48 protein-coding genes, 1 tRNA gene and 1 pseudogene (2 of these 50 only partly in view) are annotated in these 57,671 nt (G+C 55.9%); 28 read left to right on the forward strand and 22 right to left on the reverse strand.

What is annotated here, in order from left to right; all coding sequences use genetic code 11:
• The 4 genes in view from EJA72_RS04300 to EJA72_RS04315 are tightly spaced (at most 43 nt apart) and all read left to right on the forward strand, a layout consistent with a single transcriptional unit that may run on beyond the window.
• Positions 1-98, forward strand: partial view of a LacI family DNA-binding transcriptional regulator gene (locus tag EJA72_RS04300; protein ID WP_157710293.1) — the end only. The gene continues 922 nt to the left of window position 1, outside the view; the window shows 98 of its 1,020 coding nt (coding positions 923-1,020); the start codon falls outside the window, past its left edge; its stop codon occupies positions 96-98.
• A 43-nt stretch (positions 99-141) separates the two neighbouring features.
• Positions 142-1,059 (forward strand): ribokinase, encoded by a 918-nt coding sequence (rbsK, locus tag EJA72_RS04305; RefSeq protein WP_157710294.1) that lies wholly within the window; start codon positions 142-144, stop codon positions 1,057-1,059.
• Positions 1,056-1,460 (forward strand): D-ribose pyranase, encoded by a 405-nt coding sequence (gene rbsD / locus EJA72_RS04310; protein ID WP_157710295.1) that lies wholly within the window; start codon positions 1,056-1,058, stop codon positions 1,458-1,460. The genes rbsK and rbsD overlap by 4 nt, the downstream gene beginning before the upstream one ends.
• A 43-nt stretch (positions 1,461-1,503) precedes the next feature.
• Complete coding sequence (locus EJA72_RS04315) at positions 1,504-2,532, forward strand: nucleoside hydrolase (protein ID WP_157710296.1); 1,029 nt, start codon at positions 1,504-1,506, stop codon at positions 2,530-2,532.
• A gap of 33 nt (positions 2,533-2,565) precedes the next feature.
• Here the strand turns inward: EJA72_RS04315 and EJA72_RS04320 are convergent, their stop codons facing one another.
• A complete protein-coding gene (locus EJA72_RS04320) occupies positions 2,566-2,778 on the reverse strand; it encodes a hypothetical protein (RefSeq protein ID WP_157710297.1) in 213 nt (70 codons plus the stop codon).
• Between the two features lie 132 nt (positions 2,779-2,910).
• Here EJA72_RS04320 and EJA72_RS04325 point away from each other — a divergent pair, with 132 nt between their 5' ends.
• Positions 2,911-3,216, forward strand: coding sequence for a hypothetical protein (locus tag EJA72_RS04325; RefSeq protein WP_178129046.1), 306 nt, complete (start codon positions 2,911-2,913; stop codon positions 3,214-3,216).
• A gap of 166 nt (positions 3,217-3,382) precedes the next feature.
• Positions 3,383-3,703 (forward strand): I78 family peptidase inhibitor, encoded by a 321-nt coding sequence (locus tag EJA72_RS04330; protein ID WP_157710298.1) that lies wholly within the window; start codon positions 3,383-3,385, stop codon positions 3,701-3,703.
• 72 nt (positions 3,704-3,775) lie between these two features.
• Here the strand turns inward: EJA72_RS04330 and EJA72_RS04335 are convergent, their stop codons facing one another.
• Both EJA72_RS04335 and EJA72_RS04340 read right to left on the reverse strand, forming a co-directional pair.
• Positions 3,776-3,988, reverse strand: coding sequence for a cold-shock protein (locus EJA72_RS04335; protein WP_003179963.1), 213 nt, complete (start codon positions 3,986-3,988; stop codon positions 3,776-3,778).
• Between the two features lie 281 nt (positions 3,989-4,269).
• Positions 4,270-4,572: a hypothetical protein gene (locus EJA72_RS04340; RefSeq protein ID WP_157710299.1), complete on the reverse strand. Its 303-nt coding sequence runs from the start codon at positions 4,570-4,572 to the stop codon at positions 4,270-4,272.
• A 374-nt stretch (positions 4,573-4,946) separates the two neighbouring features.
• On the opposite strand from EJA72_RS04340, the gene thrS reads away from it, so the two are divergent.
• From thrS to EJA72_RS04385, 9 genes are all read left to right on the forward strand, one after another.
• A complete protein-coding gene (thrS, locus tag EJA72_RS04345; protein WP_157710300.1) occupies positions 4,947-6,869 on the forward strand; it encodes a threonine--tRNA ligase in 1,923 nt (640 codons plus the stop codon).
• Positions 6,869-7,420 (forward strand): translation initiation factor IF-3, encoded by a 552-nt coding sequence (gene infC, locus EJA72_RS04350; protein ID WP_172435341.1) that lies wholly within the window; start codon positions 6,869-6,871, stop codon positions 7,418-7,420. Before thrS ends, infC begins: the two co-directional genes overlap by 1 nt.
• Before the next feature lie 60 nt (positions 7,421-7,480).
• Positions 7,481-7,675 (forward strand): 50S ribosomal protein L35, encoded by a 195-nt coding sequence (rpmI, locus tag EJA72_RS04355; protein ID WP_008145659.1) that lies wholly within the window; start codon positions 7,481-7,483, stop codon positions 7,673-7,675.
• A gap of 27 nt (positions 7,676-7,702) precedes the next feature.
• Positions 7,703-8,059, forward strand: coding sequence for a 50S ribosomal protein L20 (gene rplT / locus EJA72_RS04360; RefSeq protein ID WP_007905879.1), 357 nt, complete (start codon positions 7,703-7,705; stop codon positions 8,057-8,059).
• Positions 8,060-8,168: 109 nt separating this feature from the next.
• Positions 8,169-9,185, forward strand: a complete 1,017-nt coding sequence (pheS, locus tag EJA72_RS04365; RefSeq protein WP_054596661.1) for a phenylalanine--tRNA ligase subunit alpha — start codon at positions 8,169-8,171, stop codon at positions 9,183-9,185.
• 26 nt (positions 9,186-9,211) lie between these two features.
• Positions 9,212-11,593, forward strand: a complete 2,382-nt coding sequence (pheT, locus tag EJA72_RS04370) for a phenylalanine--tRNA ligase subunit beta (protein WP_157710301.1) — start codon at positions 9,212-9,214, stop codon at positions 11,591-11,593.
• 3 nt (positions 11,594-11,596) lie between these two features.
• A complete protein-coding gene (gene ihfA / locus EJA72_RS04375) occupies positions 11,597-11,899 on the forward strand; it encodes an integration host factor subunit alpha (protein ID WP_002553164.1) in 303 nt (100 codons plus the stop codon).
• Positions 11,880-12,236 carry a MerR family transcriptional regulator gene (locus EJA72_RS04380; protein ID WP_003179985.1) on the forward strand — a complete coding sequence of 119 codons (357 nt, stop codon included), beginning with the start codon at positions 11,880-11,882 and terminating at the stop codon, positions 12,234-12,236. The genes ihfA and EJA72_RS04380 overlap by 20 nt, the downstream gene beginning before the upstream one ends.
• A gap of 89 nt (positions 12,237-12,325) precedes the next feature.
• A tRNA-Pro gene (locus EJA72_RS04385) sits at positions 12,326-12,402 on the forward strand.
• Positions 12,403-12,501: 99 nt separating this feature from the next.
• On the opposite strand, the gene EJA72_RS04390 is transcribed toward EJA72_RS04385, so the two are convergent.
• Positions 12,502-12,972: a hypothetical protein gene (locus EJA72_RS04390; RefSeq protein ID WP_157710302.1), complete on the reverse strand. Its 471-nt coding sequence runs from the start codon at positions 12,970-12,972 to the stop codon at positions 12,502-12,504.
• Between the two features lie 323 nt (positions 12,973-13,295).
• On the opposite strand from EJA72_RS04390, the gene EJA72_RS04395 reads away from it, so the two are divergent.
• Positions 13,296-13,763: a nucleotide pyrophosphohydrolase gene (locus tag EJA72_RS04395; protein ID WP_306109988.1), complete on the forward strand. Its 468-nt coding sequence runs from the start codon at positions 13,296-13,298 to the stop codon at positions 13,761-13,763.
• Positions 13,764-13,778: 15 nt separating this feature from the next.
• On the forward strand, positions 13,779-14,990 hold the full coding sequence (locus EJA72_RS04400) for a DUF3883 domain-containing protein (RefSeq protein WP_157710303.1): 1,212 nt from the start codon (positions 13,779-13,781) through the stop codon (positions 14,988-14,990).
• A gap of 144 nt (positions 14,991-15,134) precedes the next feature.
• On the opposite strand, the gene mcrC is transcribed toward EJA72_RS04400, so the two are convergent.
• From mcrC to EJA72_RS04415, 3 genes are all read right to left on the reverse strand, one after another.
• On the reverse strand, positions 15,135-16,169 hold the full coding sequence (mcrC, locus tag EJA72_RS04405; protein WP_157710304.1) for a 5-methylcytosine-specific restriction endonuclease system specificity protein McrC: 1,035 nt from the start codon (positions 16,167-16,169) through the stop codon (positions 15,135-15,137).
• Between the two features lie 3 nt (positions 16,170-16,172).
• Positions 16,173-18,620, reverse strand: coding sequence for an AAA family ATPase (locus EJA72_RS29100; protein WP_256679627.1), 2,448 nt, complete (start codon positions 18,618-18,620; stop codon positions 16,173-16,175).
• Positions 18,621-18,976: 356 nt separating this feature from the next.
• The gene (locus EJA72_RS04415; RefSeq protein WP_157710305.1) at positions 18,977-20,263 is read right to left on the reverse strand and encodes a hypothetical protein; all 1,287 of its coding nucleotides are present in this window, start codon (positions 20,261-20,263) and stop codon (positions 18,977-18,979) included.
• A gap of 677 nt (positions 20,264-20,940) precedes the next feature.
• On the opposite strand from EJA72_RS04415, the gene EJA72_RS04420 reads away from it, so the two are divergent.
• The 3 genes from EJA72_RS04420 to EJA72_RS04430 all read left to right on the forward strand — a co-directional run bounded on the left by EJA72_RS04420 (position 20,941) and on the right by EJA72_RS04430 (position 22,909).
• Positions 20,941-21,951 carry a hypothetical protein gene (locus EJA72_RS04420; RefSeq protein WP_157710306.1) on the forward strand — a complete coding sequence of 337 codons (1,011 nt, stop codon included), beginning with the start codon at positions 20,941-20,943 and terminating at the stop codon, positions 21,949-21,951.
• 2 nt (positions 21,952-21,953) lie between these two features.
• A complete protein-coding gene (locus EJA72_RS04425; RefSeq protein WP_157710307.1) occupies positions 21,954-22,466 on the forward strand; it encodes a hypothetical protein in 513 nt (170 codons plus the stop codon).
• A gap of 308 nt (positions 22,467-22,774) precedes the next feature.
• Complete coding sequence (locus EJA72_RS04430; protein ID WP_372240674.1) at positions 22,775-22,909, forward strand: Dabb family protein; 135 nt, start codon at positions 22,775-22,777, stop codon at positions 22,907-22,909.
• Positions 22,910-23,169: 260 nt separating this feature from the next.
• On the opposite strand, the gene EJA72_RS29105 is transcribed toward EJA72_RS04430, so the two are convergent.
• Positions 23,170-23,388 carry a hypothetical protein gene (locus tag EJA72_RS29105; protein ID WP_256679628.1) on the reverse strand — a complete coding sequence of 73 codons (219 nt, stop codon included), beginning with the start codon at positions 23,386-23,388 and terminating at the stop codon, positions 23,170-23,172.
• 443 nt (positions 23,389-23,831) lie between these two features.
• On the opposite strand from EJA72_RS29105, the gene EJA72_RS04435 reads away from it, so the two are divergent.
• A complete protein-coding gene (locus EJA72_RS04435) occupies positions 23,832-24,071 on the forward strand; it encodes a hypothetical protein (protein ID WP_157710308.1) in 240 nt (79 codons plus the stop codon).
• Positions 24,072-24,469: 398 nt separating this feature from the next.
• The gene (locus tag EJA72_RS04440; protein ID WP_157710309.1) at positions 24,470-25,060 is read left to right on the forward strand and encodes a hypothetical protein; all 591 of its coding nucleotides are present in this window, start codon (positions 24,470-24,472) and stop codon (positions 25,058-25,060) included.
• Between the two features lie 307 nt (positions 25,061-25,367).
• Here the strand turns inward: EJA72_RS04440 and EJA72_RS04445 are convergent.
• A pseudogene (locus tag EJA72_RS04445) lies at positions 25,368-26,232 on the reverse strand (transposase); the annotation flags it as partial.
• An 85-nt stretch (positions 26,233-26,317) separates the two neighbouring features.
• Between EJA72_RS04445 and EJA72_RS04450 the strand changes: the two are divergent.
• Complete coding sequence (locus tag EJA72_RS04450; RefSeq protein WP_157710310.1) at positions 26,318-31,462, forward strand: RecQ family ATP-dependent DNA helicase; 5,145 nt, start codon at positions 26,318-26,320, stop codon at positions 31,460-31,462.
• A gap of 211 nt (positions 31,463-31,673) precedes the next feature.
• On the opposite strand, the gene EJA72_RS04455 is transcribed toward EJA72_RS04450, so the two are convergent.
• The 13 genes from EJA72_RS04455 to EJA72_RS04515 all read right to left on the reverse strand — a co-directional run bounded on the left by EJA72_RS04455 (position 31,674) and on the right by EJA72_RS04515 (position 52,214).
• Entirely contained in the window at positions 31,674-33,032 is a 1,359-nt protein-coding gene (locus EJA72_RS04455) for a hypothetical protein (RefSeq protein ID WP_157710311.1), read from the reverse strand.
• Positions 33,029-39,340, reverse strand: coding sequence for an AAA domain-containing protein (locus EJA72_RS04460; protein ID WP_157710312.1), 6,312 nt, complete (start codon positions 39,338-39,340; stop codon positions 33,029-33,031). Before EJA72_RS04460 ends, EJA72_RS04455 begins: the two co-directional genes overlap by 4 nt.
• A gap of 14 nt (positions 39,341-39,354) precedes the next feature.
• Positions 39,355-39,999, reverse strand: coding sequence for a 4Fe-4S cluster-binding domain-containing protein (locus tag EJA72_RS04465; protein WP_157710313.1), 645 nt, complete (start codon positions 39,997-39,999; stop codon positions 39,355-39,357).
• A 2-nt stretch (positions 40,000-40,001) separates the two neighbouring features.
• Positions 40,002-41,834, reverse strand: coding sequence for an AAA family ATPase (locus tag EJA72_RS04470; RefSeq protein ID WP_157710314.1), 1,833 nt, complete (start codon positions 41,832-41,834; stop codon positions 40,002-40,004).
• Between the two features lie 590 nt (positions 41,835-42,424).
• Complete coding sequence (locus EJA72_RS04475) at positions 42,425-45,232, reverse strand: DUF927 domain-containing protein (protein ID WP_157710315.1); 2,808 nt, start codon at positions 45,230-45,232, stop codon at positions 42,425-42,427.
• A gap of 2 nt (positions 45,233-45,234) precedes the next feature.
• Positions 45,235-45,606: a hypothetical protein gene (locus EJA72_RS04480; protein ID WP_157710316.1), complete on the reverse strand. Its 372-nt coding sequence runs from the start codon at positions 45,604-45,606 to the stop codon at positions 45,235-45,237.
• Positions 45,607-45,609: 3 nt separating this feature from the next.
• A complete protein-coding gene (locus EJA72_RS04485; protein ID WP_157710317.1) occupies positions 45,610-45,810 on the reverse strand; it encodes an AlpA family transcriptional regulator in 201 nt (66 codons plus the stop codon).
• Positions 45,811-45,984: 174 nt separating this feature from the next.
• Positions 45,985-46,419, reverse strand: coding sequence for a hypothetical protein (locus EJA72_RS04490; RefSeq protein WP_157710318.1), 435 nt, complete (start codon positions 46,417-46,419; stop codon positions 45,985-45,987).
• A 90-nt stretch (positions 46,420-46,509) separates the two neighbouring features.
• Positions 46,510-47,949, reverse strand: coding sequence for a site-specific integrase (locus tag EJA72_RS04495; RefSeq protein WP_157710319.1), 1,440 nt, complete (start codon positions 47,947-47,949; stop codon positions 46,510-46,512).
• A gap of 316 nt (positions 47,950-48,265) precedes the next feature.
• Complete coding sequence (locus EJA72_RS04500) at positions 48,266-50,059, reverse strand: alpha/beta fold hydrolase (RefSeq protein WP_157710320.1); 1,794 nt, start codon at positions 50,057-50,059, stop codon at positions 48,266-48,268.
• 165 nt (positions 50,060-50,224) lie between these two features.
• Complete coding sequence (locus tag EJA72_RS04505; protein ID WP_157710321.1) at positions 50,225-50,746, reverse strand: DUF3016 domain-containing protein; 522 nt, start codon at positions 50,744-50,746, stop codon at positions 50,225-50,227.
• A 118-nt stretch (positions 50,747-50,864) separates the two neighbouring features.
• Positions 50,865-51,221, reverse strand: a complete 357-nt coding sequence (locus EJA72_RS04510) for a RidA family protein (protein WP_157710322.1) — start codon at positions 51,219-51,221, stop codon at positions 50,865-50,867.
• Between the two features lie 96 nt (positions 51,222-51,317).
• Entirely contained in the window at positions 51,318-52,214 is an 897-nt protein-coding gene (locus EJA72_RS04515; RefSeq protein ID WP_157710323.1) for a LysR family transcriptional regulator, read from the reverse strand.
• Between the two features lie 136 nt (positions 52,215-52,350).
• On the opposite strand from EJA72_RS04515, the gene EJA72_RS04520 reads away from it, so the two are divergent.
• The 5 genes from EJA72_RS04520 to EJA72_RS04540 all read left to right on the forward strand — a co-directional run.
• Entirely contained in the window at positions 52,351-53,610 is a 1,260-nt protein-coding gene (locus tag EJA72_RS04520) for a D-amino acid dehydrogenase (protein WP_157710324.1), read from the forward strand.
• An 84-nt stretch (positions 53,611-53,694) separates the two neighbouring features.
• Positions 53,695-55,230: an ABC transporter substrate-binding protein gene (locus tag EJA72_RS04525; protein WP_157710325.1), complete on the forward strand. Its 1,536-nt coding sequence runs from the start codon at positions 53,695-53,697 to the stop codon at positions 55,228-55,230.
• Positions 55,231-55,313: 83 nt separating this feature from the next.
• The gene (locus EJA72_RS04530; protein WP_157710326.1) at positions 55,314-56,255 is read left to right on the forward strand and encodes an ABC transporter permease; all 942 of its coding nucleotides are present in this window, start codon (positions 55,314-55,316) and stop codon (positions 56,253-56,255) included.
• Entirely contained in the window at positions 56,252-57,091 is an 840-nt protein-coding gene (locus EJA72_RS04535; protein WP_157710327.1) for an ABC transporter permease, read from the forward strand. Before EJA72_RS04530 ends, EJA72_RS04535 begins: the two co-directional genes overlap by 4 nt.
• Positions 57,088-57,671, forward strand: partial view of an ABC transporter ATP-binding protein gene (locus EJA72_RS04540; RefSeq protein ID WP_157710328.1) — the 5' portion only. The gene runs 406 nt beyond the window's last position; the window shows 584 of its 990 coding nt (coding positions 1-584); its start codon is at positions 57,088-57,090; the stop codon falls past the right edge of the window. Before EJA72_RS04535 ends, EJA72_RS04540 begins: the two co-directional genes overlap by 4 nt.

The following is a 57,671-nucleotide window of genomic DNA, read 5'->3' on the forward strand; positions in this document are numbered from 1 at the left end:
AACCCGATATGGCCACCGATCAACGGATCGTGACCCCCAGTATTGTCCTGCGAGAGTCGACCGCGCCGCTGGCCGGCGTGTTCGCCCAGTTCCGCTGAAACACAAAAGCACCGCCGAAACAGAATTGATGAGTAATGATGTATGCCAGCAAAAGTAGTGGTGATAGGCAGCCTGAACATGGACCTGGTGACGCGCGCGCCAAGGTTGCCCCGTGGTGGTGAAACCCTGATCGGCGAGTCGTTTGCCACGGTCTCCGGAGGTAAGGGGGCGAATCAGGCCGTTGCCGCCGCAAGACTGGGGGCGCAGGTGTCGATGGTCGGTTGCGTCGGCAACGACGCCTATGGCGTAGAACTGCGTGACGCGTTGTTAGCCGAGCAGATCGATTGTCAGGCCGTCAGCACCGTCGAGGGCTCCAGCGGCGTGGCGTTGATTGTGGTCGACGACAACAGCCAGAACGCAATCGTGATTGTCGCCGGTGCCAATGGAGCGCTGACTTCAAAGGTGATTGATCACTTTGATTCGGTGCTGCAAGCCGCTGACGTGATCATCTGTCAGCTGGAAGTGCCGGATGCCAGCGTCGGCCACGCACTCAAGCGCGGCCGTGCGCTGGGCAAGACCGTGATCCTCAACCCGGCACCGGCCAGCCGTCCATTGCCGGCGGATTGGTACGCGTCTATCGATTATCTGATTCCCAACGAAAGCGAAGCCGCAGCCTTGAGTGGATTGCCAGTGGATTCACTGGAAACCGCCAAAACCGCCGCCACCCGGCTGATGGCAATGGGCGCCGGCAAAGTGATCATCACGCTGGGCGCCCAAGGATCGCTATTTGCCAACGGTAAAAGCTTCGATCATTTTCCGGTGCCGAAGGTAAAGGCTGTTGATACCACGGCGGCCGGCGATACGTTCGTCGGTGGATTCGCCGCGGCCCTCGCGGCCGGCAAGAGCGAAGCCGAGGCGATCCGTTTCGGCCAGGTCGCTGCAGCGCTGTCAGTCACCCGAGCTGGCGCGCAACCCTCGATTCCTACCTTGTCCGACGTACAGGCCTTTAAAACCCCATGAAAAAGACACCTTTGCTCAACGTTGCGCTGTCGCGGCTGATCGCTTCCCTTGGGCATGGCGATAAGGTCGTGATTGGCGATGCCGGTCTGCCGGTGCCGCCAGGCGTTGAGCTGATTGATCTGGCGCTGACCCACGGTATTCCCGATTTCATCAGCACCTTGAAGGTCGTGCTCAGCGAAATGCAGGTCGAGAGCCATGTGCTCGCCCAGGAAATCCTCGAGAAAAAACCGTCGGCGTTATCGACGCTGGATGAGTTGAATGCTGAAGGTGCGCTCGGTCAGCGCCAGATGCTCAGTCACGAAGAATTCAAAATCCTCAGCCGGCAGGCGCGCGCGATTGTTCGTACCGGCGAATGTCAGCCGTACTGCAACATTGTACTGGTCGCCGGCGTAACGTTTTAACCCGCTGTTGTCTTTCTGATGTTCCACGCACAAGGAGTGCGCCATGTACCGCTATGCTCAGAAATTGCACCACCTGCTCCGGAGTCTGCTGCTTTTGTCCCTGATTACTGCAACAAGCGCCCAGGCGGCGGAAAAAATCGACTTGATCATCGACACCGATCCGGGTGCCGACGATGTGGTGGCGTTGCTGTTCGCGCTGGCGTCGCCGGACGAACTGAATATTCGTGCGCTGACCACCGTCGCTGGCAATGTGCGCCTGGACAAGACTTCGCGGAATGCGCGACTGGCCCGCGAATGGGCGGGGCGCGAAGAAGTTCCTGTGTATGCGGGCGCGCCAAAACCACTGATTCGTACGCCGATCTATGCCGAAGACATTCATGGTAAAGAGGGCTTGTCCGGCATTGACGTACACGAGCCAAAGGTTGGCTTGGCTAAGGGGAATGCGGTCAATTACCTGATCGATACCTTGAAAGCGGCCAAGCCTCACAGCATCACGATCGCCATGCTCGGTCCGCAGACCAACCTGGCGCTCGCGCTGATCCAGGAGCCTGAGATCGTCCAGGGCATCAAGGAAGTGGTGATCATGGGTGGGGCGCATTTCAACGGTGGCAACATCACCCCGGTGGCGGAATTCAACCTCTTCGCTGATCCGCAGGCGGCTGAAGTGGTGTTGAAAAGTGGTGTGAAACTGACCTACCTGCCGCTGGACGTGACTCACAAGATCCTCACCAGTGAGGCACGCCTGAAGCAGATTGCGGCACTGAACAACAATGCCAGCAAGCTGGTGGGCAATATTCTCAATGAGTACATCAAGGGCGACATGGAGCACTACGGTATTCCGGGCGGCCCGGTGCATGACGCCACCGTCATCGCCTATCTGCTGAAGCCGGAACTCTTCAAGGGGCGCTCGGTTAACGTAGTGGTCGATAGCCGCGAAGGCCCGACGTTTGGTCAAACCATCGTCGATTGGTATGACGGCCTGAAGGCGCCGAAAAATGCCTTCTGGGTTGAAAGCGGTGACGCCCAAGGTTTCTTCGACTTGCTGACCGAACGTCTGGCGCGTCTGAAATAGTTCGCAGGCCCGCAGGTGCCAGCCTGCGGGCTTTTACGCCCTCTCGATTTCTTCGGTGGCTTTCGGGTTGGCCGGATACTTCTCGAATATCTGTGTGATGAACGTCTGGGCCGCTTCGGTTCCCAGTTCCTTGACTAGAATATCAATACTGATGATCGCCAACTCCTCTGCACTGCCGGGGCTGTAAGAACTATGGCCTTCTGGCCACTTGGCTTTAATGTCGGCGTCGATGCTTACAGTCGTCATGATGGCGCTCGTGCAGTCGGGAAAGTCTGGGTGTCGAGTTAACCATTTTGCGCAACGTTTGGCACTCCGACTTAGGCATCAGGGGAGGGCTATGCGACACTTGGTCTTTGACGTTTTATCAAGGATCGCGCTGTGCAGATCAATTTGAATACTCCGGATGGTCTGACCCTTGAGGCGGTGCGTCAGCTGCTGGCCAGCGCCAGCGACGATGAGCACACCCAGTTGCGCGTGACCAAGGGTGGCATTGCCTATATTTCGTCGGGTGTCGTAGGCGGAAAAGATATTGGTGGCCTTCTGTTTCGCCTTGAAACGTGGGCCAAGGGGTCAGGTTACGTAGGATTGGTCGCGGCGAGCGATGAGGTCTGGGTCATGCAGATCTTCAACGCGCTGAAAGAAAACTGGCCGACTCCGCCGTTCGACTACATTGACGTCTATTGAGCGCTGTTCATATTCAGTCACGATTGAGTGCTGAACGACAGTGAGGCACTCAGGCAAACTCGCCGCTTGTCCGCGACAAGGGCAGGGGGGTCGCACTCACCTTGAAACCAAACGCCGGATTGGCGGTCGCAAGATCTCAGCTTAACTATTGGAAAAAGGAGGCTTCATGCCTTGGAAGCTCGCGTCATTGGGTACTTTGTTCGCCGTTACACTGCTGGCCGGTTGCAGCGGTACGAGCTCGAATACGGCAGCAGACCCCGTCACGACGACTGACACTGGCCACAGCCGCTGTGATGCAAAGGCAGCCGAATTCACCATTGGCAAAGCCGCATCACCAGAATTGCTGGAGCAGGCACGTACCCGCGCAGGTGCGCAGAATGCCCGGTTCCTGCAACCGAACGACATGGTGACCCTGGAGTACCGCTCCGATCGCTTGAACCTGAACACCGATGCCAGCCGGGTGGTCACACGCGTCAACTGCGGCTGATCGTTACAGGCTTTTGTTTCACCCATAAAAAACCCCGTCACATGGACGGGGTTTTTTTAGTGCGCCTGGAAATTACTCTGGGCGAACTTGAGCAGCTTGCATACCCTTTTGGCCTTTCTCAGCCACGAAGGAAACAGTCTGGCCTTCTTTCAGGCTTTTGAAACCGTCGCTTTCGATAGCTTTGAAGTGTACGAACAGGTCGTCACCGCCACCTTGAGGAGTGATGAAGCCGAAGCCTTTTTCATCGTTGAACCATTTAACGGTGCCGGTTTGGCGATTAGACATGGTGTATCTCCAAGAAACTTATATTTTCAGTAGTACTGTGCTGCTCAGGCCAACTGGGCACACCGGGGTATCATAGTCGAAATGTTCGCTTTGGGAGCCCCCCGGACGTACTGTTTGCCCTTAAGTCACGCTTTCTTTGTTGCTTGATATGGCTGAAAGCCCCGGTTTACAAGGCTTTCGGCCGAAAGTAAAGACGATAAAAAAAGCTGTAAAACCTGCATAATTTGTACGAAAAAGCGCTTTTCATCGGCTTTGGGGGCCTTCAAAGCCTCCTCGCAGGCTTATTTTTTCGCCTTGTTATCGGCTTTGCACGCTGCAATCTGGCTGAGCGCTTTTTGCTTCAGTGCGTCACTGGCGGTGTTGTCCATCAGCGATTGAATGTCGCTGGCCGGGTACGATTTGATCGCGTCGGCGCCACAGGCGCAGTGGGCTTTGGCCGCAGCAGCACCAATCTGAGGGGTTGCCGCTTGTGTGCACTGAGCCATGTATTTGTCGCGTTCGCCTTTTGGCCAATCGGCATGGGCGGACAGTGGAAGCAACAGGGCGAGGGGTGCGACTACTGCGAACAAGGTATTCAGACGCATGCTGGGATGCTCCTTTTGGGTCGATGTCTTGTTATCTGAGGGGTAAAGCAGGGTTCAAGTTCAGCACTCTGGCATAAAAACGCCAGATTTTCCCCGGTAGAAAACCTTGGCGCGGCGACGACCGTTCATCTGTGCTAGCATGCCTCGCTCGGGCGTTTGCAAGCACCGGTTGACCTTAAGTCCCGGTAGCGGCAACCGTGCGAATAACCCTGATTTGAACCCCAGTCACTCTGGTTCGGTTTTCCGGTTGGCCGCAAGGCTCCTGCCGCTGTAAGGCAGGCGTTCGTCATTGAATGGCCTGGACCGGATCTTGTACTGGCTCATCCCAACCCACGTGACCTTTGGTAGGGGTCACCACTAGGAGAGGAGGCGCCATGCCAACTATTACTCTTCCCGACGGCAGTCAACGTTCATTCGATCACCCGGTTTCCGTAGCCGAGGTCGCCGCATCCATTGGTGCTGGCCTGGCCAAAGCCACCGTGGCCGGCAAGGTCGATGGCAAGCTGGTCGACGCCAGCGACATCATTAACAGCGATTCCACGCTGCAAATCATCACGCCAAAGGATGAAGAGGGGCTGGAGATCATTCGCCACTCTTGCGCTCACCTGGTCGGCCACGCAGTCAAGCAGCTGTACCCGACCGCTAAAATGGTGATCGGTCCGGTCATCGACGAAGGCTTCTATTACGACATCGCCTTCGAACGTCCTTTTACACCGGACGACCTGGCCGCTATCGAACAGCGCATGCAGCAGCTGATCGAAAAAGATTACGACGTGATCAAGAAAGTCACTCCGCGTGCCGAAGTGATCGAAGTGTTCAAGGCCCGTGGCGAAGACTACAAGCTGCGCCTAGTCGAGGATATGCCGAACGAGCAGGCCATGGGTCTGTACTATCACGAAGAATACGTCGACATGTGCCGCGGTCCGCACGTGCCGAACACGCGCTTCCTGAAATCCTTCAAGTTGACCAAGTTGTCCGGCGCCTACTGGCGTGGCGATGCCAAGAACGAGCAATTGCAGCGCGTTTACGGCACCGCGTGGGCTGACAAAAAGCAACTGGCGGCTTACATCCAGCGCATCGAAGAAGCTGAAAAGCGCGATCACCGCAAGATCGGCAAGCGCCTGGGCCTGTTTCACACCCAGGAAGAGTCGCCGGGCATGGTGTTCTGGCACCCGAACGGCTGGACCCTGTATCAGGTGCTCGAGCAATACATGCGCAAGGTTCAGCGCGACAACGGTTATCTGGAGATCAAGACTCCACAAGTCGTTGACCGCAGCCTGTGGGAGAAATCCGGGCACTGGGCGAACTACGCCGACAACATGTTCACCACTCAGTCGGAAAACCGCGATTACGCGATCAAGCCAATGAACTGCCCTTGCCACGTGCAAGTGTTCAATCAGGGCCTGAAAAGCTACCGCGAGCTGCCAATGCGTCTGGCCGAATTCGGTGCCTGCCACCGTAACGAGCCATCGGGTGCGTTGCACGGCATCATGCGTGTGCGTGCGTTCACCCAGGACGATGCCCACATCTTCTGTACTGAAGAGCAGATGCAGGCCGAATCCGCTGCGTTTATCAAACTGACCATGGACGTTTACGCCGACTTCGGCTTCAAAGAAGTTGAAATGAAGCTGTCCACTCGTCCGGAAAAACGCGTCGGTTCCGACGAATTGTGGGACCGAGCCGAAGCTGCATTGGCTGCAGCCCTTGATAGTGCGGGCTTGCCGTACGATCTGCAGCCGGGAGAGGGTGCGTTCTACGGTCCGAAGATCGAGTTCTCGCTAAAAGATTGCCTTGGCCGCGTCTGGCAGTGTGGTACCCTTCAGCTCGATTTTAACCTGCCTACCCGTCTGGGAGCCGAATACGTCTCCGAAGACAACAGTCGCAAGCACCCGGTAATGTTGCACCGGGCGATCCTGGGATCCTTCGAACGTTTCGTCGGAATCCTGATCGAGCACTACGAGGGTGCATTCCCTGCGTGGCTGGCTCCGACCCAGGCAGTGATCATGAACATCACTGATAAACAGGCAGATTTTGCCGCTGAGGTTGAAAAAACCCTCAACGAAAGCGGATTTCGTGCCAAGTCTGACTTGAGAAATGAAAAGATCGGCTTTAAAATCCGCGAGCATACTTTGCTCAAGGTTCCTTATCTCTTGGTTATCGGAGATCGGGAAGTCGAGATGCAGACTGTCGCTGTGCGTACTCGTGAAGGTGCTGACCTGGGCTCGATGCCCGTCGCCCAGTTCGCTGAGTTTCTCGCGCAAGCGGTTTCCCGGCGTGGTCGCCCAGATTCGGAGTAATTATTATTAAGCGTGAAATGAGACAAGATAAACGAGCTGCACCGAAAGCCCCGATCAACGAGAATATCTCGGCACGCGAGGTTCGGTTAATTGGGGCTGAGGGTGAGCAGCTTGGGATTGTGTCAATTGAAGACGCGCTTCTTAAGGCTGAAGAGGCCAAACTGGATTTGGTGGAAATTTCCGCCGATGCAGTACCCCCTGTTTGCAAGCTGATGGACTACGGCAAATCGATCTTCGAGAAGAAGAAGCAGATTGCTGCGGCCAAGAAAAACCAGAAGCAGATTCAGGTTAAAGAAATCAAGTTTCGTCCAGGGACGGAGGAAGGGGATTACCAGGTAAAACTGCGCAACCTGGTACGTTTCCTGAGTGATGGGGACAGGGCCAAGGTATCCTTGCGATTCCGCGGCCGTGAGATGGCCCACCAGGAGCTGGGGATGGAACTCCTCAAGCGAGTTGAAGGTGACTTGCTCGAGTACGGTTCGGTCGAACAGCATCCTAAGATGGAAGGACGCCAGCTGATCATGGTCATCGCCCCGAAAAAGAAGAAGTAATCAATAGGGCACGGCAGGCCTTCTGATTATGTTTATCAACTGAATGCGGAGTATCCGAACATGCCAAAAATGAAAACTAAAAGTGGTGCTGCTAAGCGGTTTCTGAAAACTGCTAACGGTATCAAGCACAAGCACGCTTTCAAGAGCCACATCCTGACTAAAATGTCGACCAAGCGTAAGCGTCAACTGCGCGGTAGCAGCTTGCTGGCACCGTGTGACGTGGCAAAAGTCGAGCGCATGCTGCGCCTTCGTTAATTTAGTCAAGAATAGAGGAAGTAACTCATGGCTCGTGTAAAGCGTGGCGTCATTGCCCGTAAACGTCACAAAAAAATTCTGAAACTTGCTAAAGGCTACTACGGCGCTCGCTCGCGCGTATTCCGTGTTGCCAAGCAAGCGGTAATCAAGGCAGGCCAATACGCCTACCGTGACCGTCGTCAGAAAAAACGTCAGTTCCGCGCTCTGTGGATCGCTCGTATCAACGCTGGTGCACGTATCAACGGTCTGTCCTACAGCCGTTTCATTGCCGGCCTGAAAAAAGCGTCCATCGAGATCGACCGTAAGGTTCTGGCTGATCTGGCAGTGAACGAAAAAGCGGCGTTTGCTGCGATTGTCGAGAAAGCTAAAGCCACCTTGGCTTAAGTACCCCCGACAGTCACCCGGCCTCACCTCTGTGGGGCCCGGTGTTAAACGTCATAAATAGGGGAAGAGCCTTCAAGCTCTTCCCCTATTTTGTATCTGGAGTCTGTACATGGAAAACCTGGACGCGCTCGTCTCTCAAGCACTAGAGGCTGTGCAAAGCGCTGAAGATATCAATGCCCTGGAGCAAATCCGGGTTCACTACCTTGGCAAAAAGGGTGAATTGACTCAGGTGATGAAGACCCTGGGGAATTTGCCGGCAGAAGAGCGTCCGCAAGTCGGCGCCCTGATCAACGTTGCCAAGGAGCGTGTCACAGAGGTTCTCAATGCTCGCAAGGCACTGTTTGAAGAGGCCGACCTGGCCGCCAAACTGTCTGCCGAGTCCATTGACGTGACCCTGCCTGGCCGCGGCCAGACCTCTGGCGGTCTGCATCCGGTTACCCGGACTCTGGAACGTATCGAGCAGTTCTTTACCCACATCGGCTACGGCATCGCCGAAGGCCCTGAGGTCGAAGACGACTATCACAACTTCGAGGCGCTCAACATCCCAGGCCATCACCCGGCCCGGTCGATGCATGACACCTTCTATTTCAATGCCAACATGTTGCTGCGCACCCATACCTCGCCGGTACAGGTCCGCACCATGGAATCGAAAAAGCCGCCTATCCGCATCGTCTGCCCAGGCCGTGTGTACCGCAGCGACTCCGATATCACCCACTCGCCGATGTTTCACCAGGTCGAAGGACTGCTGGTCGACCGCGATATCAACTTCGCCGACCTGAAAGGCACCATCGAAGAGTTCCTGCGCGTGTTCTTTGAAAAAGAACTGGCCGTGCGTTTCCGTCCTTCGTACTTCCCGTTCACCGAGCCATCCGCTGAAGTCGATATGGAATGCGTGATGTGCAGCGGTAAAGGCTGCCGTGTCTGCAAACAGACTGGCTGGCTGGAAGTCATGGGCTGCGGCATGGTTCACCCGAACGTGCTGCGCATGTCCGGAATCGACCCGGAAGAATTTTCGGGCTTTGCCTTCGGCATGGGCGTTGAGCGTCTGGCCATGCTGCGTTACGGCGTGAACGACTTGCGTCTGTTCTTCGACAACGACTTGCGGTTCCTCGCGCAATTTCGCTAGTCGTAACGAATTCTTAGGAGAGCAGGATGAAATTCAGTGAACAATGGCTGCGTGGCTGGGTTAGCCCGCAGGTAAGTCGCGACGAGCTGGTTGCTCGTCTGTCGATGGCCGGTCTTGAGGTCGATAGCGTTACCCCGGCCGCCGGCGAATTCAGCGGTGTGGTCGTGGGCGAAGTGCTGAGCACCGAGCAGCACCCGGACGCTGACAAGTTGCGCGTGTGCCAGGTCAGCAATGGCTCGGAGACTTTCCAGGTTGTGTGCGGTGCGCCGAACGTGCGCCCGGGCCTGAAGATCCCGTTTGCCATGCTCGGTGCCGAGTTGCCGGGCGACTTCAAAATCAAGAAAGCCAAGCTACGTGGCGTTGAGTCCAACGGCATGCTGTGCTCGCAAGCCGAGCTGCAAGTGGGCGAAGGCAACGATGGCTTGATGGAATTGCCGGCCGATGCGCCGGTGGGTCAGGACATTCGTGAATACCTGAGCCTGGACGACGCCAGCATCGAGGTCGACCTGACCCCGAACCGTGGCGACTGCCTGTCCCTGGCCGGTCTGGCCCGTGAAGTCGGCGCGCTTTACGCCGCCGAAGTCACGCGTCCGGTCGTTGCTACCGTTCCAGTCGTGCACGACGAAGTGCGTTCGGTTGAAGTGTTGGCGCCTGCCGCTTGCCCGCGTTACCTGGGTCGTGTGATCCGTAACGTTGACCTGTCCAAGCCTACGCCGCTGTGGATGGTTGAGCGTCTGCGTCGTGCCGACGTGCGCAGCATCGACGCTGCCGTCGACATCACCAACTACGTGATGCTGGAGCTGGGTCAACCGCTGCACGCATTCGATCTCGCCGAAATCAATGGCGGCATCCGCGTACGCATGGCGGAAGAGGGCGAGAAGCTGGTACTGCTCGACGGTCAGGAAGTCAGCCTGCGTAGCGATACACTGGTGATTGCCGACCACACCCGCGCCCTGGCCATCGCCGGCGTAATGGGTGGCGAGCACAGCGGCGTCGACACCGCGACCACCCGCGACATTTTCCTTGAAAGTGCGTTCTTCGATCAGATTGCCGTTGCTGGAAAGGCCCGTTCCTATGGCCTGCACACCGACGCCTCGCACCGCTATGAGCGTGGCGTGGACTGGCAGCTGGCCCGTGAAGCCATGGAGCGCGCCACTGGCCTGTTGCTGGAAATCACTGGCGGCGAAGCGGGTCCGGTCATCGAAACCGTCAACGAGCAATACCTGCCGAAAATTGCACCGGTCACCCTGCGTGCCCAGCGCATCACCCAGATGTTGGGTATGGAAATGGATTCGACCGAAGTCGAGCGCCTGCTCAACGGCTTGGGCCTGACCGTTTCGGCTGATGGGGCAGGGCAGTGGCGCGTTGAAGTGCCGAGCCATCGCTTCGATATCAGCCTGGAAGTTGATCTGATCGAAGAATTGGCCCGCCTGTATGGTTACAACCGTCTGCCGGTTCGCTACCCGCAAGCCCGCCTGGCGCCACAAGCCAAGGCAGAAGCGCGCAGCGATCTGCCTGAGCTGCGTCGTCTGCTGGTCGCTCGCGGCTATCAGGAAGCGATTACCTACAGCTTCATCGATCCGAAACAGTTCGAGTTGTTTAATCCGGGTGTAGAGCCGTTGCTGCTGGCGAACCCGATTTCGAACGACATGGCCGCCATGCGCTCGTCCTTGTGGCCGGGTCTGGTGAAGGCACTTCAGCACAACCTGAACCGTCAACAGGATCGCGTTCGCTTGTTCGAAAGCGGCCTGCGTTTCGTGGGTCAGCTAGAGGGCTTGAAGCAAGAGCCGATGCTGGCCGGTGTTGTGTGTGGTAGCCGTCTGCCGGAAGGCTGGGCGCAAGGCCGCGACGTCGTGGACTTCTTCGACGTGAAAGCGGACGTGGAAGCGGTGCTCGGTTTTGCCGGTGCTCTGGATTCGTTCACGTTCGTGCCGGGCAAACACCCTGCGCTGCACCCGGGTCAAACCGCGCGCATCGAGCGTGAAGGTCGTTTGGTAGGCTTCGTCGGCGCGATCCACCCTGAATTGTCGAAAACCCTCGGTCTCGACCGTCCTGTCTTCGTCTTCGAGCTGGTTTTGGCCGAAGTGGCGTTGGGTAAAATGCCTAAATTCCAAGAGTTGTCGCGTTTTCCTGAAGTGCGGCGTGACCTGGCGCTCATCGCCGAAAAAGGCGTTGCAGCCAGCGCCGTACTGGACGTAATCCGTGAAAATGCAGGGGAATGGCTGACGGACCTCAGGCTATTTGACGTGTATCAGGGTAAAGGTATTGATCCTGATAGAAAAAGCCTTGCAGTCGGCTTGACCTGGCAGCATCCATCGCGCACTCTTAATGACGATGAGGTGAATTCCACGACGCAAAATATCCTCACCTCGCTCGAACAAAGGTTGAACGCCACGTTAAGGAAGTGACGTATGGGGGCTCTGACGAAAGCTGAGATGGCGGAACGTCTGTATGAGGAGTTGGGCCTGAATAAACGGGAGGCCAAGGAATTGGTCGAACTGTTTTTTGAAGAAATCAGGCACGCTCTCGAAGACAACGAACAAGTCAAATTGTCCGGTTTCGGCAATTTCGACCTTCGGGACAAACGCCAGCGGCCTGGCCGCAATCCGAAAACGGGTGAAGAAATCCCGATCACGGCTCGCCGTGTGGTCACCTTTCGTCCAGGGCAGAAGTTGAAGGCCCGAGTTGAGGCTTATGCTGGAACCAAGTCATAACGACGAGCTACCCGTCATCCCAGGCAAACGCTACTTCACCATTGGTGAAGTCAGCGAGCTGTGTGCCGTAAAACCGCACGTGCTGCGCTATTGGGAGCAGGAGTTTCCTCAACTCAACCCCGTCAAACGCCGCGGGAACCGCCGGTATTATCAGCGACAAGACGTGCTGATGATCCGGCAGATCCGCGCGCTTCTTTATGATCAAGGGTTCACTATCGGCGGCGCACGCTTGCGTTTGTCCGGTGATGAAGCCAAAGACGACACCACTCAGTACAAGCAGATGATTCGGCAGATGATTGCTGAATTGGAAGATGTATTGGTTGTGCTCAAGAAATAAATTACTGCATTTGAATACTTCCAGTTTTCAAAAGCTTGCGATATATTCTTGAGCGTTCTTCGAAGAGAGGAACAGGTTTCACGCCTAGTCGGGGCGTAGCGCAGTCCGGTAGCGCACTAGCATGGGGTGCTAGGGGTCGAGTGTTCGAATCACTCCGTCCCGACCATATTTTTCAATGAGTTAGCCCAATCTGAAAAGATTGGGCTTTTTCATTTATGGCTTAGGGGTAAACAGAGGGGTAAACGCATTTGCCTTATGTGCACGCTCAAGCCAACAATGGATCACCTTCAGCATCACGGGAGGCCTGTTGCAATTCGAGGTGCTTGCCCGCACGTTTGCGATTGGGCTCATCACCCAAGTGTCGTTGACCTGCTGACAATCCAAGTGCCCGAACAAAGGTCACCGCCTGGCGCTTAAGGTTACCGCAGTGGGTCGTTCGAGGGTTGATGATCGGCGTACCGAGGCGAGTCGTTAGCACGTCACCTTCGACTGCTAACACCTCTTGAGTCCATTCTATCTGGGCATTGATCTCGGACAATTCGGTCGCCAAGTGCAGGTCATAGGCTCCCCACATGGTCACTGGCCGCATGCTCATAATCATCTCGAAAATTTGCTGTGCGCGCGGTTCAAGATTGCGTGTCGGCATCAAAACCATCCGAGCCGCCTGCATGGCCTCGACCTTGGCATCGATTGAAGTCTCCGGTAGATTCCGGATTTCCGCTAGTCTTCTGGCCATTTTCGACCTCGAAATCACTCTAATCAGTAATGAAGAAAGGCTCAGTGGCCGCTCGACACCTTGTCGCCTTTTCAGGCCGCAGTCCCCCCCAGCAGAGCCAAATACTTTCGCCTGCTGAGTATTCTTCAGTTTAGGCCTTAAGGGGCAAAGTGTCTGAATGTCCGAAGCACGAGGTGGTACGTCCATTGGGCATACTGCCATTTCATTCCCGCTTACCGGCCCAACGCTGGATACTGAATACTTGTTCGTAGGTCCTCCCCCAACTCATTGTGATGGGCAGAGAACGGTCGGAAGCGGACTTGGCTAAACGCTGATAGGGATACATGGATGCGGGGGTTTGCAACATTTTATCCTTTGAATGTGGTTTGCTATTGCGCGACGCAGCCGTCCGGATAGGTAATGGAGCCTATTTTGAAAAGACAGGCAGGGGAGGGCATGAGATGGACGTGGTGAAGGTTCAGCAGCAACTGCGTGATTTTGCAAGCGAACGAGATTGGGAGCAGTTCCATACCCCTAAGAACCTGGCTTCTGCTCTGGCAGTGGAGGCGGCCGAGCTGCTTGAAAATTTTCAGTGGTTAACGGATGAGCAGGCACGCTTGGTCAAGGATGATGCTGAGCGAATGCGCAGGATCGAGGAGGAAATTGCTGACGTAACCTTGTATCTATTGCGTCTTGCAGACGTTCTTTCTCTTGATCTTCAGGATGCAGTTGATCGGAAGCTGAGAATCAACGCGGATAAATACCCGGCTGATAAAGCTCGCGGAAATGCCAAAAAGTACAACGAGCTGTAAGGACATAAATTAGGTATGGACATCACTTCTCGGATTCTTGAAGAAATTGCAAAGGGTAAAGCCCGAAAGGCCAATGGCCCAATTGAGCATTGGCTGACTACTTTAGCCACTGGGTTTTGGGGTTTTGATGCTGATAAGGAAGGTATTTGGAGCGAACTGAAAGAGGGTGATGTCCTGGTCTTTCAGTCAATTCCACCGAACACCAACTTCGTCATGGGGCATAGTCCAAAAACGAAGACTTCTGGCTTTATTGGGGCTGGGATTGTTGAGCGTATTTCGAAAAAAACAGAACCTCGCTGGCTCTCTGAAGTGATCGAAGGCCAAAATTTGAGCGTCTTATCCCCCATGATGTGGCCGAATTTGGTGCATTTTTCCGATGTGCTCTGGTTGGGGAATGTGGACCAAATTCCTGCACAAGCAGTGCAGGCAATGATTGATGGATGCACGAAAGAGAAACTTGACCTAGCTATTCATATTGCACATCTGGCAAGCAATCACTTGTCCCTCAACGCTATGAAGGATGTTGGGTTTACATATGCCCCAATGGGCACTGGCGGGCGCCTGAAGAAAAATGCCGACAAGCTTGCCGGACTCTTCAAGGTTCAAGCGCAATTGGCAACTCACGTTGTCTACAGTGCAGTTGATCAACCGATTCTCACTCAGTTATCCATTAATAACTTTGATCCGTCGGCCTTTACCTATGAGGGCACGCACCAGCCCACCAAGAGTAAAGCTAAACCTCCGTCTACAGCTGAGGTGAAAGGCACATATTTGAGTAAGAGAGACTACCTGCAGGAGGCTGCTGATAATCAAAGCCTCGGCCTCGTAGGTGAGTTGCTCGTATTTGAGAGAGAAAAGCAGCGTGTGCGTATTGAGCATGGTGAAGAGTACGTAAGCCAGGTTGTGCATGTTTCGGCAACTGAAGGGGATGGTGCAGGTTATGACATACGCTCTGTGCGAGACACAGTCTCAGGGATCATCCCGTATTACCTAGAGGTTAAAACCACCTTGGGAGGTGCGAACACAGCGTTCTTCATCTCTGAGAATGAGGTGAATTTTGCGGCAACTAACCGACAGAGTTATGAGATTGTACGGGTCCACTCTCTGGATATTGGCAAGAAAAAGTACAAGGATTATAGGCTGTCCGCTAGTGAGCTATTAGGTATGCCAAAAACCCCGGTTAGCTACAGGGTGAATGTCGGCGTAGAGCCTGATCAGTGTGAGTGAGCATATGAGACTGCGCGCTTTTGGGTCTATTTCGAATTGGCCGAGGGGGACTCTGATGGATGCCAAATTCATTGACTACCCAATCTAGGAATTAATGGCTCAGTGACATTTTTCGAGCGCGGCCATTTATTCGGTTGATTTAATTCAGCATAGGAGTCGCGTCAAATCCGAGCGGACTCCTTGCCAAGGCTGGCCAAGGTTAACGGTACAAACTGCGACATCGAAGCCTTGAATCTGGTAGACCTCGTTTATCGCCTTATCGACCTGAGGGTAGATCAGCATACCTGAAAGCTTTTCGCCCTCGCGCCCCATTGAGTTAGTCAGGTAGCTCATCAACTGATAGAGATTCTCGCTGTGAACCTTCTCCGCGCCCCAATACTCGGTCATCGTCCGCTGATAGTACTTAGCATCAATAATTTTTCGCTCCGAACCTCGTTTAAGCGAAATATCCGTCCTCATCCGAGGCAGAAAAATTAAGTCCGGGTCTGTCACGCTCACCGCTTTCCAGGCAATGTGTTCACGTGTGACATCCCAATCGGGCGTCTCAAGCCTGATGAAATTAAATAGGAAGTCTTCGAATACCCGTGCCATCGCACGTTCGTCGCGGATAAAATCCCGAAACTGGTATGTCCCTGATGCAGGGTCGATTAGGGCTGACTCTTGGATAACTTTGCAGACGCTCATCAGAAATCGGTAAAAGCGGTTGTTCGAATGTAATTGAACTTGCCTGAAGGCTTGGCTCGTCAGACGCATTTCCCCGATATCAGGCAACGATTGGCACAGCACCTTTACGTGTTTCTTTAGATCACCGTGCAGGTCCGGAACTTGGGTGAGTAGCTTCAGAGTGCTTTTTAAAATCCTGTTCGGCAACGTATCTGGGCTCAACTCATCAAAGGAGCAAGCGGCACGACCATGCGCTAATAGGAAGCGACGCCCGGATCTCAATACATCTATGCGGCCACGCACACCCGCGAGATCGTCTTCACGCCCTATGTAACCTTGCTCAAGGCCACGTCTCGCGAGATGCTCGACACCCTGGCACAAAACGACGGCGAACAAGTCCACCAATTCAGTGCTGGGAACGTTCGATACATCTACGATTTCTCCAGGCTTGAGGTGGTTCCAGGCATAACAAAGCAAATAGTAAAGGTTTTGAACAGGAATCCGAGGCATATCCATTACTCAGGCTCCGAGTAACCGCTGCGCCCAATCGTCAAGTTTTGACGGATCGTCGAACCAGTACTCACGCAGCAACGGAATAATCTCCGAATGAATAACCTCTTGATACCAATCAATTTCAAGTGGGCCGCTTTGTGATGCATCCGGACAGAAGTAGCTATGCCCAATACAGAAACCCTCGCCAAGGTTTGCTTTGTCTAGGCGGATATCTTCATTCAGGGTGCAGATGTCCCGAGCAAGTCTGTCGATGGTACCTTCCATGACTCCGCGTTTCCGGAGGAACTCCTTAAATTGCAAGGTCTCGAAGCCAGGGCTAATGTCCATGAATGCAAACCGTCGCCGCAGCGCGTAGTCAACCATGGAGAGTGAGCGATCTGCTGTATTCATTAACCCGACGAGGTAGACATTCGATGGCACAAAGAATGTTTCGTCCGGGGACTCAGAATAAGTCAACGGGACTGCCCATTCCGGCCCACGCTTGTCTCCTTCCATCAGCATCATCACCTCGCCCAGAACCTTACTTAGATTGGCGCGGTTGATTTCATCGATGATGAAAACATAGTCGTTTTCAGGGTCCCCCTTTGCACGCGTGCAGAACCCGTGGAAAACGCCATCTTTGCGATGAAAGCCTGTCCCGCTAGGGCGATAGCCCTGAATGAAATCCTCGTACGAATAGGCCTGATGAAACTGCACCATGCCGATCCGATGCGGAGCTTTTGTACCCATCAATGCGTATGCCAGGCGCTTTGCCACAAACGTCTTTCCCACACCAGGTGGCCCCTGGAGGATGAGGTTCTTCTTGCGACGAAGTCGGCCTACCATATTCCTAAACACAGACTCCGGGATGAACAGCTCCGCGAGGGCGTCTTGAAAGGAGTACTGCGCAGCATCGACCGAGTACCTACTATCTAAACGCTCCTCACCCGATTCAATAAACAAGGTTCGATAGCGGTCAATCATCTCGTCCAAAGCTTCAGCCAACGAATTGAAGTCGATCCCGTCCTTAACATTGAAGGACATAGCCACCAGAGACTGACCATATTTTTCCACCGGTCGCCCAAAACGATCCAAGAAGTACTCATTGATCGTCTTGGCCGACTCCAAGTCCTTCCAATGCTTGTTCGGCTTCTCGGTCGTGCTGATGCCATATGCGAGTATCAGTACACCTGACTGCTTGAAAAACAGCAGAGCAGGGTATATCCCATTTGATGTCTTCTGATTCGGCCCCAAGAAGGATACCCAAGGTACGTGTGTTAGAGCTCCCTGCCCGAAGCTGACTTTTGTGCCGAGCTCACGATATTGCTTCGGGTAATCAGCCGTTGTCAGACTGGTTCCCTCTTGCGCCTGGCTGAGAAACTTCTCCACCATATCGCGAACAAAATTCTTCTCTACGATTTCGAAGCCAAGTTGACGAAGCAATCTGAATGCGAGCGAGCTTTCTCCCCCGGAGAAATCGTCTCGATCGTAAATTTTGCCAGACGCGTTCTTCACAGCAAGTGACAGGACCAACTTGGGCGGATAGCGACGAGCCTTATACAGAAGATCATAAGCAGTCGAGTTGGAGCGCTCCGGAATATTCCCTCGGTCAATCTCTGCCAACGCGTCCAACACATGCTCGATTTTTACGTCCTTTGTAACAGCTTCGAAGTTGGGCTGGCTCCAACGATCAACCAGGGGGTGATGGTAGAAGTCCAGGTCCCGAGTGTCATACTCCTGCTCGAGCTCCTCACGAATTCGGAGCAAAGCCTTATCGATCGACAAAGAAGACATGCTAGCAGTCTCTTTCTTGCTCACCCCACCAAACGCGAGCACAACGCTTTCCCTTTCGCCACCACTAAAAATGCGCTCGAAGTTGTCTGGAAAAAGCATATAGACGAGCATGTGACGCAACTGCCTGGATTCGCTCTCTTCAATAGATTGGAGCCATTCGCTAAACCGCCAACCGTCTGAAAGTAGCTCGGCACGGTCCTCTAGAGAAAGTCGTTTGAAGGCGAGGCAAAAATTGATGCCGAACCTAAGTTCACGCCACCGGTAGTTGTTGTATCCAGCGCCGGCACTACCAATACCGCTCAGAGTCGAATCGCCAAGCCATTCGATTGCAGTTTCCGGGAGCTGCTCGCTGGACCATTCCCACGTTTCACGAATAGCCTTACGTTTCGAATCCGCTTTAATGTTGCTTGGACACAACAACATCAACCAGTTCATCTCTGCAGCGAGTTGTCTCACTTCGGGTGGGGTCGCCTGCAACTGATCGTGGAGTTTTCTCCAGTACGTTCCTTGCCCCTCATCGGGGTTGTTGATGAAGTGGGTTTCGAGAGATTCCATTCCATCCAACGTCCAGAGTTTCCGCTCTGAAAATACCGACCCATCGCGCAAGAGAGCAGTTTCCCGCCAATGCTCGGCAGCAGCAAAAATTGGGGCAACATCCTTACCACCACAGTAGCGGCTCATGCGAACTCCTTTTGAGTCTCGGCTTTTTGAAAGGAGAGCATAAACGAACAGCCCACCTATAACGTGAGCCGGACTGTGTAAATTGCTCCTAGTGGCGCAATTCAGTTACTTCCTTCAGGATTAACGTCCACCGAAAAATGAATCGCTCCAATTTTTACAGCTACGTTGACTGTCCGCAAAGGGTCGACTTCTGGCGGTTACGATAGGCAGAAACCCGCCGAGGCTGTGTAAAAACGTTTTTGAGCGCGACAGGCCATTTCGGTAGCACAAGAAGGCAGAGGATATCCTCGCTTCAGTCGTTCGTGGAGTACAAGCAATGGGCAATTGACTGTCAGTGGTACTTCTGTAACACCACATTAGGACGCGCTGTGGTTGATCAGGGAGAACACTGCCTGTTGCCAGCAACCGTGTTGTTTGTGGTAGTCCAGAAGAATCCGGGTGTGTGAATTGAATGCCTTGTGGAGGGTCAGTTCGCGCTTCGATTCGGCGGGAGGATGGTGCAGCCAGAATCCGGAAGGGAAGGCGTGGCGAAAGTCCCAGGCCACCGCAGGTTCGCTCAAGCGGAGGCCTTCCTCGCCATAGGCACGGTTGAACCTGTGGGTATTGACGATTGCTGCATGGAGAAACCCAATCTGGCACACCACCACGGCATCGATGTTGGTCAGCAGGGAGATATTGGGGATTACCGAATTTGCAAGCGTCTGTCCGTCGCCGGCCACTCGGGACGAGCGAATGATACCGAACGGCCCATGCAGGCTTTCAAAGACGTCGGCGTACTCGTCCGGATCGTTGCAGCAAATGAGTGCCACGTTCAAGTCGTCGTCACGCCGAAACAACTGCGCATTTGCATCCAGCAGGAAGCGCCCGAGTGTGGGGGAGAGATTGGCGGTTATTTTGACACCATCATCGTGCATCTGTTGCTTGACACTTTCCGGCAGAAAGTACTTCGTGCCGCCTTTGCTGCGCCCGTCGTAAGGTTTAGAAAACGCTTTCACTTCGACGTTGAAGCGCACGCCATCGGCCTGAAAAGAGAAGTCGAAGTTCTTTGCCGGCCCGGTAGTCGTGTGGCCCGGGTTCTCGACATGGTTCTGGAAACCTATCGGGTAGGTTGCCTGAAAGTAGTGCGCGGCACTGAGCTCCGAAACCTGCGAGAGAAAGGACTCCAGCTTGTCGGAGCGTACCAGATCGGCCAGACCTTCGGCTTTTTCCTGAAGCTTGTCACCTGGGGCCTTCAGGGCATCGACCGCTGTCGCCAAGCGCGCACAATACTGGCCCAAGGTGTCAGCCCGCTCGACGTCATCGCGTTCTTGCAGGGCAAGCTGAATCACCCAGGCCGCGGCGTCACTGCTTCCCGGCGCTGGATCGGTCGTGGGATTGTAGGGTATGAACCGGGCCGGAGTAAGCTGCCATAGAAGGTCAGCGACGGGCTGCGTGCGCGAGGGGTGGTTGCGTTTGCGTTTGCGGTTGGCTGCCGCGGCACGGAGCAAGGCACTGAAGCGGTTGGGGTTGATTTCAGGATGGTGCGTTTCACACCATTCGAGCGCCTCTTCCAAGGAAAACGACTGACGGCCCGATGCGCTCCAGAAGGCCAGCATTTCTTTTATGAATCCCTCTGTGGGCGTGGCTGAAGGTTTGCTGTCCATTTAACCCGATCCGAAATCGAAAGCGCCATGTTGTCAGGTGATACTCAGCCTATCAACAATCAGTCACTGCCATGAACGGACGGCTAATCTGTCGCGTCCGGAGCAAGAGTCATTAATTTTTAGTGATACTTCTGAAACACTACACTAGCAATGCAGTGGCAAGCTTACCGACTCCGAAAATTCAGTTAGCTTCCATCCTTGCTCTCTCGATACTCTGGGCCTGTCGCTTGCACCGCTGCTCGTAATCTAGAGGGCAATGGCTGCAACCGTTTCCACGAGCATCGAGTTAATCGCGGCCAGCATCCGCCGTGTGAACTCGGAGTGAGATTGAAATCAGAGGTAACGGTCCGGGCGCTGCTCAAACTGCTCGTCGTCAAGCTCATCGTTCAAACGCACAACGAGACAGAGTGCAGTCGGTAGGGAATCAGTTTTCCGCCCTATTCGACGGTACATGAAGCCGGATACCGACCTCCAACATTGCCAGCTCACCAGCGCATTTCCACAGTCGCGACGAAGCAGAGTCTGCACAATCCGTGAATTTTGCTAACGCTTTGTTGTCATTGCACTACTAAATTGCCATCATCCAAAAGCTTTAAGGCTCAAATCGTATTCACCAAGGGATGATTGCAATGATACAAAATGGATACTTGAATTTTTTCAACATCAATGAATGTGGCATGTACAGATATGGCGGCTCAGTCAATCAAGGGTGTGACATTTCAACTAGTTTTGACCTGATAAAAGGCTGGATCGAATCCCGAGAATTCAATGACACGATTCCTTGGGATCCTAAGCAAAAAACAAAAACTAACTGCTATTGTCATGAGGTACATAAAGATACCGATACTGGAGATTATCTATTAGTTCTGTGGAAGTCAGAGGCCCAGTCGAGCGGGCCTTTGCTTGGTATATCAATAGATGCAAATGGTAAAAAACAAAATATAATAAAGCAAAGCCAGGGAACCGAAGGTAAGCCGGTCATATGGGGTAGTGCCTGTTATTATTGGGTTATACCAGAGGTTAACTGCGTTGTTTCGATAAAATTTGAGAACTCAAAATGTGACTCTGCAATGTTTCAAGACTGGGTCGCCGGCTGCATAAATCATAGAATTGACGTGCCCGGCACAAGAAAGATAGAAACAGAAAAAAAGATCACTAGAATATCCTTTACTGACGAAAACGGTGACGAATGTAAGCTCCTTTATAAATTTGATTTAAGCTTAAAAAGTTTAGATACTTCAAGCGCTAAGCTGGGAGAACTATCTAGAAAAGTAACCCATATAATACGAAGAGAGACGGTGTCCCTTAAGGTTGTAGATGCTCGCGCAGAATGGGTGAAGATTTTTGCGGGGCTAGGTGTGCCATACACATCACATCGTGATAACAAACGAAAAAGAGATGTGGAAATAAAAGTCGAGGCGAAACCCACATCCACAGAAATCAAAGATATTATTGAAAAGTACTCAAAAGAAACTAAGCCTGGGGCATGGTCAAACGTCGGCTTCTTAACAGATACTGGCATTGCATGGGCAAACTCATATAGACTCACAGAGACCCTTTCGATTGAAGACAACGGGGAATCCATTCTGGATGCTGAGGTTCTCTACAAAACGGTCAAAGCTAACCGGGATAGGTACTTGAGCCCTATCAAACGCGACCTAATGAAAGCCCAAAAAACCGGTACCTGATTATGGTTAAATTCATCATAATCCTAGCAGCATCCATAGGTGCCTTCTTTTTATGCAAGATATATGGCGTCAAAGTTAGCTATGCTGACTTTAAGGATTACTGTAATGCATTGCTAGCTATCTCTGGAATGGTATTTACCATTATGGGGATATGGATCGCGTTTCTTTATCCAAATGCCTTACTACGATTGATGGACACAAAAAAAGTTGAAACCGCAGATTTTAGTGAAGCATACAGGGACACCAGGCGCCTAGAGTCGATCGTTGCGAGTATCATAATATCTGCTTCTGTGGCAGTAGCGATAAGCATATTGATGCTTATAAAAATGATATTCTCAGGCACACCTGTCTACCTAGAGAACCTTAACTCTATAAAGTCCGCGGCCGTTGCAATCATCATTTTTCTGAGTTTTTACCAATACTACTCAGTCCTGAGGGTTATTTACGCGAACTATATGTTCGTAAGCGACCTCCATATTAAGCGGGAGGACGCTGAGGCAGATAAAGATATCTGATAATTGACGCTAAAATCGATGGGGTGAAACTTTTAGTGCTGAGATGCACTCCGGTCGGAGTGCATCGTCACTGCGACATTTTCATAATTAGCGAAGGGGCTGTAGCGGCCGCCCGGGTTGTTGGATTGGCCAGGCTTTCATTTTTAGACCATCCTCACTTTCGGATTTGAGATCCAGAAGGGCAGGTTTGAGCTCCGATCTTTGGTCAATTTATGGGGTGATCACACGCCGTTGGCCTGAGATGGAGGCCGTAGTGCCCCCCTCGAATTTGGTGTTTTGGTTTCAGTCGTATCGACTATGTGTGCGATGTGGTCCTCTACAGTGACTTTGAATCCCAAAAGGCCTTGGATGCCTACGCTTCCCACCCCGAACATTTGTGGGTGAAAGGGGAATTGGGTAATTCACGCATCGCGCGGGATCAGGTTGATTATCGGTTGTCGTAAACATCCGTGGTGGGAGTGAAGTCGTGGAAGGGACGCCTTAAAGGTTGCTCCTTCCCTCCATGTTCGGTCGACAACGAAGAGCCGTTACACTCTGAAATTAACCGGGGATTGGTGAGCGCCCTCTTTTGGCCGTTCTCTGTCGGTCGTTATTGCGGCGTCTGGTGATCAAGTCGAATGCGACTGGTTACTCAGTACTGGCGCACCTCGTATTTCATCGAGGCTCGCTCATGAAGGAGGGGTAAACCGGCATTGGATGATACCTATAGCTGCCGTAGTCGCAAAATCGCGTCTGTGATGTCTTGAGCATTCGCGTCCAGCGTCTCCATGGCAGCGATTGCGTTTGTGGCGATACTTACCATTCCATTCTCGGAGAGCCACTTGGTCACCTCTTCAATGGCCGCACATATGGCGTGTTGGTTGCACAGGAGCAGTGTGAGAGCGTCCGCTGTGGTTATGTTGGCTTCAAAATTATCTGGCATTGATATTGTCCTCGAGTTACTGGTGCGGGAAGACTAGCTCAACTCACCACTGGCTGGAGCCCTTTCACCAAATCCGCTGACACCTGGGTAATTGCTCTGACTTGCCCGCACCCTTAGCAAACATGGCCGGCAGTGAACACCCCATCTGCCCTCCGTGAGGGGCAGAAACCGTCCCATAGTTGCCCGTTGCGAGCCAACGGCCGTAGGTGGTCACTCGCGGAGGGTGACACTTGCGCCGACTTTGACCATAGACATTTCGTTAACGACTTTGTAACCTTCAGTCTACCGTGTCGCCTTTTCCCTCAGTTCTAAGCCGCATTTTGAGTAACCGATCGAATTGGCATAAGGGCCTGAGGCGAGCTGGAGACGTTTTGCGGCACAAGTGGGGTAGAACATTCTCCTCATGTATTGCTTGCTTGTAGTTAGCTTTCAAGGATGAATCCATGGGCAATAAGAAAATCACCAAAGTTCCGTATGACGAACGTACGGATGATCAGAAACTTGAATCCAATTGGAATAAGGCACTGAAGTTTTTTGAGCGCGAGGACTGGTCGGCCTGCATTGTGCGAGCTGCAACCTCCGCCGAAATTTCAGCAAATATTTACATTCGAAACTTCTTATCAAATAATTATAATCTTCCACCTAATTATGTAGACTCTCTTTTATTAGTGCCAATGGTCTAGATGGAAAGTTCAAGCGCTTAATTGCGCCTGCGGCAAAGCACCTCGGCACCTGGAACGAAGTGAAGGCTCTGCAGAAAAAAATCGAGTCGCTGAATGACCATCGTAATGGGGTCGTTCACGCAGGAAAGTTTAAGAGCAAAACGGATGCTAAAGCGGTTTGCGAGCACAGCTTAATCATAATCAAAGGGCTTGCGCCCCATGAAGCGTTAAAGCTCGATCTCCAAAAACAAAATTAAAAATTGTTGCAATTTCTCGCGCCACTCACTCAAATCGGGCTTATTTTGTTCTCTTGATTCAACTATGCATATCACTCTACGGCAGGCAACATTGGCCAGAAGCGGATTGGAACGTCTACGAAAGTAGGACGACTCACTGAAACACAAATAATTGAGTAAAAAATGAGCAGTCCAATACAAAGCCTTTTTGATCAAATACAAAAAGCCGAAATAGATTCGGTATACGTTTACTCAAGCGCCATTCTTGAACCCCAGTCAGAAATTGCGGATGAAATATACGGCACCTATGGAAATACCATAAGTGATGATATGTACCATAACTATCACGCCGAAATTCATTCCGGCGGCGCAAGCGGCCTTCATGATCTTGAATTGAGAGAAATACCTAGCTTTAAAGAGTTTATTGTAAGGATGTTGCGCAATAATGATCGCGACAGGCACGAGCACGTGCTGCTTAATCATCGTGATCAATTCGTAAGTCTTGGTCTTAATGGATATGAAACCGACTACTTGCGGTTCTCTGATAACTTGCACATTATCTGCAAAACAGCGAAAAATATTGCCAGTCACTTAGAGGTTGACTCATATTTTTCAGCAGATCAAGAGTTGGCAAGGTTAAGAGAGCGCTTTTCAGATTTCTACCCAAAATACAAGGAGATGATTGAGTTAAAGCCTAGTTTTTTTGGGTTATCTATTGACCTTGTTGCTCTAGAGGAAAATATTTCAACCGTGCTACGTAAATACAAAAAATAACGCAAAAAAACCGAGACCAGTCGCCTGCTGGGTTTCGGAAGCTTTTCGATGGGACTTTTCACTCACGAAGTGAATAGTCCCTGATTTGATACGTACAATTGAGCGACTGCTTCTGGCCGATTCTGTTGAAAAAGTCGGATTTTCAGCTGGCCCGGACGCAGGCACGGCTACCAGCGGAGAACCTACTCACCACATTGCGTGGTTTCTCGGCCCTTCGTTGATCGTTGCTCCTCGGTTAGTGGGTTACTTTGAGGTTTTTTCTGAGTGCAGGCGCACCTATCCCGTGACCCGTGACCCGTGACCCGTGACCCGTGACCCGTGATCCTTGAGAGGTAAATTCGGCCAGCCGTCGCAGGTTCTGCACCGCGGCGGCTAGCGTGAACTCATCGGTAGCGCCACTCATGCCACTTAGTCGCAGGCGATCCAGTTTCAGGATGCGCTTGAGGTGGGCAAACAACATTTTGACTTTTTTACGTTCGTGGCGAGAGCGCTGATATGCCTGCGTCGCGGCGATGCGCCGAGCCACATCACGAGCGGCTTCAAGGACGCTGCGAGCGATCTGCGGAACGCAGTGTTCAAGCAGCACTTGGCTTTCATCGGACAGGCAACGCAGTCGGTCTGCCGGGATCGGAAGATGATGGTGTTGGCTTTGGTGACGTGTGAGCGCTCGTTCTTGAAGGCTCGCCATTCGCTGCGCAATGCGTTGCCGGCCGGGCAGCGGTATTCCTCAGCCTCTTCATTCCAGTGGAAATCGTTGCTCGAGAAAAAACTGTCGTTCTTGCGCTCGGTTTTGTCCCACACCGGCACGTGCGGCTCGATGTTTTTTTCTTCCACCATCCAGGCCAGCATTGGTGCAGTACCTTAAGCAGTGTCGCCCATGAGGCGTTCCGGCTTGATGTCAAACTGCGCCTCGACCCAGTTGATCATGATCTTGGTGCTCTCGACCTCGGCCGTGCGATGAGCCGGGTGGGTTCCACATCCACGATGACGCCGTGCTCGGTATCGATCAGATAATTCGTGGAGTAAGCGTAGAAAGCCGGACCACCTGGAGCTGTGGTCCAGCGGGCTTGAGGATCGGTCAGCGACAGGCGTTTTGGTAGCGTTTCGGCCAGAGCCTCCTCATCAAGTGCCTCAAGGTACTCACGCACGGCGCGGCTGCTCAGGGACGGATCACCGCGACCTCGCGCACCTATCTGCGCTGCTCATTTGCCGTTAAAGTGCGTCAAGCTCAGAAGTTTTTTTAAGGATGCTGTTCGGATGGTTTCACCGACTCAACCCAAAAGCTTGATTTTTGACTTGGAAGTCGTCCCCGGCAAAGCCAATCAACCAGACCGCATCTTTATGGTTGGTGCGATGCGTCCCGACACTGAAGAGGAGCTCGAATGTAAGGTCGACAAGGACCTGCCCGCAGTTCTCGAGGCCCTAGATCGCATAGGGCAGGGCGCCAGCTTCGTACTCGGCCATAACGTCATCGACCATGACTTGTCGATACTCCAAGAGCAAGGCGCGCACCTGGCCTTACACCAGCTGCCGGTGATCGACACCTTACGCCTATCGCCGTTGTCTTTTCCGCAGAACCCGTATCACCGCTTGGTCAAAGATTACAAACTCATTCGCGACAGCCTCAACTCACCGCTGTCCGATTGCCGCTCCACCCTGACTCTGTTCAACGACCAGCACCAGGCATTCGCAGATCTAAATATTAAGCACCATACCGAACTGCTCTGCTATCAAGCGCTGCTCGCCTCAACGCCGAAGAGCTACCTGGGGTCGCTCTTCGCCTCGATCACTGGTCAGGAGCCAAGTAGCATTCCAGAATTGCGCAATCTGATTCCCGAGTTGCTTAGGGAAACTGACCCGACCCTGACTCGTACTTTCAAGGTCTGCAGCACCCGTCTGAACGAGTTACTGGAAATCGACCTTATGGACGGTGCCCTGCATTGGCCATTAGCTTATGCGCTGGCCTGGCTGCGCGTCTCGGGCGGCAACTCGGTTCTGGCGCCCTGGGTGCGCCACCAATTTCCCGCGGTCGGTCGGCTGATCGCCGAGCTACGCGACGTACCCTGCGGAGAAAGCCACTGCGGCTACTGCAGCACTACTCATGACCCCCGCCACGAGCTCAGGCGATACTTCGCCCCAATTCAGGATTTTCGGACTGAGCCCGACGGGCGCCCCCTACAGCATGATGTGGTACTGGCCGGTATGCAGGGCAAGCACGTGCTCGCGATTCTCGCGACAGGGGGCGGCAAATCCCTGTGCTACCAACTTCCGGCCCTGAATCGCTTTCACCGCAACGGCAGCCTGACAGTCATCATCTCGCCGTTGCAGTCACTGATGAAGGATCAGGTAGACGGCCTTCTTGCTCGCAACGTCCAATGTGCTGCGACCTTGAACGGCCTGTTGACCATGCCTGAACGGGCCGAGGCGCTGGAGAAAATCCAGTTGGGGGATGTAGGCATTCTGCTCGTCTCGCCCGAGCAGTTTCGCAACAAGGCCTTTCGCCGCGCGATCGCCCAACGCCAGGTCGGCGCCTGGATCTATGACGAAGCGCATTGCTTGTCCAAATGGGGCGCAGATTTTCGCCCGGATTACCTCTATGTCTCGCGTTTCATCAAGCAGTTCACCGGTGACGGTCAGCTCGCGGCGATTGGCTGCTTTACGGCTACTGCCAAGCCTGACGTGCTTGAGGACATCGAGCGGCACTTCGAAGAGCAGCTGGGCATCACCTTTAAGCGCTTCATCGGTACTCACGAGCGTACCAATCTGCACTTCGAAGTCCTGCCCTGTGCCCGTTCAGAGAAGCGCCACCACACTCAGGCGCTACTTGCGGAAGAGCTAGGCCGTAACGAGGGTGGCGCGGTGATATTCGTGTCTAGCCGCAAAGGCGCTGAAGAACTCGCTGATTTTTTGATCGGCCACGGTTGGGCCTGCAAGCATTTTCACGCTGGGCTGGAGCCACACGAGAAGAAGGACATTCAAGACGCCTTCAAGGCTGGGGAACTCAAGATCATCGTGGCCACCAATGCCTTTGGCATGGGCGTAGACAAATCCGACATTCGCCTGGTGGTACATGCTGATATACCGGGATCGCTGGAGAACTACTTGCAGGAAGCTGGGCGCGCTGGGCGCGATCAAGGGCAGGCTCGATGCGTGCTCCTGTATGACGCTCAGGATATCGAGAACCAGTTCGGGATGTGCGAAGGGTCGAAACTGACCCTGCGTGATATTCAGCAGATCCTGCGCAAACTACGCAAGGAGAGCGACCGACGCAAGGGCGGCAGGCTCGTCATCACTGCCGGCGAAGTATTGATGGACGAGCAGGTCGAGACCAGCTTTGAGGCCGGAGAACGCGATGCTGAAACCAAGGTCGTCACGGCCGTGTCCTGGCTTGAACGCGGGCAGTTTTTAAAGCGGGAGGAGAATCAGACCCAGATCTTTCCGGCAAGCCTGAAGCTGACTAAGGAGGAAGCCGACAAGCGTCTGATTACCGCCAAACTGCCGGCCAGACGGCTGGAAGAATTCAAGGCCATTCTGAGTTACCTATACGAGGCGAGTGCTGATGAGCGCATCAACACCGACGCCCTGATGGCACTGACCAGCCTCACGTCCGAAGAGGTCACAGCGACACTGCGCCAGATGGAGGACTTGGGACTTTTAGTCAACGACTCCAAGCTCACTTTGTACGTCCGGCATGGCGTTGTTTTCCCTTCCACCCAACGTCTGCAAGCCACCTTAAAACTTGAGTCTGCGCTGTTCGACCTGCTGCAGGAATTGGCGCCGGAGGCCGAGAGTGGGGAATGGCAGGATCTTACCGTGCCACTGTTGACCTCGGCGCTCAAAACAGCCACCGGCAACAAAGATCTGATACCGCTACACGTCCTTCGACTGCTGCGCAGTCTGGCCCAAGATCACGACAGCGAAAGTCAACTGCGTAGCAGCTTCGAACTGCGTCAGATCAGTCAGGATTTCCTCAAGCTACGTATTCGCGGTGGGTACAATTGGAACGGCATTCAAGGGTTGGGTGAGCGCAGGCGAGCCTTGGCTGCCGTGGTTCTCCCGTTTCTGATTGGCAAATTACCGCCGGGCTCACGTAACAAGGATCTGTTGGTCGACACCACGTTCGGCGAGCTCATGAGCCTGATTGATCTGGATCTAGAGCTGCGCTCCAGAATTCCGGAGTCGCAGCGCCGCAAGGCCATTGAGCATGTATTGCTGTACCTGCACAAGCAAGACGTGCTTACGCTGAACCACGGCATGACAGTCATGCGTCGCGCTATGACGATCGAAGTCAACGCGGAAAAACGTTCCGGATACCTCAAGGATGAGTACCAGCGCCTTGATGAGCATTACCGAGAAAAACGTATTCAGGTTCACGTTATGCGCGAGTATGCAGAGGTTGGGCTCGGCTCGATGCGAGAGGCCCGTGACCTGGTTCAGCACTATTTCACGCTAGCTAAACAGGAGTTCATTCGCCGCTACTTCGTAGGTCGCGAGGAGGTGCTTAAGCTAGCCACGAGTGAAGAGTCCTGGCGTAGCATCGTCGAGAGACTCAGCGCTGCCCAGCGGGTAATTGTGTCCGACGACGATGACGTGAACCGCCTGATTCTGGCTGGTCCAGGTTCCGGCAAGACGCGCGTGATCGTGCACCGTATCGCTTATCTGTTACGAGTTCGGCGCGTGCCGGCGCGCTGCATCGTGGCTCTGACTTTCAACCGTCACGCAGCCAACGAGATCAAGCAGCGCCTGCTCAAATTGGTGGGCCCCGATGCCTTTGGGGTCAACGTGATGACTTATCACCGCATGGCGATGCGCCTGACTGGTACCCGCTTCGAGCGAGGTGAAACGGTCGAGGAAGGGCGCCTGGCCCAAGTGATGGGAGACGCTGTTGAGTTGCTTGAGGGCAAGCGTCAGGTAGAAGGCGAGGACGATCTACGCGAGCAACTGATGCGAGGCTACCGCTACATCCTCGTCGATGAATACCAGGACATCGACGACCTGCAGTATCGACTCGTGAGTGCATTGGCCGGGCGCAAGTCCGAAGAGGAAGGACGTTTGTGCATTTTGGCGGTAGGTGACGATGACCAGAACATCTACGCCTGGCGTGATACCAATAATCGATACATAGAGCGCTTTCGCGAGGATTACTCGGCCACAAAGAACTATCTGGTCGACAATTACCGCTCCAGCGGCTGCATCATCGATGCGGCCAACAGCGTCATTGGCCGCAACCCCGATCGGCTCAAAAAGGATCACCCGATTCAGATCGACACTGTTCGCCGCGCACGGCCGAAGGGCGGCGATTGGGAGACCCTGGACCTTGAGCGGGCAGGACGCGTGGTTCGCCTGAGGATAGAGGCTGAGGGCGACACGAGGGCGAACCTGCAGGCCCAAGCTGCGATGTCTGAGCTGCAGCGTTTGCTCAGTTTGGACACCGAGGATTGGCAGGGCTGCGCGGTGTTGGCCCGTACTCACCAGTACCTGCTGCCCCTTCAGGCCTGGTGTGAAGCTCATGGCGTTCCGTATTGCCTTGCTGCTGACAAGGAAGGTGTCTTGCCTTTGACCGCTCAGCGCGGCTTCGTGCAGGCTGTTGAAATACTACGCGGGATTACCGAGCCGCTGAGTGCTTCCGAGGCATGGGCATGCATGAGCGAAAGGCAGCTCGCGCCGGATTGGCACGGCATATTGGCCACCGCCTTTGAACAGCTCACAGCAGAGTTTGGACAATGCCCTCTGAGCGCCCAGACGCTGATCGATTGGCTCTACGACTATTTCCGGGAGCTACGCCAACAACCCAGGAATGGACTTTACCTAGGCACTATCCATTCTGCCAAAGGATTGGAGTTCCGCCACGTTGTAGTGCTTGATGGCGGCTGGTCCACTCAGCCGGAAACTCTTTGCGATGAACGCCGACTTTACTACGTGGGCATGACCCGCGCCGAGCAAACTCTGACCATGTGTGAATTCGCTGGGGGCAATCCCTTCAGCCGCCAGCTTACCGAGGAGGTCATGGGGCGCGTCTTCCAAGGTGAATTCCTCGCAGAGCTGGAGAAGCGCTTCCTACAGCTCTCTTTGAAGGATATTGATCTCGATTATGCTGGGCGCCAGAACCCTACGGCATCAATACATAAGACATTGGCGGCGCTTGAGCCTGGCGACACGCTTGCGTTCAAGGCTCATGAAGGGAGATATCTGATTCAGGATGCGGACGGTCAGGTTGTAGGCCGTACAGCAAAGTCATTCAACCTGGACCTTGAGATTGAGGATTGTGAAGTGGCAGCTGTTTTAGTGCGGCATTCTGATCGGTGTGAAGAGGCCTTCCGAGCCCATCATCGTTCGCAAGAGTGGGAGTTAATCGTGCCGAGAATTGCTGGCCGGGTCGTGAAGAGCGGTGCAAAAGCCTGAAGCTACCTGAGAAAAGGAAGGAACTCATGTCGTAACTCTTCAAGATTCGCAGTCTTGCTGCAGTTCAGGCTGCTATCGATGAGTTCGTCCAGCTTGGCTGCACAAAGTTTTTTGGAGCGCTATGGTTTTGAGATCCGAAACGGTGTAGGACATCGATGCTCAGCTACGTCAAACGGACTGTCTGAATATTTGAATAGGCATTTGTAATGCCTCACGGATTAATAGTCTTTTGCTGATCAACGCTTGCTTCTTTGCTGGACATGGAAATACTCGATTCTTTGAGCGGGACCTCACCTACCGACAGTGCACGCTCGATCAGCAACTCGCAGCCTTTGTCTTTCAGCAGCGCCTGTAGCCGATGAAACTCGCCACACCAAATGGTTTCAACATCGCGATCTCGGGTCTTGTCACGGTCGCTGCTGAGGGCGACTGCCCGAACTTGCATGCGGTCGATGTCGGCCTTGCCGCCAACTTCCACGCCGTAGCCGGGAGTAGCGGTCTTGCGCAGAACGACCTTTCCGGTTTCTGCCCAGGCGGTAGCCATGCCTTCACGCACTTCGTAGCCGAGGCTTGCCAGGCCTCCGAGCACGGCCTCGCGGCGGGCGAGGGCGGCCTGGGCTTTTAAATGGTTCGCAATAAGGCCTTTACATTGTTCGTTTAGCCCAGCCATCGCCGCGAGGTCTGTGACTATGTTGCAGGTAGAGATCTGACTTAGTAGAGGAGTGTGTTCAGCACTTGCCCATGTTTCGATTTCGCTGGCGAGGCCCTGCAGCTGTTCGAGGCACTCGCGTTTTTTATGGAAATCGCGGGTGGCTGTGGCCAGGTCGAGTACAAGGCTGTCCAGCAGTAGATTATGCCGCTGCGCTTGGGTTACCTCTCCGGCTCTTTCCAGTGCCTGGAGAAAGGGAGCGGCACTGTCGGCACCTTGCAGTAATTCCAGTTCGACAATATACCGGTCGATGCGTTGCAGGCGTACATCCTGCGATGCCTCTGGTTGTCGGGTCATCGCCCAGTTGGCCAAGGAGAGCTTAGGTTCCTCGACTTTGAGTTGCTGCGCCAAGGCACGTTGGGCTTCGCTCAGAGATTCTTTCTGGCTGGCCTTGGCCAGTTGGGCGAAACCCTCGGCCAGCAGACGCTCGCCGTCATCCTGGCTGGCGCCTTTGGCTAGTCGTGACAGTGAATGCAGCAAGGCTTGATCGGTGCCTTTGGGATTGGCTTGCAGGGCATTGAGTAAGGTCGCGGCGTTTTCCTGGAGGCGTCGTTCGCGTTGGCGTCGCTCGGCGGCGCGAATGATCGCGCGTTCTTCGCGATCCTCCAGGTCACGGCGCAGGTGCTCGATCTCAACAGGCACGGCCTTCTGCAGTTCGGCAAAGCGCTCCTGCGCGAGCAAGGCGCTCAGGCGATTGCGTCTGGCTAAGGTGGCGACGCACTCCTGTTCGCTTAGCTCCCCGACCTTGCTGGCTTGCGCCTGCCAACGTGCCACTGCGTACTCCAGGCGTTGCAGGTGGCCTTCGCAGATGGCGATGACTTCTTCGCGGGTGACAATTCGAACGACCTTCGGACCACTCATTGGCAGGATTCCGTATTGGTTGTAGTGGGCGTCTGTTGCGACGGAAGCGTGGCCTGCATTGCTTGCTCGATGGCTTCACGCAGACGTACGCGCTCGCTTTCGCCATTGTGATACCAAGCCTTTGACGAGACCCGGTGGATATGAGGGATGGCCCGTTGAAGCACGGATGGGCGCCAGATCTCCCGCGCGCGAGCGCGTTCGAGCAGCACGTGGCATGGGGCATCGCATTCGATGCCGATGGCGTACAGACCCGTGCTGGCGTTCTCGATGGCGAAGTCGAGACCGAAAGCATCGCCCTCGTTCGCGGGCGCGGCCTGCCAGCCTAGGGAGTGGATGAACTCGCCGACCAGTCTGACGAAACCATCACGCCGCTGACCTTTTTCGCGTTGCTTGCTGTTGCGATCCGTCTGCAGACGCTCGAGCAGCCTGCCACTGCTACCGAAATCGCCCGAGGAGAGCACGCGGGCGTACTCCAAGTAGCCTTGCAGGTAATCACGCGGGCTGTTGGGCGCGCGATGCGTGTTGAGCATGTCGGAGATATCGGCGATCGGCATCGAGGTGATCATTACCACCTTGCGTCGTGCACGGGTCACAGCCACATTCAAACGGCGCTCACCGCCAGTCTGCCCAAGCACGCCGAAGCTGCGGCGGAAGGTTCCCTGGCTGTTGCGACCGAAGGTGGAGGAGAAGATGATGATGTCACGTTCATCGCCCTGCACGTTTTCTACGTTCTTGACGAACACTGACATGTCCTCGCCTTCCTCGCTGCGCTCGCGCTCCTCGGCGTATGCAGTACGGAACAACTCGTCCTGCTCGGCTCGCTGCTCAAGGTGCTCCTCGATCAGTTCGGCCTGCTTGCGGTTGAAGGTGACCACACCTACCGAAGGCCGCTGGCCATAGGGTTGCTGCCAGAGTTCGTTGAGGTATTCGACGACCCGTTCGGCTTCATCGGCGTTGCTCTGGTTCTGGTACAGGCCACTAACCTGGATCAGCTCCAGCGGCTTGATACGCAGGATGTTCGCCTGCGGATGACGGACTGGGACGTTAAGACGATTACCGTAGAACGAAGCGTTTGAGAAACCGATCAGCTCACGGTAGGCCGAACGGTAATGGATCTGCAACGTAGTGTTGGGCAGGGCGTTGCGCGCCAATTGCAGCAGGTCGGGACAGTCCTTGATTTCGCGACGGTTCCAGGTGTCTTCGAAAGCTTCGCGTTGTTCATCGTCAGCATCTGGATCAGGCTCGTCACCGTCGAACACTTCGGCTTCATCGCTTTCGATGCGGCTGGAGAAGAATGCTGTCGGTGGCATTTGCTTCTCGTCGCCACTGACCACTGTGACCTGGCCGCGAAATAGGGTCGGCAAGGCGAACTCCACGGGCATCTGCGAGGCTTCGTCGTAGATTACAGTATCGAACAGGCCAGCCTTGAGGGGCAGCACGCGGCTGGCCACGTCCGGGTTCATCAGCCACACAGGGCGCAAGCTCATTAGGCCGAGGTTACTGCCCAGTTCGATGAATTCGCGCAGGCGCCGCGAGCGCTTACCGGTCAGGCGGGTGACATCATCCCACTGCTTGCGATTGCCCAGGCGAGCAAGGTCGATGCCGTTCGCCAGCAGTTCGCGGTTAAGCACGCGCATCTGTGCATCGGCTTGTGCGAGGCTGGCGACCTTGGCCCGAGCCTCGTCCTGGCTGAGCAGCAGTTCGGGGTGCGCCTGCTCGACGCGATGTTTCCATCCCAGTCGCGCTTCGCGGTTAAGCAAGCGCCTCACGGCGGATTCGAGTTGCTCGGGTGCAATACCGTCCAGTTGTTCCTGGCGCTGACGCAGCAGTGCGAGCAACTCCAGCTCCGGCGCGGCCAGTTGGCCAGCGCGGCCGCGAAATGCCTGATAGTCGGCGAGGAAGGGCTGCGCCTCATGCAGGCGATCGAGTATCAATTGATTATTCAGGTTGTGCGCGATGGCGTGTTGTAGATGTTGAACCAGGTCATTGCCCAGCCAATCGCCGAGCACCTTGAGCTGGTCGAGGCTGGATTGGCGAACGCTGTGGCGCATCAGCGAGGCGTCGAGATTGTTCAGCAGCGCCTCGAGGTGTTGCTTGTCCCCGGACAGGACGGCCTCGTCGGCCTCCTGGGGGCGCGGCGATTGTGCTATGGCATGGGCCAGAGCCTGGATCTCCAGCAGGTTGCGGATGTCGCTCTTCACTGCACTGATCAGTTCTAGGCCAGCTTGCTGACTTACTTTCTCCAGCTCTAATGCCTGATGCAGTGTCGCCAGCTCGGCGCGCAGAGGACGCCACTGGATTTCCAGGCAAATGGCGGCGTGCAGGATCGGCAGGACTTCAACGGCCAGGCTTTGCCCCAGCTCTTGGAGAAAGTTGCGCAGGCGCTTGCGCCGCAGCAGATGCAGCGGATTGATGTTCGCCAGCCAGGAGCGGGTGGACATTACCTTGGCGCAGTCGTGCTCCAGATGCCTGAGCGCCTTGCTCTCGACCAGGCTGAGGGCTGGCGACAGGATGGCTGCGTAGTGGTCCTGGTCCAGTTGACCGAGCTGCTGGTCGAGCTGGAGCATTTCGCCAAGAATCGACTCACCTTTTGGCGTCTGGCCGGCTTCGCGGCTGCGAAACAATGGCAGCCAGCGTGCCAGGCGTAGGCGTTGTTCTTCATTTAAACCGAGCAGAGTAGCGACATGGGTCGCTATCCAACTGCGGTACGGCGTCGGATCGTCGATCTCGAAGCTGGCGGAACGCGCCTGCAGCGTAGCCTGACGGTTGATCTCGGCCTGGGTGAAACTGTGCAAGTTGTCGGTGAAGGCTTGTAATGTTGGGCGGTCGGCGGCGAAAGGCTGCAACTGTACTAACGGACTGCCCTCGAAGCGAGCTGGCAACCACAAGCGTATCAGAGGGGCGCAGTTTTCTACTATGCGGGTCAGGCTGGCAGGGTCCAGGGGGGCCAAGCGTTGACGCAAGGCCGGGAACTCGATTGGCGCTGGGCCGGACTCCAATTCAATCAGTTCACCGAGCAGTTGGCGATAACTGAGGCCGGTGTGTTCATCTAGGCGATGCAGGCTATGGTGGAAGCGGTCAAGTTCGCCCTCCAAGGCTTCGATACGGGCTGCAACCTCCTCGCGTTGGCGCCGCCAGCCTTGCGTCTGACTGCAATCGGTGAACAAGTTTTCCAGTTGTTCGCGGATACTACGGATAACCGGCTCGCGGTCGCGGTTGACGTCATTGAGCATGACGATGCGTTGGCCCAGACCTTCGGCCACCAGGCGCTTGTACACCACTTCTAGTGCCGCATGCTTCTGGCAAACCACGAGCAAACTGCGCTGGCGGCCGATGGCGTCGGCGACCATGTTGACGATGGTCTGACTCTTGCCGGTGCCTGGCGGCCCCTCGATCAGAAGCCCCGGACTCTGCCGTGCTTGGATCACCGCTGCCTCCTGCGAAGGGTCGCTGGCCACAGTAAAGAACCGTTGCAGCTCGTTTGGCGATACTTCGGGAACTGCCGCGTCGGCGGCTTTGAGGCGCAATGCAGTCTCCAGGCCGGTGCCGGCAGGCGACAGGTTCTTAAGCAAGCGCAAGTCTTCGCCGATGGCTTGCCCCATGAAAGTCACATGAAACAGTACCGCGGCGCAGCTCAGTTCATCTTGGTACGGAGCAATTTCCACTGTACTGGCCGGCAAGCTGCCGAGCGTTCGCGAGCGGATGGTGGCGAGCATACCGAAGGCATCCATTACATCCGCGGCGCGGATCGACGAGCGGCCCAGAAGTTCGTCGGCGGTCTTGCGCCAGCGCTTAAAGGTTTCGGCACCAAGCACGCTTTCCAAGGCGGGGTTGAGCCGGACTTCTTCACGCTCACTGTCGAAGGCCAGTGCGGCATGGCCACGGCTGCCCAGCTCAAGCAGCAGTTTCATTGGCCACAGCAGCAACGGGATGATCCGCGTACGCGTGGTGCCACGTGCATCTCGGTTGAGCAGGAACGGGAAGCCAAGGTACAGGCCATCGATACCAGTGTCGCGCTTGTATAGCGCGCTCTGTCGGTACAAGGCGTGCAGGCGTGATTCCAGCCGGTCGATGAGCTGGAAGCATTCCGGGTCGAGGTTCACTGCGTTGGCATTGCGTTGCAGCAGGTGGTCGAGTAAGGCTGTGGCCGGACTGCGTTCACTGTTCAGTTCGTTGACGTCGACGCGTGCGGTAGTCTTACCGATGCTCATGCGCACCAGGGGGCCGCGCATCACGGCTGTTACCACCTTTTTCTCGAAGAAGTCGAGGATTTGCGAGACATATTGCTGCTTCTGTGGTTCCAGCCACTGGTTCGTCGGGATGGCCAGCAGCACCAAAGTCTGAGCCAAGGGCATGCGCCGTTCCAGGAGAAATTGCTCGGCCCACTCGTCCACAGTCGGTACACCGCAGCGAGCAAAGCCGCGGATGCGCTCATCGACGCTGCGGTACAGCTCCATACGCGAATGCAGTAACAGTTCGGCTGCCGACTCCGCGTCGAACCAGCCAACATTGAAAGTCCTTGCCAGCTCAGCGGCCTCTTCGACGATCGAGGCGGCTGAACGGAATTGGCTGATTGCGGCACTAAGCAACACGATCAGATCTTCTTCAGCGATCACTCGGCGTTCTGACAAAGACATAAGTCCCGGGTGATCGGTGTCTGGAAGCAGTCGTTGACGTTCCTGCCACTCTGTCGCCAGCTTGGCGCGCGATGTCGACAACAGGTAAATCCGCAGCGTCTCCTCGACCAACTCGATGTGTTGATGTAGGGCTCGCTGGCGGACGCTCTCCCCGCGGGTCTTCAGGCGCGACAACCAATGGTCAGTCTGTAGTTGATCGAGCAGGTCTGGGACTGAACCGCTGATCAGACGATAGCCTTCCAGTGGGTGGTCCAGCAGCCATCCCGGGGTGACAATGTCGCCGCGATGGATCAAGGGGATTTCCGGGTTGAGAGCCTTCAGTGCCAGCATGAGACGGAAGTCATCTTCGATGCTCTCGTGCAGGACGATCTGTCGCAAGCTTGCGATCAAGGATGGAGCTAGGCCGACCTGCTCCGCCCAAGTCACGATCACACCGCGTATCAGATGGTCCAGGGCCTGTTGCCAGTTGTCCGCCTGTGCCGCTGCCAGGGCGAATACACCAGGTTTGTGGTAAGACCGTGGACCCAACTGCAGTGTGGCGCCTTCGCCGCCGTCATTCTGTTGGACGGAGGAGGCGGGTGCCTCGACCGCAATGCCGTTGAGCCACTCCTCAACTTGTCGCCATTGCCAGCGTTGGTGGCGGTCGCGTGCCAGCAGACCACGCAGTAGCAGATTCAGTTGCGGGTCGAGGTCGTCAGGGATGGGCACGCCGTTGGCCAGCACGTGGATAAGGAAGGCATTGGCATTAATGCCATTAAAGCAGGCACCCTCGGTTAGTTGCTCGAGCAGGATCATGCCCAGGCTCCACCAGTCAGATGCCGCAGCAACACCTCCAGCGATGGCCTCGGGCGCCGTGTATCGACTGGTTTCTAATGGCGACACAATATCTAAGTCGAACTCCGATAGGCGTGCTGAACCGAAGCCGCTGATCACCAGATCTAACGGGTCGCGGGAGCGTACCAGTAGACTGGCTGGGCGCAGGTCACGGTGACGCAGACCTGCCTCGTTGAAAGCATGCAGTGCCTGGCCCAGTTCACTGACCACGTAGCGAACGCTTTCGCTATCGCGAATCACGTTGCCAAGGTCTAAAAGAGTACCGCCGTTGAGTTCTTCGATGACCTCGAAGGCGCGGTCATCCCAGCGACCAGTAGAGATGATCTCAGGGACATGTTCGCGCGGCAGACGGCGGATCACGTCGTAGATTGCCGGATCCGGTTCGGCACCCTGTCGATATAGGGTTAGCACTGCTTGCTGCGCGGTTTCGTCGTGTTTGGCGAGGTATCGTGCATGCACGCCATCGGTATTGCTGATCTGTCGGATCAGGCGCCAACCATCAATTAGAGTTTCAGTGGTGGCCTCTGGCTCGCCGATTTCTAACTCAGAGACGGAGGGCGCCACAGCTTGCGCAAGTGTCCCACCACATTCGAGGCACATCAGGTCGCCATCGTCCATTTGGTGACCGTTTTCGCAAACTAAAGCAGGGACGTTGTCCTGTGCCGGGCTAACATCGACGATGCTCTCCTGGGTGACGATAGCCTGGGGGCGCCATCCATCAGGGTGGATGGGCTCACCGGCGAGGTCCCATCCGCAGGGCTGGTCCCGGATAGACCCCTCGCAAAACATCTCATGGAGAGAGCGCTCAGTTTTGCAATTGGGGCAGAAACGTATCATGGGGTGTACTCCACTCAGCGGCGTCGTGCTGCGTGTGCGCTGATCTGTAAATGGTGGCCCTGGTCCTGCAGTAGATCGCGCAATCGCAACAGGTCACCGCGCCGGGGTATTCCGGCCATCCACACGCTGCCCGTTTCGTCGAACATCAAGTCGAGCGCCTTGTCGGCGGGCTCGAGTGGGCGATCGTAGTTGCCCAGGCGCGTCCGGCCTATTGGGGTGAGCAGGCTAAGGCGTTGGTTGTCACTGCCACGCAGGGCCATGGATTGGCTGAGTGTTTCGTCATAGGGATCACTGATCAAGGCGTCGATCAGGCCGTTGGCCTGGCGCAGTTTTGCGTCGAGCTTTTCGAGGGGGTAGCCGCTGTAGACCAAGATATCAGCTTGGCTAAGACGACGCAGGCCTTGGAGCAGGCGGAGCAGAGCGTCGAACTGGTCGAATGGTTCACCGCCGGAAATCGTGATGCCCTCTGCCTCGCGCAGCCAGGGCGTAATCTGTTCAAGCAGTTTCTCCGTCGACAAACGGAGATGTCCTGCCCCCCATGTGTCGGCAGAGATACAGCCAGGGCAGCGGATGCTGCAGCCTTGGAACCAAATGCCCAAGCGTCGACCTGGACCGAGGGTAGTAACCGGAAAGTGCACGCGCGACAGGCTCAGCTCCATGTTCAGTAACGTTCCATTGTCAGTCCGCGATTGCTCAACTCGGTGATCCTAAAATGTTCGCCTGGTCGCGCATCCTGGTCGAACAGAGCTCGTGACAATGGGTTAAGCAGATTTGCCTCCAACTGATTGCGGATGCCTCGGCCACCGTTGGACAGGTCGTGCAAGCATAGTCCTTGCAAGGTCTGGCGCGCCTGGATTGTCAATTCGATGAAGAGGTCCTGCGCCTCTAGGTCGCTGAAAGTGGTGTTGACCATCTGGTCGAAGATCTGCACGGCGATGTCTTCACGAATAAAGTCGAAGACAATGATGTTCTCACCGATGCGATTGAGAATCTCCGGACGGTTCAGAACCAGCTTGAAATGCCGGTCGATTTCACTGCGCACCTTGCTCTGGACCTGCTCGAAGGCTTCACCTGGTAGGACATTGGCGACCCGTTCGCCATTGTCGCCATAGCGGTAGATGCCCAGGTTGGAGGTGAACACGATCAGTGCTTCGGAGAAGTACACCCGATCCCCTCGGCCGGAGGTGAGCACGCCGTCGTCGAGGATCTGCAGGAATTTGTCAAGGATGCGCGGGTGGGCTTTTTCGATTTCATCGAAAAGCACCACACTGAACGGTTTCTCGCGGATCGCATTAGTTAGTTCGCCGCCGACGTCATAACCCACGTAGCCAGGCGGTGCGCCAATCAAGCGTTGATCGGCATGCTCGGCACTGAACTCAGACATGTCGAAGCGAATGTAGGCGCTTTCGTCGCCGAATAGCAGGCTGGTGACGGTTTTAGCCAATTCGGTCTTGCCCACCCCGGTCGGGCCGGCGAGGAAGGCAACGCCCCGGGGCCGATTGCCTTTGCGGCCGGCTCCGACGCCGGTCATCGCTCGTTTGACGATGTCGAGCATGTGAGTGACGGCGTGCTGCTGGCCTTTAATCCGCTGGTGGACGATGGCGTCAGCCTGGCGGATGCGCTGACGGTCGATTTTTAGCCAAGGATCCTCTGTGACACCGATCTTGTAGCGGCGTACAGCATCGGCGATCTGCTCCATGGCCACGCCCTCGACCCGTGCCAGTTGCGCGATGGCACTGAGGTCGAGCAACAGCAGCCCTTCGGTGTTCTGTACGAATACGTCCACGGCCTGGCGAGTGGCCTCTTCGTTGGCACCCTGGTTACCATTGAGCCCTTTGAGTAGGGCTGGTGCCAGTGCACGACGCGCCAGTTGGTCGGGTTTGGAAACAGGGATGTGGCGCATGCGGGGATTATCGATCAGCAACCAATCGGGCAGATCACCTTCCTTTTCTACCAGCCAGAGAAGGGTGTTGAAGAACGGTCTGCGCAACTCCGTGGCTGGACGGCTGCGAGCCTGATGGGACAGCACCAGAGCCTGAGTGAACATTTGATGTTCGACAGCGGTAAGTGAGTCGTTGCGCACTACCAAGCGCGAGGCGAAGTCGATCAACAACGCGATGGGCTCACCGGCACGGCCAATCAAGCGCGGTAAAGTGGCGCCGAGTAGGTCAACTCCTGCTGGCGCGATACCGTCAACTGGGGTCAACCCGAGTTCCTGCATCAGTGTATGGCCGGCCGTCGGGTCAGTGCCAGGGATGCTGATCGCTTGGAAGCCGGATACCGGGTCCCAGGCGAGTACATGGGCATACCCTGCATTGAGCAAGGCATTGCAGAGAGTCTGGTTGAAGCTCTGCGCGGTTACCGTGCCAGGCGCCACTTCACTGGCCTGCAGGTCGCGGATGTTGCCTGACAGAACGAACTGGCTCTTCAGCGGCAAGAAGCGCAGAAGGTCACGCAGCCAACGTGGGCTTTCAAACATCTTATTCCCTGACATGTTTCAGCTCGTAACGTTGGTAGATACACGCAGGGTATTGCCCAATGCGAGCATTTTCCAGTCCATCGCTACGAAAGGTCTGTCAGAAATAGTGGTAGATGTGTTGGTCTTAGGTAAACGCCTGGTCAATGCCCCTTAACTGGTTGCTCCAAGCGTTTCTCAAAGCGAATTTAACCTTCCGCTAGACTCTTCAACTGCTGCCAGGGGAGGTTTCGATAGAGGCGACTGCTGTGGCGCTATATTGGGCGCGCAGCGCAGCACCCGTGGAGCAGTAGTGGCCTGTCAGCGCAAAGCAGCTTCGGCAAATCATCAGGTGGTCTATGTACAAATCACGGGCTTGGCGCCACTCAGGTGAAGCGGTGGCGGCGGTGTTATGGGCGCGTTGCTCGATAACCGAACGTATCGTTGCCGGAGGGGGCGGCAAGTAAATTCGTTTCATCAACTACATATTTTTTCGGGGGAACCGAGGGAAGCAAGGGAACCACCAGAAGCTGGTGGGCTCTATCGGTTCCCTCTGTTTTGCTTGCTGGGGAACTGGGGGAACCGCTACTGCAGTTAGACGCCAAGCCAGTTTCAGCGATTCGGCCATTTTACTCCGCCCCGTCCGACGTAGTCACATCTTCATCCGTTAGGACGAGGTGGTAAAGCCACATCTTTTCTCCATCTATACCTACCCGCTTCGCGTTCTTACCGCCACTGCGCTCAGTGATCCAGCCTGCTGCGTTTAACGAACTGATGATGCGGTTTATGTCGTATCCCCCCGTTGCGCGGCATAGTGCTTCACTGGTGAACAGCCAAACGCGTCGGTCTCCTATCGGTGTGTGTTCCGTCTTCCACCAGCCAGCGCGATCTCGAAGGGGCAGGGATGATTTATCATGCAGCTTCGAAAACATTGCCTCCCCATAGCGGGATAGGAAGTTGCGAATGTTGGTTAGTATTTTGGCATTCTCGCTTAAATACTTACCCTGGTTGCTGCGCCAGTCATGGTACAGCACCAACATGGCATCACGGACTGAACCTTCGGGTACAGGCAATATTCCCCAGGTACTAGCCAGCTCACCAGCCATTGTCACAATTGCGAAATGCTCTGCTGCTCGACCTTCCTGCCCATTAACGGTCGGGAACAATCGACGCGACTCCACCAGCGTTGCGGGCAACTCGTGAATTTCACTGCATTCCAGCAGTTTGGTAACAAACTCCGGTCCGGCATGTCCGTAGTGCGTCACGCTGGCGCTGAGAATGGCGTCGGCGAACTCCCGCCCTCCAGGCAAATCATGTAATTCTGCCCATGCACCGAACTCGAACTGGTCAGCACGCACATTGAGCATGCGCAGCTCCTGGCCTGCCCGGCTATGCTTGCCTGCCTCAGCCATGTGCTGAGACAACGTCAGCTCGCCGGATGAAAGCAACATCAGCCGCCAACGCCGATTTTTACGCGCGGAACCCGTGCGCGTTGCTCTGGCCCTACCAACACCATTGGAAACGCAGTAGACCGTTGAGCCGATCTCCTTCGGGTCAGCTTCGCCAATCTCGTCCAAGGCCAGCAGAGTGTCATTGTGCAGGTCAGCCACACCTTCGAGGCCATTGCTGGTGGTACGCCACGACCGCATGAATTCTTTGCCATGGCCCCATACCGATGCACCTGCTTGAACAGCAGCGGACTTGCCTTTGGAACTGTCGCCGTATAAATGGAAACCTCTACCATCGCGTTGCAAATGAAACAACAACGGGCCAGCCAGTGCCGTGCAGACCGCCAGCATCAAGATTGGATTATCTGCACAGCGCTTACCAATTTCGTCTTGCCAGCCTTTTATGGTTCCTCCCTGACGATAATCGTCGAGATTCGCAGACTCGCTCTGATAGATGGCCTCACCCTCGCCGATGTTCTGCTTTGGCATGATGAACAGATGATCGTTGTGCCAGCCGGTAGAGGCGGCCGCGATCATCCGACGCTCTGGGTGCTGGCTCTGTAAATATCGGTTTAGCACTCTGGCAGTGTCGGGATCGATTTCTACTCCCATGTTGAGTAGTTCGCCGCGCAGATCTTCGCCGCTGCCCTTGAGCAGGTGCATCGGCATAGCCCAGTCACGCCAATTTCCCAAGGTATTTTGAAATCGCAGCAGACGCCCGAAGTCGGCACCATCCCTTGAGGTGATGGCCATCACGTGCAGCGGCGAACAGATCCACAGATCGAACTCGATAACCGGCGCGTCTCGCCCTTTACCATGGCGTTGGCCGTGCAGATATACCCCTGCACGCAGCTTCTCGAACGGCTCGTCATAAACCTGATAGTAGGGCCGCTCCCGCGTATCGGTTCCCTCAGTTCCCTTCGCTTCTTGATTGAGGGAACCAGTGAAAGCCCCGTCACTGCAGGCATTCCCCCTCGGTTCTCTTGGTTCCCCCTGCTTTTTAATTGCTGAGTGGGTTTTCGTGTTTTTTGAATCTGATGTTCTCATCTCAGACGGTTCGTACAGGTTGTCCTGTAGGTACTTGCGTACCTGTTTACCCGTCCAGCCGTTCGTTTCGAGATCTGCCAAGTCATAGCCCGCAGGCCAGTTTTGATCGGGTTTGACAATTCGCACCCGTGTGCCGAGTTTTACCAGCTTATCGGCGATAGCCAGCATGGCAGACTCGCCCGGTTCGTCATGATCCGGCCAGCACACCACCTCGCGCGCCGAGAGCGGCTGCAAGTCGGTTTTATGGAAGGCATGGCAGCCTCCGGCCCAGGTTACGACCACAATGTTTAACGCTACTAGCAGGCGCCGGGCGGCGTCGGCGGCTTTCTCGCCCTCGACCAGCAGCACCTTCGTTTTGGGGTACTGTGTCAGCAACTCGACGCCGTATAATGGGCGGGGCTCCGAAAAGGCGCGTTGCCGCCAGCGGCCATCGCTAGCCCACTGCACCGGAATAATCTCTTTGTTCCCCTCATGTTCCAGCCGACACACGTAGCCAATCAGGACACCGTATTCGTCGCGGTAAGGCCACGCCGTTACCACAGGCAGTACGCATTTGGCTTTGGCGCTGTACAGTTTGGATGGCGGTATCTGGTTGGTCGGCGGTGGCCCCGCCTGCCAATTGCTTGCCTTGCCATTCGGCTTGGAGATCGGCGGCGAGTCGCCCGCACGTAGGCGTAGGTGTTGGAGGGCTGTGGGGAGGTCCATGCCCAAATGGGTTAACCAATCGAGATGGTCGCCATTTACACCACAGCCAAAACACTTGTAGCGCTCAACGCCGTGTTCGTCGGTATAGATGCTGAACGAGGGGGTCTTTTCATCATGGAATGGACAGAGGCCTTTGTGCTCGTCCCCCTGTTTCGTTAGCTGGACCGATTCACCGATTAGCTCTGCGAGTAATACTCGCGACTTTAGGTCCGCTATTTGAGTGTGGGCCGTCTCCATGGTCAGCCCCTATCTCTGCGGGTTTTAATACGAATACGACCGTTTTTCAAAAGTCCGGCAAATACGCGAGCGCTATGTCGGGCTTGCTGATAGGTCGGGGTGTCGACCGTGAAAGATGGTAGTGCGGTCAGTGCTTCAACAGCGTCGAGAAAGGCATAGCCGACTGTAGTGTCAGAATGCTCTACGAACAACAACACAGCGGCTTTCTCGATCAGTTGATAGAGCTTCAGCACCGCATCCGCCAATTGCTTCGACTGGTCGTCGCTCTGCTCGATAATGTCGATTAGTTCGTCGATGTAGGATTGGCGAGAGCACTGAATCCTCGATTTTCCGCGGGCGTCGGTCTTCTCCTGGGTACTTTGTTGGTGGGACATTTTTCAGCCCTCCAGGTGTTGTGCGATCCAGGTTTCAATTTCCCGCGAGTCCCAGCCTACGGCCCTAACGCCGATGCGTTTGGCCTTGGGGAAGTGTCCCATTGCGATCAAGTTGTAGATATGAGCGCGGCCAAAGCCAACGGATGCCATAACTTCGGGCAGTCGCAGGATGCGGCGAGAGGGGGAGGTGATGGTTGCAGACATGGCCAGTTCCTTTTGCGCTTAGTAGCGCTTAGTGGGTCTGGCTATGTATTCAATACACATATTTGCTGCTTGGCACCGACATCAATTAGGGCTTAATTGATGTCGGTGCACTTGGTGGTTTAGCTATGTTTCAATCGAAAAATTTTCCATTTGGCAGCGAAATTGATTGGGAGCCTAATTTGTGTGGTCGCTGCGAAGCTTCATCTTTCGAGGTGGCAGGCTGGGAAAAGGATGGGAATCCCCCGGAAGGACATTTGCAAGTGTCTTCCAGGAAGACATCGGCTGGCCAACCATGAGGTGTAGAGTCTTTCCTCTCTGCCTGTATCGCTCAATGGTGCGCGAGACAGCGGGATGCATGCTTTCAACCATAGCCGTGGCTTGAGTATAGGTTTCACCATCCCGCACTTTGGCTTCAACCTCTAGAGCGGCAAAGAACGCCGGTTTTTGGCGCCAATCATTGGTTAGCAGTCGAGGGTGGCCAACGGGCTTCACTTTCAATAGTTCATTCGCTAGCCGATCAGCGGCCTCCATTCCCTCGGGGCTCATTGGCTCATTGGTTCGGAATGCCTTGTAAAGCTCCAAAAAAATTTTGCGCTCAGACCTTTTCATCACAACGCTCCACATAATCGTCTTGATCAGTTTAGCAACCTGCTCGGAAGCGGGTGGAAGCGGGTGGATGAGGCGCCCCTTGTGGCGCGGTCAGACACGTTTGATTGGAATCACAATTGCGGCATTTAAGATCGCCTCGATTCGCTCACCCAGAAGGCGCCACGCTTCGGCCTTTTCCTTTGCATAATCGTGGTGCAAGTAGTGCCGGCGTACCTTTGCCCCACCCAGCAGGTGATTCTGGCAACGGTCGATAATATCCAAGTTGACGCCAAGCTCCTGCATCATCGTGGCGCCCGTGCGCCTTAGGTCGTGCGGTGTCCATTCGCCATTGGTGCCATTGCTCAATACCAGCGTGTTGTCATGGCGGCGTCCTGCGAGTGGCTTGTTGCGATTCTTGAACTGCACCTGCCGGTCGCCTACACGTTTGGAGATACTTTTGAGATCGACGTGGCCGGTATTGTTGGTTGCAGGGAAAAGATAGGATGTGGTGCCAGTGAGTGTGTGCAACTCCTTAAGCTGACGCAAGGCGAAGGACGACAGAAAGATGTGATGGTCTTGTCGCTTTCCGCGATGCCCTTTGGTGTTCTCTGCTGGAAGAAACCAAGTACCTTTGGCGAGATCGACGTGGTGCCATTCGGCCTTGAGTAGTTCGCCAATACGGCAGAGGGTGCTCAAGCATACCCATATTGCGAGCTGGGCTTTTTTCTCCAGGGAGCGGATGCCGGAATATTTTTGGCCAGCAGGCAGGGCATCATACTCATGGTCCATGCGTTCGAATATGTCACGCAGTTCGCGAATTTCATCCGGAGATAAGACGCGATCGCGCTGTTCCTGATAATCGTGATCCAGAAGCTTTTCCACTTCCACCAAGTCGGCGGGATTGCCGTCTATCATCAAGCCGCGCCAAGGCTTCCGTTTTTCTGCCCAACGCAGCATTTGTCCCATGTCATTGTTCAGTATGACGACTGCCCGGTTCAGGCCACGTGCTCGTAAAGTTCGTAGTACGTCTAGTAAGTCCTTCTCAGTCAAATCTCGCAGGGCCTTTTTGCCGATGGCGGGCATCACGTTCTTACCAAAGCTGCGCTTTAACTCTGCATTGCCGTCCTGTCGGGCGACACCATCCTTAATCCACTCTTCAAAGAGGTCGGCTACTGTTAAATTTTCGGTGGCCTTACGCTCGGCCTCAGCAATGACAGCTTCGTTGGCTGCCTGCTTTTTAATCCTGTCGGCCTTTTTCTCATCGGAGGGATTGATACCTTCGGCTACTTTCTGGCGTGCCCGGTCGCGTTCGGCCCGAATGTTGGCAATCCCGGTGTCAGGGAATGTCCCGCATTGATGCCACGCCACCTTGCCATTCCAGCGGAATGCATATTTAAAGCGGATGCTGATAGAGCCGTCCGCTTTTACGCGTACCTCGCCGGATAGCCCACCTCCGTCACTGATGGTGTCGCCTTTCCAGTCAGCAGGGATAGCTTGCAGTTCTTTAACTTTCCACTCTCCGCCTTTGCCGGCTTTGGGGTATCTGGTCATGCTGGTCTCAGGGGTAAACAAAGGGGTAAACAGAAACGCCGGCTGTCAGTAGGCGTTCGTGGATCTTCGTAGACGTGAATTCTAGTCTGAAGCCCTTTGTTTATCTAGGTGCTAGCCGTCTTTTGACGTCTCTATTCGTCCACTGATGTCCATAAAATAATGGCATGGGGTGCTAGGGGTCGAGTGTTCGAATCACTCCGTCCCGACCATATTTTTTAGTGATTTAGCCCAACCTTTTCAGGTTGGGCTTTTTCATGTCTACGCCTGCCAAAAACGCTGAATCCCACGAGCTAAACCCGAAGAAAACACGGCAACCTCAACGCTCCATCACATAGCTTCCAGGTGCCGGGAAAAGGGGCGGGTACTTGCGCGAGCCCAGTTTTTTCGGCGCCGGCAGGCTGTTGCCCGAGCGTTGCCCGATCCATTCGCGCCAATGCGGCCACCAGCTGCCCTGCTGGCGCTCGCCGGCGTTCTGCAGCCAGGTTTCCGGTGTCTCGGCGGCGGCAGGCGCCGCGTAGTAGAACGACTTGGGGTTGCCCGGCGGGTTGACCAGGCTCTGCAGGTGGCCGGCGTTGGACAGTACGTAGGTTGTGTCTTCGCCAAACAGCCGCGCGGTGCCGTAGCAGCCTCGCCACGGGGTGATGTGGTCGGTGGTTCCGCCAATCACGTAGGCCCCCACTTTCACTTGGGTCATGTCGATCGATTCGCCGGCTATCTCCAGGGTGCCCGGATGGCTGTAGGGGTTCTGCTGGACCAAATCCAGGTAGTCCGCGTGCAGTTGGGCGGGTAGCCGTGTGGTGTCGTTGTTCCAGGCCAGGATATCGAAGGCCGGCGGCTGATTGCCCAGCAGGTAGTTGTTGACCCAGTAGTTCCAGATCAGGTCGTTGGGCCGCATCCAGGCGAACATGCGGGCCATGCCCTCGCCACTCAGTACACCTTTGCGCCGGGAGCTGGCCTTGGCCGCGCGCAGGGCAGACGGGGTCGTGAACAGTCCGAGGGTGGTGTCGTCCAGCGCTGAGGGCATGTCGAGCACGCACACGGCCCAGCTGGTGTTGGCCACCTTGTGGCCTTCGTCACGGGCCGCGAGCCAGCCCAGATAGGCCGCCAGGGTGATGCCGCCAGAGCAGGAGCCCCACATGTTCACATCCGGGCTGCCGGTTATCCTGCGTGCCACGTCCACAGCCTGGTCGAGGCACAGTGCGTAATCGGACAGGCCCCAGTCGCGATGTTCTCGGGTGGGATTGCGCCAGCTGATGACGAAGAGGACCACTCCGCTGTCCTGAATCCACTTGATCAGGCTTTTCTCCGGCGACAGGTCAATGGCGTAGTACTTGTTGATTTGCGGCGGCGACATCACCAGCGGTCGGGCATAGACATTGTCGGTGGTGGGTGCGAATTGCAGCAGCTCGAACATTTCGTTGCGAAACACCACTTCACCCTTGGCCGTGGCGATGTTTTCCCCCACCTTGAACGGTGTGCTGTCGACCTGTCTCGGGAGCCCGCGGTTATTCAGCATATCCTCGCCGAATTGGCGCATGCCCCTGGCCAGGCTCTTGCCCCCAGTGTCCACCAGCTTGCGCAACGCCACTGGATTGGTCAGTGGCGAGTTGCTCGGTGCCATGGCGTCGGCCAAGAGTGTCGCCACGAATCGGGCCCGGCTCTTTTCCAGCGGAGCGAGGTCGGTGCCTTCGATGAAACGGGTCAGCTCGCTTTGTCCTGCCAGGTAACTTTGCAGCAGCGCGCGCAGGAAGGCGTTGGATTGCCAGGCCGGATCGGCGAAGCGCTTGTCCTTTGGGTCCGGTGCGATGCTGGAGTTGCCGCCGACGATACCGCGCAGCTCCTTCAGGTAGCCACCCACATGAGCGCCCACCTTGAGCGGCGACTTGCCCATGGCCTTGAGCAGGTAACCGGCCGCGCTGGCCAGATCCGCCGCGCGCACACTGACGAGCGGATTGCCTGCCAGGGTCTGGTTGGCAGCCGTATCGATCAGCCCTGGTTGCTGGGTGTTGTCTGAGAGATCGCCATCTTTGCGAGTGCGGCGCTTTCGGCCGGGCGCAGGAGGGCGCCGGGTGGCGGTTGGGGAATCGGTCGTGCGGGTGGGTCTGCTCATGGCGGCTCTCGTGTTCCCGGGCGCTGCGCCCTTTTGCGGTGTTTTTCACCGACTCTAAGGGGGCAGCGGGTGTGACCACCTCGCATCGCACGACAGCGAATTTTCATTTCATGACAAATGAATCCTGGAGCGACGAACTGGACGGGTGGCCCACAACACCATGGCTCACTTCAACTTGACCTGATTCTCCCCAGCAAATTGCCTGCGAAACCAGTCCGACAGCATGGCTTTCTCGGAATAGAGCCTGTCACTTCTACTGGCGCGCCCCGGCCGTTGCAGATAAAGCTGATCCATGACCCGGGCGTCGGCCTGACTGACAACCTGGCCATTCTGTTTGAGCACGTAATGCAGATCGATGCTGGGCCAGGTGATGTCGCGCATGAAGCGCACCTCGTAGGCATTTGGCCTCCAGGGCTCATAGCGACCGGCCAGGTCGATGTTGCGTATTTCGATTTGCAGCTGCTCACCGGGTGGCAGGTACCGCTCGCCAAGCTTCTGGATGTAGCTGCTCAGCTCTTTCATGACATAAGGATCGGCACCACGCTCATAGCCCGGACTGTCCAGGCTGGCATCGCTGAATTTTTCAGGGTTCTTGTAGACGACTTCGACCGAAGACGCTGCGCTGGCCAGTGGCACGATCAAGAGCGCCAGTAGTGCGATCGAGGTGCAAGCGGTTAACGGACGCATGGCATCACCTCCAGGTGCAGCGCTAATGCGTGCTGCACGATGCCCATTTTACGCCTGAGGCGCGTGTCAGGGCACCGCCATGATCCGTCGAGCCGCCTCGATTTCTGCAGTACAAACGTCAGTCGTTGACCGCCGCCGTGACCATAATTTCCACGAGAATGTCAGCACTGGCGAGGTCCGCCTGAATAGTCGCGCGTGCCGGAGCGCAGCCCTCGGGAAGCCATTCGCTCCAAGCGCCATTCATCGCGGCAAAGTCGCGTCCAATATCTTTCAACCAGATCTGTGCGCTGAGCAACCGGCTGTTGTCGCTGTTTGCCTGTGTGAGAAGAGCATCGATTTTCGCCAGCACCTCACGTGTCTGAGTGGCGCAGTCAGCGTCGCGGGTGTCTGGCACTTGTCCCGAGACGAAGACCTGTGGGCCAAAAACCACAGCGCCGCTGAGTCGGGAATTAACGTTCAGCCGTTTGATCTGCATGAAAATGTCCTGCGTGGGGGGATGGCTCTCCACACTAGGCGATTGCCCGCGATATGACTAATAGAGGATGCGGGGGTATTTATAACCTGAGGTTATTCAGTTCGGCGGTGGTTCGGCGAAGGGCGTTTGAGAACCCAGGGTTTGCAGCAACTCGATAAACCCATGATCTAGTTGCGACAACGTATTGGACTCATGCACCAGCGCCGCCAGCTTGAAAGGAATTCTCGGACGTACCGGCCGGATGAAGCACCCTGGCTTGAGCATGGCTTGCGCGGTGAGCGCATCGACAATGGCGTAACCGCACCCTGCTTGTGCCAACGCGCAAGCCACGTAATAGGTTTGCACCTTAATGGCGCTGTCCGATGGCTGTTCCTCACCATTGTCCAGAAAAGGCAACAGGCCGCCGAGGGGGTCATCCTGGGGCAGGCGAATCTGGCTTTGCGTGGTCAGGCTGTCGAGCATCAGGGGCGAGGTGTCGGGGTCGGTACTGAGGCAGACCAGTTCCGATTCGCCCAGGAGCACACTGCGGATTCCAGGATGATGCGAGGGGTTGAACACGATCGCGATGTCGATCTCCCGTGCCAGCAGACTGGCGATCAAACCTGATGTGTGACCGGTCTGCAGGTCGATCATTACCCCCGGTTGACTGGCCCGGCTCATGGCGATGGCCTGAGGCAACAGGCTAAGCCCCAGGCTGGGGACGCAACCCAGGCGCAGCAATCCTTCCGGGTGTTGGCGCAGGTTGCGCGCCAGGCGCCGGACGTTTTCCAGTTCACGGAATACTTTCTCGACTTCCGGCCCCAACAGCTCGGCTTCATGGGTCAGTTGCAGACGACCTTTGACGCGTTCGAACAGGCTGAAACCCAGCTGCATTTCCATGTGCTGCAGGGTCTTGCTGACGGCGGGTTGGGAGATGCGCAGAATCTCGGCAGCGCGACTGACCGAGCCGGTCAGGCGTATGGCCTGGAACACTTCAATGTGGCGTAGACGCATGCTTCCCTCGTGTCTAAACCCATAACCCCAGGCTATGGATGCGGTCGCTATTGATATTGGACGGTGCCAAATGCGGCTGTCAACAATGGCGCCACGGGCTTGTAGTGAGCAGGCCGGCGATCGAGGAAGCGTGGCAATGCATGTATGTGTGATCGGGGCCGGTGTAGTGGGGGTGACAACCGCATGGTATTTGGCCCGACAAGGACTCAAGGTCACGTTGGTCGACCGCCTAGAGGCGGCGGCGCAAGGCGCCAGTTACGCAAATGGCGGCCAATTGAGTTACAGCTACGTGGCGCCACTGGCAGGCCCGGGCGTGTTGGGCAACCTTCCGGACTGGTTGCTGAATGCCGATTCTCCTTTGCGTTTTCACCCGCGTCTGGACCTTCACCAGTGGCGCTGGTGCCTGAATTTCATGCGCGCTTGCACCGCGGGTCGCAGCCGTCAAACCACCGCTGAATTGCTTGAACTTTCCTATTACAGCCGTGAACTGGTACATCAGTTGACGGCGCGTGAGGCGCTGCAATTCAACTACCGACGCAATGGGAAACTGATCGTTTACAGGGATAAAAACTCCCTGGCGCAGGGCATGCAACAAGTCAGGTTCCAGGCTGCACTGGGTTCGCAGCAGCACGGTCTGAGCACCGAGCAGTGCGTCGCCCTGGAACCCGCTCTGGCGCATATTGCGCCAGCGCTTGCGGGGGCGATTCACACGCCGAGTGAGGAGGTGGGGGATTGCCGACTGTTTACCCAGGCGTTGCTCGACCGGTTGCTGGCGACAGGGCAGGTTGAAACCCTGTTCGGCACCGAGGTGTTGGGTTTGCGCCGTGAACGCCAGCGCATCGCCGCCGTGGTGACCGCGCAAGGTGAGTTGCAGGTCGATGGCGTGGTGGTCTGCTCCGGTGTCGCGAGCAGGCCCTTGTTGAAGGACCTCGGAATGCACCTGCCGCTGTACCCGTTGAAGGGTTACAGCCTCGATGTGCCGCTGACTGAAGACAACGCACGCACGCTCCCCGGCATCAGCGTCACCGACAGTGCGCGCAAGGTCGTCTATGCCCCCCTGGGAAAATCCCTGCGCGTGGCGGCGATGGTCGACATGGGCACCGGCAATGACCGAATCGATCCTGTGCGTATCGACCTGTTGAAAAAACAGGTCCGCGAAACCTTTCCCGGGCTGGACCTGTCGGGTGCGTTGCCCTGGGCCGGATTGCGTCCGGCCACTGCGCTGAGCAAGCCCATTATCGACGTCACCCGCTTGCACAATCTCTGGCTGAATGTCGGTCACGGTGCTCTGGGTTTTACCCTGGCGTGCGGCAGCGCCAGTGCCTTGGCGGCGCTCGTCTGTGGCGAGCAGCCCGCGATCAATCTGGCACCGTTCAGGGCTGGCCAAGTGTGTTGATCTTCTGATATCGAAGGCCTTGAGTGGCCCGTAACGTGCAGCGCAAAACGATCCTGATTAGTCATAAAAACAGAGAGGGAAGTGATGAGGAAGATTGAATTGTTCGGTGGGAAAACACGATTGGCGTGCGGGTTGCTGCTGGCCAGTGCAAGCGCACTTTTGCTTCCGGATGCCAGCGCGCTGGCGTCCACATTGCGATTGGGGATCGCAGCCGATGCGCTGACGCTTGACCCCATTCATACCAATGACAACCCGGCGGTATGGACCGAACTTCTGATCTTCGATCAGCTGGTCCGCACGGGTACCGATGGCAAAAACCTGGAGGCCGGTCTCGCGCAGAAGTGGGAAATATCCGCCGATGGCAAGGACTACACCTTCCACCTGCGTCCCGAGGCGAAGTTCTCCAACGGCGAACCGGTCACGGCTGACGACGTGGTGTTTTCCCTCAAGCGCGCGGCCAGCGAAACCTCGGACTGGGGACGATTCTTCCGGCCCATCACGGGCTTCACCATCATCGATGAACACACGATCAAGCTCTCCCTGGACAAGCCTTTCACCCCGATGCTGAGCAACCTGGCGATGTGGAGCGCGTCGATTCTTCCCCGTAAAGCAGTAGAAGCACAGGGTGATGCGTTCTTTGATAAACCGGTGGGCAGCGGTCCGTTTGTGATCAGCGAATGGCGCCGGGGCGAGAAGATGGCGCTGAACAAGAACCCGGGCTATTGGAATCCGCAGAAACCGAAAGTGGACAGCGCGGTGATCAACATCGTGGCGGATGACAACGCCCGCGCGCTGCGTTTGCAGGCGGGTGAGCTGGATGCGATCGTTGGCGTACCGTTCAACCAGATCGAACAGCTCAAGCGTGATCCCAACCTGAGCGTCGGTCTCGCCGAAGCCCTGCGTACCGAACTCATCCAGCTCAACACCCAGGTCAAACCCTTCGACGACGTGCGTGTGCGCCAGGCGCTGAACTATGCCATCGACAAGACCGGCCTGATCAAAGGCGTGTTGCGCGGCAATGGCAGCGTCGCGACTTCACCACTGCCGGTCATGGCCTACAACAACACGGACATCAGCGCCTACCCCTACGATCCGGAAAAAGCCAAGGCACTGTTGGCCGAAGCCGGTCTGGCAGGCGGTTTCAAAACGAAAATGCTCGTGGCTTCCGGTGATGCCACACACCGTCAGGTGGCGAGTGTGATTCAAAACTCGTTGAAGAAAATCGGGATCGAGGTGGAGTTGCAGCTGATCGAAAGCAGCTCGCAATTCAGCACCACCAAATCCGGTAACTACGAGATGGCATTGAGCTTCACCACCAGTGACACCATCGACCCAGACCAACTGGTGGGGTTCACCTCGGTCAATCCTGAGCGGGCTGACGCCATGCACACACGCTGGAAGGATGCCCGGGTCAACGAACTGTATGAGCTGGAACGCAGCACGCCCGACGGCGAAGAACGCGGCAAGCAATTCAAGGAAATCGAAGCCCGGGTCCATGAGGGCGCGCCGTTCATTTTCCTCTACCACCAGAAAGCGCCTTACGCCGCCAGAAAGAACGTTGAAGGCTTCGAGGTCTTGCCGACGTCGAACTATCGCCTGGAAGACGTCAGCGTCAAGTAATCGAGTCAGCCACACACGCCATGACCTGGCGTATGTGGCGCTTCTGGCCACATTGGCCATAGCTGAATGAGGTGAGGTCGCAGGTGCAGATATTACGTTTTTGCCTTTCGCGATTATTGCAACTGATCCCGGTATTGCTGGGCATCACGTTGATCGCGTTTCTATTGTTGCGAGTGATGCCGGGGGACCCGGCGACGCTGATTCTGGGCAACCGTGGCAGCGCCGACGAGATTGCCCGGTTGACGACCCAGCTGGGGCTCGACCGGCCGATCTGGTTGCAGTATCTGAATTTTCTGTGGGATTGCCTGCAAGGCAGTTTCGGCAACTCAATCGCCTACAAAACGGCGGTCGGCCCCCTGATCTGGGAGCGGCTGTGGGCCACCCTGGCGCTGGTGGGTTACAGCACCGTGCTGGCGATGCTGATGACCGTACCGCTGGCATTTCTCAGCGCGCTGCGCCGCAACGGTTTCTTCGATCACTTGATCAAGGTGCTGTTCGTGATGGCGATGTCAATGCCGGCGTTCTGGATCGGCGTGCTGCTGGTGCTGGCGTTCAGCATCTACTGGCCGATTTTTCCGGTGTCGGGTTATGGCGACGGTTTTCTCGACCGTTTGCATCATCTGTTCCTGCCGTCGTTCGTGGTCGCTCTCGGCACCGCCGCGCTGACCATCCGCTCGATGCGCAGCTCGATCATCGGCGTGCTGTCCGCCGAATTCATCGACACTGCGCGGGCCAAGGGGATCGGTCAGAGCGCGCTGCTGCTGCGCCACGTTTTCCGTAATTCGTTGCTGTCGACCATCTCGGTGCTCGGCGTGCACACCAGTTGGGTGATCGGGGGCACGGTCGTTATCGAATCGGTGTTCGCCATTCCGGGGCTGGGCAATTTGCTGGTGTCTTCCATCAGCGCGCGGGACTACCCGATGGTCCAGGGGCTGACCGTCACCTTCGCGGTATTGGTGGTCCTGATCAATTTGTTGACGGACCTGGCGTACGTCATCGCCGACCCACGGGTGAAACTGTCATGAGCCAATTCCTCAGTTCTGAAACCTGGCAGCGTTTGCAGCGCAACTATTCCCTGCAAACGGGCCTGGCCCTGCTGATGCTGTTACTGCTGACCGGCTTTCTCGGGCCGTTGTTGTTGCATAGCGATCCGCTGGAGGTGGACTTCTCCATCGCGCTGCTGCCACCCGGTGCGGAGCACTGGTTTGGCACCGATGACCTGGGCCGCGATGTGTTCTCGCGGGTGGTGCATGCCATCGGCATCGATCTGCAGATCGCCAGCATCTGCGTGATTCTGCCGTTCCTGATTGGCACTACCGTGGGCCTGGTGTCTGGCTACCTGGGCGGCTGGGTCGACACGGTGCTGATGCGTCTGGTCGATATCCTTTGGGCGTTCCCGTTTTACGTATTGGTCATCGCGATCGTTGGCTCGCTGGGGCCAAGCGTGGGCAACATGTACATCGCCTTCACGGTGGTGGTGTGGATTTCCTTTGCGCGCATCGTGCGTGGCGAAGTGCTGCTGGTGAAGCGCGCGGAATATGTGCAGGCGGCTCAGGTGCTGGGCTACAGCCACCTGCGCATCGTCTTGCGGCACGTGCTGCCGAATGTGATCACGCCCGCCATCGTATTCATGATGGCGGATGTGGTGCTGACCATTCTCGCCGTCACCTCGCTGGGCTTTCTCGGCCTGGGCATTCAACCCCCCACCCCCGAGTGGGGCGTGATGATCTCCGAGGGGCGCAATTTCATTCTCGATGGCTGGTGGATCTCCTTGTTTCCGGGGCTGGCCATTGTTTACGTGGGCATCAGCTTCGCGTTGCTCGGTGATGGGCTGGACAACTTTTTGAGGCCAAAAGCATGAATCAATCCACTGTGCCTCTATTGCAAGTTAAAGAATTGCGCACCTGCTTTCCGGGATTCCAGCAGCGGGTGACGGCGGTCGATCAGGTCAGCTTCGAGATTCAGCCAGGCGAGATTTTTGGTCTGGTGGGCGAGTCGGGCTGCGGTAAAAGCACCACCTGCCGTTCGGTGATCCGCCTGTTTGGCGGTGCGGCGGTGGAGATTGCCGGCGGGCAGATTCTGCTCGAAGGGCAGGACCTGGCCAGCCTGAGCAATCGCGAGATGATGGCCGTGCGCGGCGAGAAGCTGGCGATGATTTTCCAGGACCCCATGACGGCCCTCAATCCGACCATGCGCATTGGAGACCAGATCGCTGAAGGCCTGCGTCGACACCGCACGCTGAGTCGCGCGGAACTGCGCCAGGCGTGCATCGACTTATTGCGCCTGGTCGGCGTGACCTCGCCGGAAGAGCGCCTGCAAGCCTGGCCCCATGAATTCAGCGGCGGCATGCGCCAGCGTGTCTTGATCGCCATCGCGCTCGCCTGTCGACCCCGCTTGCTGATTGCCGACGAGCCCACCACGGCGCTGGACGTGACCATTCA

The organism is Pseudomonas sp. PB120, from assembly GCF_009761815.1.
Taxonomy (GTDB): Bacteria; Pseudomonadota; Gammaproteobacteria; order Pseudomonadales; family Pseudomonadaceae; genus Aquipseudomonas.

What these genes read in the sequence shown, in the direction of transcription:
- rbsK (WP_157710294.1), top strand. Translation starts at nt 142, where the DNA reads ATGCCAGCAAAAGTAGTGGTGATAGGCAGCCTGAACATGGACCTGGTG.
- rbsD (WP_157710295.1), top strand. Translation starts at nt 1,056, where the DNA reads ATGAAAAAGACACCTTTGCTCAACGTTGCGCTGTCGCGGCTGATCGCT.
- EJA72_RS04315 (WP_157710296.1), top strand. Translation starts at nt 1,504, where the DNA reads ATGTACCGCTATGCTCAGAAATTGCACCACCTGCTCCGGAGTCTGCTG.
- EJA72_RS04320 (WP_157710297.1), bottom strand. Translation starts at nt 2,778, where the DNA reads ATGACGACTGTAAGCATCGACGCCGACATTAAAGCCAAGTGGCCAGAA.
- EJA72_RS04330 (WP_157710298.1), top strand. Translation starts at nt 3,383, where the DNA reads ATGCCTTGGAAGCTCGCGTCATTGGGTACTTTGTTCGCCGTTACACTG.
- EJA72_RS04335 (WP_003179963.1), bottom strand. Translation starts at nt 3,988, where the DNA reads ATGTCTAATCGCCAAACCGGCACCGTTAAATGGTTCAACGATGAAAAA.
- EJA72_RS04340 (WP_157710299.1), bottom strand. Translation starts at nt 4,572, where the DNA reads ATGCGTCTGAATACCTTGTTCGCAGTAGTCGCACCCCTCGCCCTGTTG.
- thrS (WP_157710300.1), top strand. Translation starts at nt 4,947, where the DNA reads ATGCCAACTATTACTCTTCCCGACGGCAGTCAACGTTCATTCGATCAC.
- rpmI (WP_008145659.1), top strand. Translation starts at nt 7,481, where the DNA reads ATGCCAAAAATGAAAACTAAAAGTGGTGCTGCTAAGCGGTTTCTGAAA.
- rplT (WP_007905879.1), top strand. Translation starts at nt 7,703, where the DNA reads ATGGCTCGTGTAAAGCGTGGCGTCATTGCCCGTAAACGTCACAAAAAA.
- pheS (WP_054596661.1), top strand. Translation starts at nt 8,169, where the DNA reads ATGGAAAACCTGGACGCGCTCGTCTCTCAAGCACTAGAGGCTGTGCAA.
- pheT (WP_157710301.1), top strand. Translation starts at nt 9,212, where the DNA reads ATGAAATTCAGTGAACAATGGCTGCGTGGCTGGGTTAGCCCGCAGGTA.
- ihfA (WP_002553164.1), top strand. Translation starts at nt 11,597, where the DNA reads ATGGGGGCTCTGACGAAAGCTGAGATGGCGGAACGTCTGTATGAGGAG.
- EJA72_RS04380 (WP_003179985.1), top strand. Translation starts at nt 11,880, where the DNA reads ATGCTGGAACCAAGTCATAACGACGAGCTACCCGTCATCCCAGGCAAA.
- EJA72_RS04390 (WP_157710302.1), bottom strand. Translation starts at nt 12,972, where the DNA reads ATGGCCAGAAGACTAGCGGAAATCCGGAATCTACCGGAGACTTCAATC.
- EJA72_RS04395 (WP_306109988.1), top strand. Translation starts at nt 13,296, where the DNA reads ATGGATGCGGGGGTTTGCAACATTTTATCCTTTGAATGTGGTTTGCTA.
- EJA72_RS04400 (WP_157710303.1), top strand. Translation starts at nt 13,779, where the DNA reads ATGGACATCACTTCTCGGATTCTTGAAGAAATTGCAAAGGGTAAAGCC.
- mcrC (WP_157710304.1), bottom strand. Translation starts at nt 16,169, where the DNA reads ATGGATATGCCTCGGATTCCTGTTCAAAACCTTTACTATTTGCTTTGT.
- EJA72_RS29100 (WP_256679627.1), bottom strand. Translation starts at nt 18,620, where the DNA reads ATGAGCCGCTACTGTGGTGGTAAGGATGTTGCCCCAATTTTTGCTGCT.
- EJA72_RS04415 (WP_157710305.1), bottom strand. Translation starts at nt 20,263, where the DNA reads ATGGACAGCAAACCTTCAGCCACGCCCACAGAGGGATTCATAAAAGAA.
- EJA72_RS04420 (WP_157710306.1), top strand. Translation starts at nt 20,941, where the DNA reads ATGTACAGATATGGCGGCTCAGTCAATCAAGGGTGTGACATTTCAACT.
- EJA72_RS04425 (WP_157710307.1), top strand. Translation starts at nt 21,954, where the DNA reads ATGGTTAAATTCATCATAATCCTAGCAGCATCCATAGGTGCCTTCTTT.
- EJA72_RS29105 (WP_256679628.1), bottom strand. Translation starts at nt 23,388, where the DNA reads ATGCCAGATAATTTTGAAGCCAACATAACCACAGCGGACGCTCTCACA.
- EJA72_RS04435 (WP_157710308.1), top strand. Translation starts at nt 23,832, where the DNA reads ATGGGCAATAAGAAAATCACCAAAGTTCCGTATGACGAACGTACGGAT.
- EJA72_RS04440 (WP_157710309.1), top strand. Translation starts at nt 24,470, where the DNA reads ATGAGCAGTCCAATACAAAGCCTTTTTGATCAAATACAAAAAGCCGAA.
- EJA72_RS04450 (WP_157710310.1), top strand. Translation starts at nt 26,318, where the DNA reads ATGGTTTCACCGACTCAACCCAAAAGCTTGATTTTTGACTTGGAAGTC.
- EJA72_RS04455 (WP_157710311.1), bottom strand. Translation starts at nt 33,032, where the DNA reads ATGAGTGGTCCGAAGGTCGTTCGAATTGTCACCCGCGAAGAAGTCATC.
- EJA72_RS04460 (WP_157710312.1), bottom strand. Translation starts at nt 39,340, where the DNA reads ATGATACGTTTCTGCCCCAATTGCAAAACTGAGCGCTCTCTCCATGAG.
- EJA72_RS04465 (WP_157710313.1), bottom strand. Translation starts at nt 39,999, where the DNA reads ATGGAGCTGAGCCTGTCGCGCGTGCACTTTCCGGTTACTACCCTCGGT.
- EJA72_RS04470 (WP_157710314.1), bottom strand. Translation starts at nt 41,834, where the DNA reads ATGTCAGGGAATAAGATGTTTGAAAGCCCACGTTGGCTGCGTGACCTT.
- EJA72_RS04475 (WP_157710315.1), bottom strand. Translation starts at nt 45,232, where the DNA reads ATGGAGACGGCCCACACTCAAATAGCGGACCTAAAGTCGCGAGTATTA.
- EJA72_RS04480 (WP_157710316.1), bottom strand. Translation starts at nt 45,606, where the DNA reads ATGTCCCACCAACAAAGTACCCAGGAGAAGACCGACGCCCGCGGAAAA.
- EJA72_RS04485 (WP_157710317.1), bottom strand. Translation starts at nt 45,810, where the DNA reads ATGTCTGCAACCATCACCTCCCCCTCTCGCCGCATCCTGCGACTGCCC.
- EJA72_RS04490 (WP_157710318.1), bottom strand. Translation starts at nt 46,419, where the DNA reads ATGAAAAGGTCTGAGCGCAAAATTTTTTTGGAGCTTTACAAGGCATTC.
- EJA72_RS04495 (WP_157710319.1), bottom strand. Translation starts at nt 47,949, where the DNA reads ATGACCAGATACCCCAAAGCCGGCAAAGGCGGAGAGTGGAAAGTTAAA.
- EJA72_RS04500 (WP_157710320.1), bottom strand. Translation starts at nt 50,059, where the DNA reads ATGAGCAGACCCACCCGCACGACCGATTCCCCAACCGCCACCCGGCGC.
- EJA72_RS04505 (WP_157710321.1), bottom strand. Translation starts at nt 50,746, where the DNA reads ATGCGTCCGTTAACCGCTTGCACCTCGATCGCACTACTGGCGCTCTTG.
- EJA72_RS04510 (WP_157710322.1), bottom strand. Translation starts at nt 51,221, where the DNA reads ATGCAGATCAAACGGCTGAACGTTAATTCCCGACTCAGCGGCGCTGTG.
- EJA72_RS04515 (WP_157710323.1), bottom strand. Translation starts at nt 52,214, where the DNA reads ATGCGTCTACGCCACATTGAAGTGTTCCAGGCCATACGCCTGACCGGC.
- EJA72_RS04520 (WP_157710324.1), top strand. Translation starts at nt 52,351, where the DNA reads ATGCATGTATGTGTGATCGGGGCCGGTGTAGTGGGGGTGACAACCGCA.
- EJA72_RS04525 (WP_157710325.1), top strand. Translation starts at nt 53,695, where the DNA reads ATGAGGAAGATTGAATTGTTCGGTGGGAAAACACGATTGGCGTGCGGG.
- EJA72_RS04535 (WP_157710327.1), top strand. Translation starts at nt 56,252, where the DNA reads ATGAGCCAATTCCTCAGTTCTGAAACCTGGCAGCGTTTGCAGCGCAAC.